Source organism: Alkalimonas amylolytica (assembly GCF_900107845.1).
Taxonomy (GTDB): Bacteria; Pseudomonadota; Gammaproteobacteria; order Enterobacterales; family Alteromonadaceae; genus Alkalimonas; species Alkalimonas amylolytica.
On sequence record NZ_FNRM01000001.1, the window covers coordinates 1 to 41051 of the forward strand.

35 protein-coding genes are annotated in these 41051 nt (G+C 51.2%); 18 read left to right on the plus strand and 17 right to left on the minus strand.

The window, feature by feature from the left end:
- The 3 genes from BLW37_RS00005 to BLW37_RS00015 form a co-directional block, all read left to right on the plus strand.
- Nucleotides 1–583: hypothetical protein (locus BLW37_RS00005; protein ID WP_216351810.1), on the plus strand; the 583-nt coding region annotated here is incomplete at its 5' end.
- 120 nt (nucleotides 584–703) lie between these two features.
- The gene (locus BLW37_RS00010) at nucleotides 704–1876 is read left to right on the plus strand and encodes a serine hydrolase domain-containing protein (RefSeq protein ID WP_245785592.1); all 1173 of its coding nucleotides are present in this window, start codon (nucleotides 704–706) and stop codon (nucleotides 1874–1876) included.
- Between the two features lie 102 nt (nucleotides 1877–1978).
- Nucleotides 1979–2287 carry a hypothetical protein gene (locus BLW37_RS00015; RefSeq protein WP_139243633.1) on the plus strand — a complete coding sequence of 103 codons (309 nt, stop codon included), beginning with the start codon at nucleotides 1979–1981 and terminating at the stop codon, nucleotides 2285–2287.
- A 101-nt stretch (nucleotides 2288–2388) separates the two neighbouring features.
- On the opposite strand, the gene BLW37_RS00020 is transcribed toward BLW37_RS00015, so the two are convergent.
- The 7 genes from BLW37_RS00020 to mutY all read right to left on the minus strand — a co-directional run bounded on the left by BLW37_RS00020 (nucleotide 2389) and on the right by mutY (nucleotide 7784).
- Nucleotides 2389–3213, minus strand: a complete 825-nt coding sequence (locus tag BLW37_RS00020; RefSeq protein WP_091337690.1) for a MipA/OmpV family protein — start codon at nucleotides 3211–3213, stop codon at nucleotides 2389–2391.
- Nucleotides 3214–3417: 204 nt separating this feature from the next.
- Nucleotides 3418–4491, minus strand: a complete 1074-nt coding sequence (rlmM, locus tag BLW37_RS00025) for a 23S rRNA (cytidine(2498)-2'-O)-methyltransferase RlmM (protein WP_091337693.1) — start codon at nucleotides 4489–4491, stop codon at nucleotides 3418–3420.
- Entirely contained in the window at nucleotides 4488–4868 is a 381-nt protein-coding gene (locus BLW37_RS00030) for a DUF423 domain-containing protein (protein WP_091337696.1), read from the minus strand. The genes rlmM and BLW37_RS00030 overlap by 4 nt, the downstream gene beginning before the upstream one ends.
- The gene (locus tag BLW37_RS00035; RefSeq protein WP_245785557.1) at nucleotides 4846–5493 is read right to left on the minus strand and encodes an alpha/beta family hydrolase; all 648 of its coding nucleotides are present in this window, start codon (nucleotides 5491–5493) and stop codon (nucleotides 4846–4848) included. Before BLW37_RS00035 ends, BLW37_RS00030 begins: the two co-directional genes overlap by 23 nt.
- Complete coding sequence (locus tag BLW37_RS00040) at nucleotides 5456–6391, minus strand: transcriptional regulator GcvA (protein WP_091337702.1); 936 nt, start codon at nucleotides 6389–6391, stop codon at nucleotides 5456–5458. Before BLW37_RS00040 ends, BLW37_RS00035 begins: the two co-directional genes overlap by 38 nt.
- 42 nt (nucleotides 6392–6433) lie before the next feature.
- Nucleotides 6434–6706, minus strand: coding sequence for an oxidative damage protection protein (locus tag BLW37_RS00045; RefSeq protein WP_091337705.1), 273 nt, complete (start codon nucleotides 6704–6706; stop codon nucleotides 6434–6436).
- Between the two features lie 37 nt (nucleotides 6707–6743).
- Complete coding sequence (gene mutY, locus BLW37_RS00050) at nucleotides 6744–7784, minus strand: A/G-specific adenine glycosylase (RefSeq protein WP_171907498.1); 1041 nt, start codon at nucleotides 7782–7784, stop codon at nucleotides 6744–6746.
- 194 nt (nucleotides 7785–7978) lie between these two features.
- Between mutY and trmB the strand changes: the two genes are divergently transcribed.
- From trmB to BLW37_RS00065, 3 genes are read left to right on the plus strand one after another with little or no spacing between them, the layout of a single operon-like run.
- Nucleotides 7979–8704 (plus strand): tRNA (guanosine(46)-N7)-methyltransferase TrmB, encoded by a 726-nt coding sequence (gene trmB / locus BLW37_RS00055; RefSeq protein ID WP_091337708.1) that lies wholly within the window; start codon nucleotides 7979–7981, stop codon nucleotides 8702–8704.
- Between the two features lies 1 nt (nucleotide 8705).
- A complete protein-coding gene (locus tag BLW37_RS00060) occupies nucleotides 8706–9722 on the plus strand; it encodes a class I SAM-dependent methyltransferase (protein WP_091337711.1) in 1017 nt (338 codons plus the stop codon).
- A 4-nt stretch (nucleotides 9723–9726) separates the two neighbouring features.
- Complete coding sequence (locus BLW37_RS00065) at nucleotides 9727–10047, plus strand: hypothetical protein (protein WP_091337714.1); 321 nt, start codon at nucleotides 9727–9729, stop codon at nucleotides 10045–10047.
- Here BLW37_RS00065 and BLW37_RS18670 read toward each other — a convergent pair.
- A complete protein-coding gene (locus BLW37_RS18670) occupies nucleotides 10030–10425 on the minus strand; it encodes a DUF3293 domain-containing protein (protein WP_171907499.1) in 396 nt (131 codons plus the stop codon). The genes BLW37_RS00065 and BLW37_RS18670 overlap by 18 nt on opposite strands.
- A 184-nt stretch (nucleotides 10426–10609) precedes the next feature.
- Here BLW37_RS18670 and BLW37_RS00075 point away from each other — a divergent pair, with 184 nt between their 5' ends.
- Nucleotides 10610–12181 carry an ATP-binding protein gene (locus BLW37_RS00075; protein ID WP_245785593.1) on the plus strand — a complete coding sequence of 524 codons (1572 nt, stop codon included), beginning with the start codon at nucleotides 10610–10612 and terminating at the stop codon, nucleotides 12179–12181.
- A gap of 195 nt (nucleotides 12182–12376) precedes the next feature.
- Complete coding sequence (gene arcA / locus BLW37_RS00080; RefSeq protein ID WP_091337722.1) at nucleotides 12377–13087, plus strand: two-component system response regulator ArcA; 711 nt, start codon at nucleotides 12377–12379, stop codon at nucleotides 13085–13087.
- Here the strand turns inward: arcA and BLW37_RS00085 are convergent, their stop codons facing one another.
- Nucleotides 13088–15382: an ATP-binding protein gene (locus tag BLW37_RS00085; RefSeq protein WP_091337725.1), complete on the minus strand. Its 2295-nt coding sequence runs from the start codon at nucleotides 15380–15382 to the stop codon at nucleotides 13088–13090.
- A 36-nt stretch (nucleotides 15383–15418) separates the two neighbouring features.
- Nucleotides 15419–16954, minus strand: a complete 1536-nt coding sequence (locus BLW37_RS00090; RefSeq protein ID WP_139243634.1) for a cyanophycinase — start codon at nucleotides 16952–16954, stop codon at nucleotides 15419–15421.
- A gap of 391 nt (nucleotides 16955–17345) precedes the next feature.
- Here BLW37_RS00090 and BLW37_RS00095 point away from each other — a divergent pair, with 391 nt between their 5' ends.
- From BLW37_RS00095 to BLW37_RS00115, 5 genes are all read left to right on the plus strand, one after another.
- Nucleotides 17346–20279 carry a TonB-dependent receptor domain-containing protein gene (locus BLW37_RS00095; protein WP_091337729.1) on the plus strand — a complete coding sequence of 978 codons (2934 nt, stop codon included), beginning with the start codon at nucleotides 17346–17348 and terminating at the stop codon, nucleotides 20277–20279.
- Nucleotides 20280–20363: 84 nt separating this feature from the next.
- Nucleotides 20364–21854, plus strand: a complete 1491-nt coding sequence (gene yfcC, locus BLW37_RS00100; protein WP_091337730.1) for a putative basic amino acid antiporter YfcC — start codon at nucleotides 20364–20366, stop codon at nucleotides 21852–21854.
- Nucleotides 21855–21864: 10 nt separating this feature from the next.
- Complete coding sequence (gene iadA / locus BLW37_RS00105) at nucleotides 21865–23046, plus strand: beta-aspartyl-peptidase (protein ID WP_091339469.1); 1182 nt, start codon at nucleotides 21865–21867, stop codon at nucleotides 23044–23046.
- A 359-nt stretch (nucleotides 23047–23405) separates the two neighbouring features.
- Nucleotides 23406–27869, plus strand: coding sequence for a glutamate synthase large subunit (gene gltB, locus BLW37_RS00110; RefSeq protein ID WP_091337733.1), 4464 nt, complete (start codon nucleotides 23406–23408; stop codon nucleotides 27867–27869).
- Nucleotides 27870–27880: 11 nt separating this feature from the next.
- Nucleotides 27881–29293 (plus strand): FAD-dependent oxidoreductase, encoded by a 1413-nt coding sequence (locus tag BLW37_RS00115; RefSeq protein WP_091337735.1) that lies wholly within the window; start codon nucleotides 27881–27883, stop codon nucleotides 29291–29293.
- Between the two features lie 76 nt (nucleotides 29294–29369).
- Here the strand turns inward: BLW37_RS00115 and BLW37_RS00120 are convergent, their stop codons facing one another.
- The 3 genes from BLW37_RS00120 to BLW37_RS00130 all read right to left on the minus strand — a co-directional run bounded on the left by BLW37_RS00120 (nucleotide 29370) and on the right by BLW37_RS00130 (nucleotide 30714).
- A complete protein-coding gene (locus BLW37_RS00120; protein WP_091337738.1) occupies nucleotides 29370–29711 on the minus strand; it encodes a hypothetical protein in 342 nt (113 codons plus the stop codon).
- A 4-nt stretch (nucleotides 29712–29715) separates the two neighbouring features.
- Nucleotides 29716–30327, minus strand: a complete 612-nt coding sequence (locus BLW37_RS18565) for a hypothetical protein (protein ID WP_171907500.1) — start codon at nucleotides 30325–30327, stop codon at nucleotides 29716–29718.
- A gap of 183 nt (nucleotides 30328–30510) precedes the next feature.
- On the minus strand, nucleotides 30511–30714 hold the full coding sequence (locus tag BLW37_RS00130; RefSeq protein ID WP_091337743.1) for a tautomerase family protein: 204 nt from the start codon (nucleotides 30712–30714) through the stop codon (nucleotides 30511–30513).
- A 216-nt stretch (nucleotides 30715–30930) separates the two neighbouring features.
- Here BLW37_RS00130 and BLW37_RS00135 point away from each other — a divergent pair, with 216 nt between their 5' ends.
- Nucleotides 30931–31827: a surface lipoprotein assembly modifier gene (locus tag BLW37_RS00135; protein ID WP_091337746.1), complete on the plus strand. Its 897-nt coding sequence runs from the start codon at nucleotides 30931–30933 to the stop codon at nucleotides 31825–31827.
- On the opposite strand, the gene BLW37_RS00140 is transcribed toward BLW37_RS00135, so the two are convergent.
- On the minus strand, nucleotides 31807–33183 hold the full coding sequence (locus BLW37_RS00140; RefSeq protein ID WP_091337748.1) for a S8 family serine peptidase: 1377 nt from the start codon (nucleotides 33181–33183) through the stop codon (nucleotides 31807–31809). The two genes, BLW37_RS00135 and BLW37_RS00140, sit on opposite strands and share 21 nt — an antisense overlap.
- Before the next feature lie 119 nt (nucleotides 33184–33302).
- Here BLW37_RS00140 and BLW37_RS00145 point away from each other — a divergent pair, with 119 nt between their 5' ends.
- Both BLW37_RS00145 and BLW37_RS00150 read left to right on the plus strand, forming a co-directional pair.
- Nucleotides 33303–33791 (plus strand): RNA polymerase sigma factor, encoded by a 489-nt coding sequence (locus BLW37_RS00145; protein WP_091337750.1) that lies wholly within the window; start codon nucleotides 33303–33305, stop codon nucleotides 33789–33791.
- Complete coding sequence (locus tag BLW37_RS00150; protein WP_091337753.1) at nucleotides 33788–34483, plus strand: hypothetical protein; 696 nt, start codon at nucleotides 33788–33790, stop codon at nucleotides 34481–34483. The genes BLW37_RS00145 and BLW37_RS00150 overlap by 4 nt, the downstream gene beginning before the upstream one ends.
- 61 nt (nucleotides 34484–34544) lie before the next feature.
- On the opposite strand, the gene BLW37_RS00155 is transcribed toward BLW37_RS00150, so the two are convergent.
- Entirely contained in the window at nucleotides 34545–35540 is a 996-nt protein-coding gene (locus tag BLW37_RS00155; RefSeq protein ID WP_091337754.1) for a DUF4382 domain-containing protein, read from the minus strand.
- Nucleotides 35541–35636: 96 nt separating this feature from the next.
- Entirely contained in the window at nucleotides 35637–37667 is a 2031-nt protein-coding gene (locus BLW37_RS00160) for a spermidine synthase (RefSeq protein WP_091337757.1), read from the minus strand.
- A gap of 166 nt (nucleotides 37668–37833) precedes the next feature.
- Between BLW37_RS00160 and BLW37_RS00165 the strand changes: the two genes are divergently transcribed.
- Both BLW37_RS00165 and BLW37_RS00170 read left to right on the plus strand, forming a co-directional pair.
- Complete coding sequence (locus BLW37_RS00165; protein WP_091337759.1) at nucleotides 37834–39282, plus strand: YfcC family protein; 1449 nt, start codon at nucleotides 37834–37836, stop codon at nucleotides 39280–39282.
- Nucleotides 39282–40139, plus strand: a complete 858-nt coding sequence (locus BLW37_RS00170; protein ID WP_091337761.1) for a PA4780 family RIO1-like protein kinase — start codon at nucleotides 39282–39284, stop codon at nucleotides 40137–40139. The genes BLW37_RS00165 and BLW37_RS00170 overlap by 1 nt, the downstream gene beginning before the upstream one ends.
- Nucleotides 40140–40262: 123 nt before the next feature.
- Here BLW37_RS00170 and BLW37_RS00175 read toward each other — a convergent pair whose 3' ends face one another.
- Nucleotides 40263–40775 carry a hypothetical protein gene (locus BLW37_RS00175; RefSeq protein WP_091337764.1) on the minus strand — a complete coding sequence of 171 codons (513 nt, stop codon included), beginning with the start codon at nucleotides 40773–40775 and terminating at the stop codon, nucleotides 40263–40265.
- Between the last annotated feature and the right edge of the window lie 276 nt (nucleotides 40776–41051).

The window sequence follows — 41051 nt, forward strand, 5'->3', positions numbered from 1 at the left end:
GTTAGGTGGATATGTGAAATTGACCATAGTGTTCTGTATGGGCCTTTTTTTAGTCGGCTGCGCTGCGATAAAGAATGACTATTTTCCTGAGTGGAAGGAGTTGGATTCCTTTAAAAGGGAGTGGTTTTCAGAACATTTGCGTGCAGCACGAGAAAATCCGATAACACTACCGACTGAAAATGAAATATATAGGTTTACCTGGCTACGAAGTTTTCATGCACCAATAATTGTTCGAGTCGAATGCAATGAGAAGTGTATTTTAAATGCTAAGCAGTTATCTGGCGCAGGTGGATACTCGCCTGGGAATGTACAGTTTAAAAACAAGCGTGAACTTACAACAGAAGAGGCTAGTAAACTTAGAAGTGTCGCCGAGCGGCTCGATAATTGGGTATATAAGCCCGATGAAGAAATTATCGGCATGGATGGTGCTCAATGGATATTTGAAATGGCTAACAGTAATAGATACCAAGCGTGGAACCTCTGGAGCCCTGGTGGCGAGAAGGCAGCAGAAACTTATGTTGATATGTGCTTGTACTTACTAAATCTTACAAATTTCAATATAGAGAAGAGTAATGCTTACTAAGCAGTTGCCACCTAACAAGGCGCACCACTCGCTCCCTGCGGTCGCTGGGACGCCAACCCGCTGAGCGGCTTGTCGCCCGTGTGCTAAGCGTTATGCAAAAAGGAGTCAGCATTGAGAATTGTGATCGGTCTGTTATCACTAACACTAATTGCTTCGTGTTCAATAGCTAAAAACAAGATTGATGAGCGCGAAAGTGATCGACTGTTTGCGAGCACACCATCTCACGTTGATACCCGACAGCCGCTGATTGACTGGTATGAAGATGCTAAGACTTCTGGTTTTTCGGGTATGGTTCTTGTAGCTAAAGGTCAAACGAAGCTGTTTGAGCAAGGCATTGGTTATGCCGACAAGGAAGATAAACGACCTTTTACTGCTGATACTGTTGTCGATATCTTATCTATGACGAAGCAGTTTACTGCAGCAGCCATTCTAAAGCTCGAAGAGCAAGGCGCTCTGTCAGTACATGATACGCTTGAGCAATTCTTTCATAATGTGCCTGCTGAAAAACAAGGTATTACACTGCATCAACTTTTAACTCACACGGCAGGCTTCAAAGCAAACTACAAAGGCGATTACACACCAGCAACCCGTCAACAGCTTGAGCAGCATGCACTTAACTCGCGACTTCGTTCAAGGCCAGGTGAAGCCTTTAATTACTCAAACATTGGTTACAGCTTGTTAGCTCTTGTTATCGAGAAAGCTAGTAATCAAAGCTATGAAGCTTTTTTGCATGAACATCTATTTTTACCTGCAGGTATGAACAATACAGGCTATCGAATTCCTTCATGGAGTGAGCAAGACTTCATTGTTGGTTACCAAAGAGACTCTCGTTATCGTCATCATCGATTACTGGCTGGTGTCGGCTCTGTTTTTGGAAGAAGTGACCGGTGGGGAACGCCACTTGAGCAATCTTGGGCAAAAGATGGACCTTGGTGGTCTTTACACGGCAATGGAGGCTTACTTTCCACTCTAAATGATCTCCACCTTTGGTACTTGGCTCTTGCAAACAACTCGATTTTGTCAGAGACCTCAAAAGATAAACTGTATTCGCCCTATGTTGAGGTGACGTCGGGGATATTTTATGGCTATGGCTGGATGATTCGGAGCAATCAAGCAGGTACGCGAAGATTAATCAATCATGGCGGCGGCAACCCTTTCTTTGATATGGATATTTATCACTATGTTGATGATGGCGTGGTTTTTCTCTACGTAACCAATACTCCAAGACCTATGCAGCAACACAGCTTGATATCTAAGCTATTGAATGTTGTCCGTCACGAGTATATTCAATGACACAACTGGATGACTTAAATTTTTTAGCCATCATGCGTCAGTTTTTAAAACATACTAAGCAAACTGTCATGGCGGGGCGTTATGGCTAAGCGCAGGGGCATGATGAGCCAGCTTAAAACATCGACCATAGCTATTCTTTCGGGAGCGGCCTCAGTAGCGATTGGTTTAGTCGCTTTTGCTTTAAGTTGGAACCTGTGGTTTTTTTGGGGTGGCCCTATGCCGGGCATTCGAGTGTTACTTTTTCCTGGTAATTTGTCGCTGGTATATCTGTGGCATCCGCTTTTTACTGAAGAAATTAATTTCTGGCCTAAACTCGCACTTCAGATGTTGGGACAGTTTTCATTCGTTGCTTGTGCTGCAGCAGTTGTCACCAGAATAGTAAGAAGATTGCGCTGTGCTAAAGCCCTATGACATGGCACATCACCTATAACGGTTATCGCCGGCAAAGAGTCTGCCGGCTGCAATGTAAACCACGGCGCGAGTTACCACGCTAAATTTGGCTGCCCCCTGCTCTAAAATACGTAAATAAATCCGATGCCTACTTCGGCTTCATAGCTGCTGCGAGCAATGGGGCTGTCCTGAACCTTGCTACTGTAACGCTCATAGAGTGCCTCGCCGAAAATCTGCCAGTTGTTGTTGATGATATGGCGATAATTGTAATTAACCCCAAGCGAGCGAAAGCCACCACTTAACCGGGTTTCATTCAAGCCGGATGCAGCCGCCTGCTGGGCGTTGATGCCGAAATCGGTATTGGCGAATTTGCTGTCGTGAAATACCGCAACCACATTGATCTCGGAGCCGGAGCCATCGCGTTTATCGCCGAACCGGCGCCCTACGCCAAATAACCCCAGATTGCCATTGCCTCCGGTCACCACCCGGCCAATCAGCCAATAACGCCAATCGGCATCGAAAGCACGACGTGCTTGCAGCACCAATTCAAAGCCTTCATCATTATCACCGAGCCCATCCAGATACCCCTTTTTGGAGTCACTCTCTTCACGGCCTTCATCGAAGCCAACCAGGGCCTCAAATAACCAGGTATTGGCACGAAGACCCCGCCAGCCGAGTGCCTCACCGGCCCAAAAGAAAATATCATTGCCTCTGCGCCATTGCAGGGCACCAGCCGGATCAACCTCAAAACCAAATTCGTCCGATCCTTCGTAGGCGGTTTCGTATTCAATGCCTAGGCCTAGCCCCAAAGCCCAGCCATCCTGGCCTTTGGTAAAGTCATCGACTGAGGGCAAAGGCACCAGCGCGGTTCTTTCTTGCGCTAATGCACTGTGAAAGGAAAAGCCATACAGGCACGTGAGCAACAGTAAAGCGGTAAACTTTTTCATAAAATGTTCCTGCATAAGTTTGGGCCAGGACAGCCCAAAGTATCATTGCCCCATATACGTGAGGCTTTTGTTCCACGATCTCTTTTTGATGCCTTTATTTAAGTGGCAACTTGCTTCCCCTAAGCGATGGTCCCCCTGTTTCACCCAATAAAAAACAGCCACTTAATCAAGTGGCTGTTTTTAAAAGCAAACCCCAAAATGTTGTTATGACTTGCGCTGAATATGCACCGTCACTTCTTCACGATCGTGATACAAGTGCTTGGCTTGCAACTGATAACGCACCCCGGCCTCGTGCAGGCGGGTATGAATTTGCTCCAGCACCTGCTCGACCATCTCGTAGCGCTTTTTCATTGGCAGCTTCAGGTTGAAAATACTTTCCTGACACCAGCCGTTGCTAAACCAGTCGCAGATCAGCACCGCCACCCGATCGGGCTTTTCAATCATATCGCAGACCAGCCAATAGACATTTTGCTTGGCAGGCTGGAATTTAAAACCATCCACCTGCAAATGTTTAACCTGGCCACTTTCCATCAAAGCCGGATCCATCGGGCCGTTATCGATAGCGGTCACCATCATGCTGCGCCGCACCAATTGGTAAGTCCAACCGCCTGGGCTGGCGCCTAAATCCACTGCATTTAAGCCGGGTGCCAAGCGCTGTGGCCGTTCGCTGGCCGGAATAAAGGTCAGAAATGCTTCTTCTAACTTCAGCGTGCTGCGGCTGGGGGCATCTTTGGGTGATTTAAGCCGCATGATGCCGTTTTCGAGCGGGCTGTTGTTTTTCGGGTAACTCAGCCCCAGCATGGCTTCACTGCCAGAGAGCAAAAACAGATGCAGTACCGGTTTATCATCCCGCTCTTTCGCCGTTAAAGTGCCCTGATTGCGCAGTGCCAGCCGAAGCGGTACTGTCAGCTTGCGCGCCAGCGTCGATAAGGTTTTGCCATCGTTGGTTTCCGGGTACTCTACCCGCAACTGGCCACAGCCTTGCACATCATGGCTGGCCGTAGTGTCCAGCACAGTGCTCACTCTGTCGTGCGGTTGCAGTTCCAGTAAGGGTTCCAGCAATAAAACCCACTGGCGGGCAAACACCAGTTGCGACAAAGCAAAGGTACGAAAGAAATGCACCAGGGCTTCGCCATCGTAGGCTTCAAAAATAACATAGGCACTGTGATTGCTAAGCTTGCAATAGCCAAACACCTCATGCTGAGCTGCTTTGTCCTGAATTTCCGCCGCACAGTCTTTTTCAAAACCGGAGCGACAGTAGAGCAATAATTGCTTCATGCACGTTTCCCAAACCAAGGGCTGATGGCAAGCAGCAACCAACCCAGGATCAATAATTGTCCGCCTATGGGCGCAAGGCGCCCAAAGTGCCATGGTAGCTGCCAAACGCCAGCCAATAATGTGTATACAAAAAGCCAGCTGCCCAAATGCCAGCACAGCAGTGCTGCTGCCAGCAGCCGGCTGGTTGCAGGCCGGTAGCTCAGCACCAAAATAGCCAGGGCGTGCACGGCCAACATGGCAAGGGCACTCACCACCACGCCAAGCTCGGCAGTTGTGAGTCGTTGCAGCCCCAGGTGCATGGTAACCGCCGCTAACGCCACCAAAGCGGCACCATATGCGGCCGCCAGGCTCAGGCTAAGCTTTTGTAAACTGTGCATTCAGCCAACTCCTGCTCACAGCTGCCGCTTCTGCAATGAGCTGTTGCTGCGTAAAACCGCTTTTTTTGCGGGGTTTTAAACTGTGATCACCGTCCGTTAGCCAGTGCATGCTTACGCCTGGCCAGTGCTGATCGGCCAGCTCATCCTTGGTACCAAAGGTATCGCGCTCCCCTTGCAGGATCAACAGCGGTTTAGTCAGTTCAGCAAAATGCCCGGTGCGGTACTGCTGTTTGCCTGGGGCATGAAACGGATAGCCATAAGTCAGTACGCCGGCAATCGGCAAGCTCGCATCAACCGCCAGCATAGAAGCTACCCGCCCGCCCATCGATTTGCCACCAATGTAGAGCGGTAAATCCTGCGGGCACTGTTGCAACTGCTGCAGAAAAGCCTGCTGCAGCTTTGGCATGGGGTTTGGCGGACGCTTTTTTTGCTCGGCAACTTGCTGCTGCATATAGGGGAAATTAAAGCGCCAGACTTCGATGTTCTCAACAACCAAAGCAGTGCTTAACCACTGCATAAAGTCGCTTTGCATACCTGCACCTGCGCCATGCGCCAACAGCAAACGCGCCACGGGCTTAGCCGGGCGCTCAATCAGCGGCAACGGCATTGGTAAATTGCTGCTCATTAAATTGTTCCTGCTCCTGCTGTACTACCGCCGTTAACCATTGGCGAAAGGCGGTAATTTTCCCCAAATCAGCCTGACTTTCCCGGCACACCAGATAGTAAGCATCTTTGGACAAGAGCACATGATTAAAGGGCACGATGAGGCGACCCGAGCTGATATCTGGTCGTGCCAGCACATTGTGCGCCAGTGCCACCCCCTGGCCATGAATGGCTGCCTGCAATACCATCGACGAATGGCTGAAAATAGGCCCCTGATTGACATTAAAATGCTTATAACCCTGACTGGCAAACCAGGACTTCCAGGCTTTGCGTGAGCCATCATGCAACAGATTATGAAAACGCAAATCGGTCACTTCCGACAACGGCTTACCAGAGCTTAACAGCAGCGGCGAGCACACCGGCAGCAAGTACTCGGCTTGCAGCTTGTCTGAGCGCAGGTTGCGCCAGTTGCCGCGGCCATAATAGACTGCCACATCGACATCGTCCGTTAGTGAACCTTCGTCTTGATCGACCGCTTTGATGCGCACATCAATATCCGGATGCTGTTCACTGAATAAGTTGAGCCTGGGGACCAGCCACTGAATGGCAAAGCTTGGCTGCATACTGACGGTGAGTGAGCCCTTGGCGCCGCGCGCCAGCAGCTTCTCGGTGGCATCGTGCAGCTGCAAAAAAATTTCCCGGATATCCTGAAAGTAGCCCTGCCCCTCTTCAGTCAGCAATAACGAACGGTTTTTGCGTAAAAACAGCTTCAGGCCCAGGTGATCTTCCAAAGCTTTGATTTGATGACTGATGGCAGCCTGGGTGACAAACAGCTCTTCGGCGGCTCTGGTAAAACTCAGATGCCGGGCTGCAGATTCAAAGGCTTTCAAAGCATTCAGCGGGGGTAATCGTCGCGCCATGGCTAAGCCGGGTCTCCCATAAGTCCGATAGAAAAAGCCGAATCAGCTTTTTGGCGGCGTATAGCCTTCAATGGCAACCTCTTTGCCCTCAAACAAGAAAGCTTTCATTTCAGCTTCCAGCAGTTTGCGGTGTTCAGGATCCATCATATTGAGTTTCTTCTCATTGATCAGCATGGTTTGCTTGGCTTGCCAAAGGCCCCAGGCTTCTTTACTAATGGTATCGAAAATTTGTTTGCCCAGCTCGCCAGGATACAGCTGAAAGTCCAGGCCGGCGGCTTCTTTTTTCAGATGCTGGCAATAAACGGTACGTGACATACTGGCCTCTTAACGCAATGGTTTCATCTAGTTTATCTTAATCGGCTGTGGAATGCTTTAATTGCTGCTCAATCCACTTGCGAATAGGTGCAGGCAAGGCAATCTCGGCCAGTTGCCGACTGGCGTACCAGCCATGCTGAGGCGACTCCTGCACCTGCTGTTGCGGTTGCCAGATAGTGGCATCCAGCTGATAGTGACTGAACTGATGGCGAAAGCTGCCTACCGGCTTGGCTTGCTGCAGCAGCGGATGCTCTGCTGCCACCTCCGGCAAGGTTAGTAGCGAAGACCAAATGCCTGTATCCGGCCGTTGCTCCAGCAACAACTGTCCCTGCTGCTGCACCCATAAAAAGTGGCCCTGCCGGCTTGGCTTGGCCTTTTTCGGTTTTGCCATCGGAAACTGATCGACCTGCTGCCGTGCATAGGCTTTACAGCCGCCCTGCAGCGGGCAGTTGACACAGTCAGGTTGCCTGGCGGTGCAAATCGTAGCGCCTAAATCCAGCAAGCCCTGGGCAAAGCGGCGATTGTGCTGCTTTGGGGTAAGTTGCTCTGCCAACTGCCACAACTGCTTTTCCAGTTGACTTTGGCCGGCATAGCCATCTAAGGCAAATAAACGGCAAAATAGGCGCCGCACATTGCCATCGACAATAGGGCCATAGGCATCGTAGGCAAAAGATAGAATGGCGCCAGCGGTGTAACGGCCAATGCCGGGAATTTGCTGCAGGCTATCCAGATCATCCGGGAAGCTGCCGCGCTTGGCAATGGCTTGAGCTGCCTTGTGCAGATTCCGGGCCCGTGCGTAATAGCCAAGCCCCTGCCACAGCGTCATTACCTCATCCTGTTCAGCTTCAGCCAAGGCCTCAATGGTTGGGAAGCGCTGTAACCAACGTTCAAAATAAGGAATGACGGTAGTCACCTGGGTTTGCTGCAGCATCAACTCGGATACCAGCACCTTGTATGGGGTAATGGCTTGCTGCCAGGGCATGTCATGGCGCCCTTGCTGCTGTTGCCAGTCAATCACCAGGGCAGCAAATTGATCGGCACCAAACGGGGGATCATCGGATAAGTTAGTACTATGCACACAGCCTCCGCATTCAAAACCCCCACAGTATGCCACAGCCCTGTGAAGCGAGGCTATGCGGAAAAAGCGGGTTGAGCTTCTGCTTAAGAACACCGATAATACGCGGCCATCAATCGTTGCCAGCCTGACATGCCTTGTAAGATAAATGACAGGTGACTAACAGGCAGATAAATAACTCATTACCGGAGCCCGCCATGAGCGAACAGCCAACCACAGCCGCTGACGAAAGCGTAGAAACCACGTCTTATATGCGTAAAATTCGTAGCTTTGTCCTGCGTGAAGGCCGCTTAACCAAGGCACAAAAGCTGGCGCTGGAACAACATTGGCCAGCCATGGGGGTTGATTTTAAGCCCGAGCTACTGGATTTAGCCACCTTGTTTGGCCGCAAAGCCGATACGGTGCTGGAAATTGGCTTTGGTATGGGCAAATCTTTGGTGCAAATGGCAGCGGCGGCTCCAGAGAAAAACTTTATTGGCATTGAAGTGCACCGTCCTGGTGTTGGCGCCTGCCTGGCAGATGCCGCAGCAGCAGGTATTAGTAACTTACGGGTATTCCAGCACGATGCCGTTGAGGTGCTGGCTCAAATGATCCCTGATAACAGCCTGGCCACCATTCAATTGTTTTTCCCGGACCCATGGCCGAAGAAAAAACACCACAAGCGCCGCATTGTGCAAGCCGACTTTGTGCAGCAACTACGCAGCAAGCTGTCGATTGGTGGTGTTTTTCATATGGCTACCGACTGGCAGCATTACGCCGAACATATGCTTGAAGTGATGCAGGCCGCGGAAGGCTTTAGCAACCTGTCGGCCAGCAATGACTATGTGGAGCGCCCGGCCCATCGCCCTGTCACCAAGTTTGAGCTACGCGGTAAAAAGCTTGGCCATGGCGTCTGGGATTTAATGTTTAAGCGGGAGCATTAAAATGCTAACCAGTGCCAGCCAGATGCTGCTGCGAAACCTGGCCGATTTAACCGGCCCAAGCCTGCTGATGGAACCGCCGCTGGATCAGCTGGCTGGCCAGCTGCCTGCCAGTTACCGGCAACACATTGCGATCTTCAGTAGCCATGTAGCGGTAGCTGCCCGCTGGCAACAAGCCGGTTACCGCTGCAGTTCAGGGCTTAAGCCCGAGTTTGCTGAACGCTTTCAGACGGCGGTGCTGTTTTACCCGAAAAGCAAAGAGCAGCTGACGTTGATGCTGCAGCAGTTGCAACCGGTACTGACAGAAAACGCCGATATCTTTGTGGTGGGTGACAATAAAAGCGGTATCAAGACACTGCCAAAACAGCTGCAAAGTGCAGAGCTTAGTGCCCATAAGCTGGACAATGCCCGCCACGCGCTCTGGTTTGTCGTCAATGGTTGTTTGACGGCCAACACCATCAGCGCCCAAACCTTTGATGTAACGCTAAACAGTGTAAAACTTCACCTTCACTCCTACCCTGGGGTGTTCAGTCATGGCAGCCTGGATAAAGGCACGGCCTTGTTGCTGCAGCATCTGGCGCACATTCAGTCTGGCCGGGTACTGGACTTTGCCTGTGGCTGCGGTGTAATCGCGGCTTATTTAAAAGCAAGTCAGCCTGCAATTGACCTCTATGCCTCCGATGTCAGCACCCTCGCCACTGCAGCCACCGAAGCAACACTGGCAGCCAATGGGCTAACTGGCACTGTGCTGGCTGCAGATGGTTTGCCTGTAGCACCTGCTCAGTTCGAGCATATTGTCAGCAACCCACCCTTTCACACCGGTCAGAAAACAGATTACAGCATTGCAGAAGCTTTTATCCGCGCCTGCCCCGACAAGTTATCTCCTGGAGGTAGTCTTACACTGGTTGCCAACAATCACCTGCCCTACCAGAGCTGGCTGCAGGAAAGCTTTGGGCATTGTACTATACTGGCACAAGCGCATGGTTTTACCATTTACCAGTGTTTGAAATCGAGGAAATAACACAATGGGTGTAAAGGCGGCATTACTGGGAACAGCCTTATCTGGCCTGACTTTTTCAGCCATGGCCACGACTGCAACTGACACCTGCCTGCAGCAGCCAAACCGCACCTTACCCTGCCCGCATCAGCTGTACCGGCTGATGCAGCTACCCGATCAACAAGAAGCTGGGGTGCGCTGCATCTGCGTCAGCGATTTTCAGCCATTCTTACAGCAGCCAGAATCAGAAGTAGCGCAAATCCGTCAACGCATGGACAGGCGACAATTAGAAGCTCAACTGGGGATGGAGCTCGAGCCTATACTACGGATCTTACGACGCGAGGATTAAGCGCTGCGAAAAACAGCCCAAAGCCACCGGCTCTTGCTGCAACAACGCAGGTAGCAGCCAAAGCTCATCGTCTTCTACCCAGTACAGCGCATTTTGCTGCCAGTCTAACGCATACTGCACCGCCTGATACCGGCTACAAAACACAGCCCAACTTGGCTCCAGGTGCTTACAATCTGTGGATGCTCCTGTGACTTTCCGATAGCGCACTCTGGCATCGTGCAAGCTGGCAGCAAAAGCCATATGGCGACAAAGATTCTGCCCAGCCGGGGCCATTTTACCTGCTGGATTAATTGCACTGATAATGGCAAAACTGCTCATAGTGGCAAATGGCTGATAACTAATGAAGACTACGTTTTGATACAATTGCCATGGTGTCATCAGAACCTCCCTCTGCAGAGTTGCCTGCCAAGCATAAAAAAACAAGCCAGTTGTTTGCGAAATTATGGTTTTCTGCATAACATCATAGTCAGGTGAATACTGACATGCCATTGTTGGTTTGGAATATGACAACTCTATGATGCAAAAAACTTTTTCAATAAAAGGAATGTTAATCAGCATTGTGATGTTGATTTGTAGCCTGACACTGATTGCATCACTCGCCCTATCCAGCATTCATGATATCAATGGTCAATACCGCAAACTACAGCACCAGCTGGAGGCCTACGCCACCATTATTGCCATCAGCTCTGCCACCGGGCTTTACAATAATGACACTGATCTGTTGGAACAGCAGCTGCAGGCTTTTTCAGCCGTTCCTATGATCAATAATATCCATATTTACAGCCTGGATCCTGAGGCGTCTGAGCCGGTATTTTTCAGCAGTTACAACCGTCAAACCATAGGCCCCTACCCGACACAGTTTCATCGTTTGCCAGAGCTGTTAAAACCAAAGCAGAGCCGGAGTCATCTTGAAATGATGGTGCCGATAGAGTTCTCCGGCCAACACATTGGCTATACCTATTTGCGTGCGACCAAGGCGGAGTTATCCGGTTATACCCAAAATCGTATTTTATCGGATATTGCAATTGCACTGCTGGCCCTGCTGCTGGCTTTTCTGGCCGCCAACCGACTACAGCGCTGGTTAACCAAGCCAATTAAAGGCTTATTGGAGCAGGTTCAAATCATTACCAAAACCCAGGATTTTAGTTTGCGCGTGCCGCAAACGAACCTGGATGAAGTAGAAGCCTTCAGTAAAGCCCTGAACCTGATGCTGGACAAAATTGAGCGTCAGTTTAACAAGCTGCAAAGTGCTGAGCTGGAAATTCGCCAGCTTAACCAGAGCCTGGAGCAAAAGATTTCGGAGCGAACTCAAGCATTAAAGGAATCGAACCAGGAGCTTCTAAACACGCTGGAGACCTTGCATCAGTATCAAAACCAGATTGTCGAAACCGAAAAAATGTCCAGCCTGGGTCAGATGGTTGCGGGAATTGCGCATGAAGTAAATACGCCGATAGGCCTGGGTATCACTGCATCTACACTGCTGCAAGATAAATTAAGAGTGATTGAGCAGAACTTTCAGGATAAAAAGCTAACCTCCTCCCAATTATCGCGCTTTATTGGTGAAGCCCAGGAGAACCTTGGCATTGTCTACCGTAACCTGGAGCGTGCGGCTAGCCTGATTCGAAGTTTTAAACAGGTTGCCGTTGATCAATCAAGCGATAGTGCGCGTACTTTTAATATGTTGCAGTTAATTAATGAAGTATTGTTGTCACTGCGACCAAACTTGAAAAAAACCAGTCATGAAGTGGTGGTGAATTGCCCGGAAGAGCTGCAGCTTGAAAGCAAGCCGGGCCCAATAAATCAGATTTTGATCAACCTGATTATGAACAGTTTGATCCATGCCTTCAGTGACCAGGATAAAGGAAAAATTATCATCACCGTGACCACAGAGAATAACCATTGCCAATTGATTTATCAGGACAATGGTGCTGGTGTGCCAGAGCAAATTCGTAAGCGTATTTTTGATCCCTTTGTCACCACAAAGCGAGGTGAAGGTGGCAGCGGCCTTGGACTCCATCTGGTATACAACCTGGTGACCCAGGCATTGCGAGGAAAAATTCAGTTGGAAAGCTCTATTGGTGAGGGTGTCCATGTTTTTATCGAGTTTCCGGTATTGATAAGAGATACAAAATAAAGGCCAACCAATTGATTTTTCTAGATTTAAACATGCAAATGCGATGAATAACTTTAGAATGCGCTAAATGTTAACAATACCACTTGTTAACAAAGCCAAGTAAAGCTATAATTGAGAACTAATTGACAATGTTCTGTCATATCAAAGCGTCACATTGAATCACAAATCAAACAAAATTCACATAAGGTTAATTATATGCAGACCCCTGTCGTTCTAATTGTTGAAGATGAAGAAGTTACTCGCTCCAACCTGGTCAGCCTGTTTCAAGGTGAAGGCTATGATGTGATTGAAGCCATCAATGGTGAAGAAATGAATCAGCGCCTGGCTGAAAGCAAAGTCAACCTGATCGTGATGGACATCAATCTGCCTGGTAAAAACGGCTTAATTCTGGCGCGTGAATTGCGTCAAAAAGAAAAAATTGGCCTGATTTTCCTGACTGGTCGCGATAGCGAAGTGGATCGTATTCTGGGCCTGGAAATTGGTGCCGATGATTACCTGACCAAGCCATTCAACCCACGTGAATTGACCATCCGTGCTCGCAACCTGTTAAGCCGCACTGTAGCTCAACCGGTGGTAGAAGAGCACAAAAGCGTAGTGACCTTCAATGGCTGGACGCTGGATGAGAATAGCCGCAACCTGACGTCGCCAAAAGGTGAGTCACGCCGCTTGCCAAAAGGCGAATACCGCGCCTTGCGTCTGATGCTGGATACGCCAGGAAAAATCTTTACCCGTGAGCAATTGATCCGCCATATGACAGGCCGTGAACTGCGTCCGAATGACCGGACCGTAGATGTAACCATTCGTCGTATCCGTAAGCATTTTGAGACCGACATGGATACGCCAGAGCTCATCAGCACTATTCACGGTGAAGGCTACCGCTTTGTCGGCAATATCGATAAAGATTAATCAGCTATCTTGTTCAAGATAATCATACAGAGCGGCCAAGTGCCGCTCTGCTGTTAAATGGAAGTCTACCAACTGTCGTTCTAGCTGCTGCCAATTGGGCTCTGACATCGCCTCGTATTTTTTAGCCTGTTTCTGCACCCAATGCAAACCAACCGATGATGCAGCCCCTTTCAGGGTGTGAGCTGCATCCTTGAACGCATTCAACCGTTGATGCACAGCCTCTTCCAGCATCTTGTTAATGTAACCAGGCAACAACTGTGCAAACAACTTAGCGCTGCGCAGCATAGTTTCTTTGCCCAGCGATTGCATATAATCGTCCAGGGTGGCCAGATCCAGCATATAATCCGACTCTATCGCAGGTTGGGTGGTGACTGTCTTTAAGGCACTGGGCGAAAACAACTGTGCCAGTAATTGATCCAGATTGTTGGTATTTAGTGGCTTCGCCAAAGCACCATCAATCCGGATCCCAGCCAGTTGCTCTTCCGCTTTTCGCACATTGGCACTGAGCACAACGATTGGCAAATGCTTCAGGTGCATTTCTTGGCGCATTGTCCTGGCAATTTGATCACCGGTCATATCCGGTAACTGCATATCCAGCAGCACCAAATCCAAATCATCCTCCGTTTCCAGTAATGCCAGCGCATCTTCCCCGGTTTCAGCATGAATCACGGTATGGCCACGCTGCTCCAATAAACTAATAGCGATGTCTGCATTGAGAGGTACATCTTCAATCAACAAGATAGTGAGCTCCGGGCAATCAATCGCCTGCTGGGTAGGCCTGCTCACCAAGCGGGTCGGCAATAAAATTTCAAAACAACTGCCCGCGCCTACCGAGCTTTCTAACGTCAGGGAACCATCCATGGCCTCCACCAAGGCTTTTGAAACCGATAAACCGATCCCCGAACCAACCACACTCAAACGGCGGCCATCGTTGGACTTGTAATACATATCAAAGATACGCTTTTGTTCATGCTGACTGATGCCAATACCGGTATCGATCACTTTTAACAACAATTGGGTGTTGTCGTGTTGCAGGAGCTCGCAGTACAAACTGATACGGCCCTTGGCGGTAAATTTGACGGCATTATTCAGCAGATTCCAGAGCACCTGACGTACCCGGGTTGGATCCAGCTGCAAATAGCAGTCAGCTGGCGCATGCAAAACCAACTCAAAATCCAGCCCTTTTTGCTGACAAATCAGCTCGGCAAAGTTTTTGATATCGGTGACAAAGCCATTGATTTCGATATTTTGATAAACAATATCCAAGTCCTGACGGTCAATTTTATCTAAATCAATAATATCATTGAAAATATTGCCAAGAGTTTCGGCACTGGTAAAGATGGTCTGACTCCAGCTGCGTTGTGAGTCTGCCAGTTCGCTGTCGAGCAGGCGCCTGGTCAAACCAACAATGCCATTCAGCGGAGTGCGCAGCTCATGGCTTAAGGTTGCAATAAACTTGCCTTTGTCCTGATAGGCCTTCTCCAACGCTTGTTCAGCCAGCTTACGTGAGGTGATATCCCGACCAAAACCCAGCAAGCCAATGGAGCGCCCTTGCTTATCAAAAAACGGCACTTTACGCATTTCAAACCAAAGTCTCTGTCCTTTGCTATCGGTAAATTCCACATCCAGGATCAGCTCGGATTGTTGGGTCGTCACTTCGTGATCACTTAAAATTGCAGAAGGCACCGTATCATCTTTGAAGATATCTGCCGGATGGCGACCAAGCAACTCGACTGCCGGCTTACCCATAATGACTTCAAACATTTTATTGCAGCTGGCAAAGCGGCCCGTTTCATCCCGGTAATAAAATAAATCGGGCGAGCTATCAACGATGGAGCGGATCAACAGGGTCTGCTCCTCCAACTCCTGCTGGGCTTTTTTGCGCTCAAGAATTTCTTTGCGCAATTCATCAATGGCTCTACGCTTAGCCTGAAAAGCTTTTTTACGCTCTTCGATTTCAAAGTTCAGCTGGCGGATATTTTCCTGCAGGTGCTGATTCAGTACTTTTTCCTGGCGGCTGGAGTCTTCCAGATACAACAAAGTGGCATCCAGTTGTTCAATCAGATAAAACACCAGCGCCAAGACCAAGGGAGCAATCAGGCAGGTGAGGAGCAAGACAGTTAAAACCGTATCCCAATGGATACCAGAACCAAGCAGTACCGATACACCGAGTGCCAGCAAAGTCGCTGCCATCACGACGAACAACAGCACCAACGCCATCAGCTTGAGCCAACCCCACTGCCGTAATCGCTCTGCCAGACCTTTTACCATCGGATGTACAGGTTGAACCGTCATCAATGCCTCTTCATCTGCTCAATTCTGCTCTTGCTGCTAAGGGTTCGCTGCTACGGTAAGCTCTAACAGCATATGCTGATACGAGCAAAAACGAAACGCCTGATCATCGTTTACTAGTATGCCTGGCTTGCTTTTGCTCTGGTCACTGCGACTTAATTGCAGTGAGAATCTGGCGGCTGCCAGCTGGTCCTGTCCGCTGGCTGTCTTCTGATTGCTGACGCACAAATGATGTGCTAACTGCTGAAAATGATCATGCTGCAATATCTTATTCAGTTGTTGTGGATTTGCAGCATCGTCTGCAACCCCTTGCTTCCAGTCAGCAAACTGAATGCTAAGCTGGCCTTGATGCAGCCTGGCCTTATCGCCATGTGTTAAATAGTGCGTCACGACCTGGCTAATTCGCTTTTCATCCGCTGTATGGTCCTGCTGAGCAGTCGACAAATCAAGGATAAACACACCTCCGCGTCCCTGCACTTCAAACCACACTTCATCTGAACTTTTTTTAGGTACAGAAACCAGCAGAGCTGTCGCTTCATCGACACCAAAACCAAAACGGGTGTCGGTCGCCAGAGCCAGCTCAAGTAATCGTCCCTCGCGCCCACGTTCAGAAAAGTGCGTATCCAAAATACCCCATGGAAAAAGAGCTGCACCACCTTCTGCTCGGTAAGTTAAGGAGTTCTCATGCAAACCCTCCGGGCAAGTACCATGTTCGTCACAGTCACGCTCAGGTGGTTCCACAGCATGGGCCCCAAAAGCAAGCGCATAGCGTGAATCGCCATTGGTAATCATCGGAACAGCTGCAGGCTCACTACCGGACATGACAGCAGTACCAGCACTGGTGCCACCCACTAATAAAGTACCTGCCTTTAACCCCCGCTCTATGGCTGTTAGCTCTGGCGTTGCAGCTCCGTCAAAGCTTCGAAGCGCCTGCAGGGTCATCGACTGATCGCCACCATTAAAGAAAATTGCATCGGCAGCGTCAATCAAAGCAACACTGTACTCAGAACCAAACTGACAAAACTGCTGTTGATAAGCCATTAAATCCGGGTGGTCTTGCCCAGGATCTGCCAGGCCATGGTATTGCTCGAACAAAGCATCTAACTGAGCACACCCAGACTCAGCACCAAGGCGTTGCGCTTGCTGATAGGCTGCATGGATGGGCAACCAGCGCACCTTAGCCCCCGCCTGGGTAAATAGCTCAAGGTAAAAATCAACAGCGGCGAAAGGATTGCGGGATGAAGCGGTAACCACCAACACATCTGGCTGTTCTTTGCCAGATAACTGTGCGGCCTGGCGAACAAAATCCAGTATCAAATCACGTGAAAAAGGATCCTTAGTCTGTAAAAGTGCAACTTGCTCAGCCTGAAGCTTGCCTGAAGACGGCTTGTCATCATGTTCAAAGCGCGTATCGGGTAAACAACTCCCTGTTGCTTCAGACGTGCAAATACTGACCCCACCACCTACCAGCATCATCTGATGGCCACTTTGGATAACTTCGTTAGATTGCAGCGAAAAAGCAGCGATTAGCGGAAAAAATACGATAGTTCGTTTGATATATTTCATTGGATTCATAAGGTCACTTCATAGCTTATCGGATGGATTGAGACGATTTTTATTATTATTTTTTATCGCTGCATAGAGTATCCTGTATTGACTTCCTTGCCAATTAGAGATAAATCTATAGGCAGAATTTGACGCATTTTTGTTCCAGGGTAGCGATATGCTGAAAAAAGCAGTACAGCTTAGCTCATATCACTATTCGTCTTACTACCTCTCTGAGTGGTTTAACGAATAGCACAACCGGTCATCCCTGACCGGCAGGTGTTATTGGTTCCTGCCCACTAATTTTTACCAAAACTAACGAAAACTACATCGACGCCCATGGCTTGTTCTGCTGCCTGTTGCTTTTGCTGAGCAATGGTCGGTTGGCATGCTGGCCGTCGAACAGCACAGGTGTAACAACATGCGTAAAATCTCAATTTTAGCTACAGCTATTGCAACGGCTTTGGTTTCAAGTCCACTAATAGCGAACGAACAAGCGGCAACCGAAGAAGCCAAGCTTGAGCGAATTGAAGTCACCGGTTCCCGCATTCGCGGGGTCGATCTGGAGGGTACTCAGCCTCTGGTGGTCATTTCCTCCGAAGACATCAGAAATTCAGGTGCCAGCGATATCTATGAGCTGCTGCGCGATCTGGGTCAGGTTCGTGGTGGTAGCGGTACTTTCTCCACCTCCGAAAGTGGTGCCACTTCGACCTCAACGCCAGGCGGGCAGGCAGCGGCCTCTTTGCGTGGTTTAGGTCCTGCCTCAACCTTGACCCTAATCAACGGCCGTCGGGTTGCAGCTTCCTCCTTTGCAGCTGGCACGCAAAACTTTGTCGATATTAACAGCATTCCTCTGGCCGCCATTGAACGGGTAGAAGTACTGGCGACTGGTGCCTCAGCGATTTATGGTGCTGATGCGGTAGCCGGTGTTATCAACTACATCTTAAAAAGCGACTACGAGGGTGCAGAGCTTAACCTGAGCTACGGCAACAGCACGGCATCGAGCAATGATGGCCGTGCCAATATTAATTTTGTGATGGGCCGCCAGGTAGCTGGTGGCAACCTGACCGTATTCGCCGATTACTTTGATCGCAAAATGCTGACAGCTCAGGATCGTAGCTTTACCCGTGAGCCGGCATTGGTCAGTAACTACTCTTACCTTCCCAAAGGTACCCCAAATATCTATTTTAACTCTGCACGCAGCGGTGATGAAATCGGTAGCCCGGATTGTAAAACTGACTTTGTCACCACCGAGTTTGGTGAGGAAATTTGTGCTTATTACAGCAACGAAGACGATGTGCTGGTAAGCCCGTTCAAAAGTGCTGCTGTTGGTTTTATGTTTAACCGCGATTTAGCCAATGGGCTGCGTTGGAATACGGATCTATTCTATACCCGCACCAAATCTACGGCGTTCTCAAGCCCGGCGCCAATTGATCAACTGGATGACAGTGAAGGTGCCTGGGTGCAAGAAGATGCTTTGGATATATTCCCCGGCGTGACCCGCGACTCTAATTTCATCTATTTTGGGAATGATGAAATCTGGATTGATCCTTTCTTTTCACCAGCTGGTCAGCGTCTGTGGGGTTTCCAATTTGACGCACGCTTTAATGACCCGAGAACCATTGAAGTAGAAAGTGAAGCCATTCGGTTTGTTTCCTCCCTGGCTGGTGATATTGGTCACTGGGAATGGGAAAGTGCTATTTTGTTGTCACGTTCCAAGTCTTCTCAGGAAGCGGTTGCCGGCATTTACAATCGCTACAAATACCATGCAGCTATTGCTGGTGAGCTGTGCCAGGATGGCAGCATTGCCAATTACGATGGTTTTGATCTTACCTGTGCTTCAGGTGCTGGCTTGGCAGGCGTATACAACCCTTTCTTGCAAAATGATCCTACCAACGAAGCGATTTTAGCCCTGGCGCATGAAGTGCCTACCCGGGATGGTCGCAGTACGGTATATGGTTGGGATGCCCGTTTTAGCGGTGAGTTGTTTGAAATGCCACACGGCTTTGTAGGTGCTGCTCTTGGCCTGGAACTTCGTCGCGAAGAAATTACCGATACACCTTCGTTAAATGCCCGCGCCCGTCCGGAAAATGACTATCTGGTGGATGTATTTGGCTTTGGCTCCAGTTTGTCTGCCGCCAGCCGCAACCAAGCCGCCGCTTTTGCCGAAATCTATGTACCACTGGCGGAGCGGGTCGAGCTTTTGGCTGCTGGACGTTACGATCATTACAACGACTTTGGCGGTACTTTCAATCCAAAAGTCGGTCTGACCTGGCGCCCGGTGGATGAATTGATACTTCGTGGGTCCTGGGCAACTTCTTTCCGTGCGCCATCGCTGACTCAGGCGGGTGTGCAACTGCGTACCACTACAGCGACTTATGACTGCTCGGTTAACCAGACCGTATCCGATCTGTACTGTGATGGCCAGAGCTTTACCAGCAGCCCGAATGTGCTGGAGCTGGGTAACCCGGATTTGCAAGCTGAAACGTCTGAGTCTATCAGCTTAGGCCTGGCCTGGAGTCCTACCCGTGATACCACTATTACGGTGGACTACTGGCAGTTTGACCACAAACGCCTGGTGGATACCGATATGACCGCTATGCTGGCCCGTACCGCGACCGACGCCTCTATCCGTCATTGTGGTTTGGTACCGCAAGGCCAAATTGGTATTGCTTACAATCCAGATGTCTGTGCGGTGACCGATACCGCTGGCCTTCGCATTGATCAGCAAGGAGCTAACCTTAGCGAAATTCTGGAAGCCTACGATGCTGCATTCAACCCTCGTTTTGCTGAACTTCCGTTGCTGCGGGATCACGTGATTCAGTTGGAAAACGTAGGTCAGCAAGAGGTTAAAGGCCTGGATATCAGCTTCAAGCATACGCTGGACTTTGCCGGTGGTCGCTTAGGGCTGGATATCGACTGGACCAACTACCTGTCGTTTAAACGCAATAAAGCAGGCTCGGATGAAATTGAATCGCTGGTAGGTACTTACCGCTACCCACGCAATATCGGCAGTGCTCGTATTTCATGGCGTAACGATGACTTGTTCCTCGGTTTAACCGCACTCTATACATCTTCTTATGAAGACGATATCAGCCGCTTACGTCGTCGCAATATTTGGGAGCTGGAAGACTTAGGTGAGCTGAATGAAGATGGTGGTCGCAATGTCGCCTCATGGACTACATTACGTGCGAACATTGGCTATGATTTTGACAATGCCGCTATTAACTTCAGCATCGATAATCTGCTGGATCGGGATCCTCCACGGGTATTCGGTAGTGCTCGCGGCTTTGACTCCATCAACCATAACGCCATGGGCCGTAGTTATCGCTTATCCTTTACTTACTTCTTCTAACAGGTAAGTATTCCAGTAAGCAACCTTAAGGGAGAGCCTGGCTCCCCCACATCTTTTCAATGGTACGATACAGGCTAAATCGTTATGAAAACCGCGGTTAAACAACCGGTCAACATGCCTGATGCCTTTGTGATCCTGTTTTTCGTGATGGTACTGGCCGCTATTGCCAGCCACCTGATCCCGGCAGGCAGCTTTGGCATGCAGCAGGTAGAAGTTGAACAAAACGGTGAGATCGGACTGCAACAACGCATCGATCCGGCCAGCTTTGCGCTGGATACCGAGAAACAGCATGGAGTGCCACTGTTCGCCGAAGGCGGTGGCATTGGCTTTTTAAATTATGCCTTTGAAGGCATGGTCTCAGGCTCCAAGTGGGGCTCGGCCATTGGCGTCATCGCCTTTATTCTTATCACTGGCGGTGCTTTTGGCATTATTATGCGCACCGGTGCCATCCACAATGGCATTCTGGCGCTGATTGAGAAAACCAAAAACATGGAAGCGCTGTTTATTCCGCTGATGTTTGTGTTGTTCTCTTTAGGTGGTGCCATCTTTGGTATGGGCGAGGAGGCGATTGCTTTTTGCATCGTGCTACTGCCTTTAATGTATGCCCTTGGCTACGACGCTATCACCACCGTGTTGGTGACTTATGTCGCTACCCAAATCGGCTTTGCTGCTTCCTGGATGAATCCGTTTAGCATTGCCATTGCGCAGGGCATTGCCGATATACCACTGATGTCCGGTGCAGAGTTCCGCTACGGGCTTTGGCTGGTATTAACGGTATTTGGCACTATCTTTACCATGCGCTACGCCAGGCGCATCAAAGCCAACCCTGAACTCTCGCCCAGCTACGCCAGTGATCTGCAGGTAAAAGCACAGCAACAAGGCAAGCACAATGAGCACAGCCACTACACCGGCGTGGATACGCTGATATTACTGGCTTTTTTTGCCGGTCTTGGCTGGATTATTTGGGGCGTAACCACTCGGGAGTACTACATTCCGGAAATTGCCAGTCAGTTCTTTACCATAGGCTTAGTGGTGGCTGTCATAGGGGTACTTGCAGGCAGGCTCAGCATTAATGGTGCAGCCGATGCCTTTAAACAAGGGGCTGCTGAGTTGCTTCCAGCAGCGCTGATTGTCGGAATGGCCAAGGGCATCGTGCTGATCTTGGGCGGCGATAACCCGGAAACACCATCGGTACTCAATACACTGCTGTATTATTCTGGCCAGGCATTGGGGGATTTACCCGGCTGGTTATCCGCCTGGTTTATGTTGGTGCTGCAATCGGTGTTTAATTTCTTTGTTGCCTCCGGCTCCGGCCAGGCTGCACTGACAATGCCTTTGATTGCACCTCTGGCGGATTTAGTCGGTTTGTCGCGGCAAATTGCCGTGCTGGCATTTCAGCTAGGCGATGGCCTGACCAATATCATTATCCCAACCTCGGCAGCACTGATTGGCTGTCTCGGGGTGGTGCGGGTGGACTGGACTCTTTGGGCCCGTTTTGCCTGGAAACTGTATTTGTGGCTGTTCTTACTGGCCAGCCTGGCGATGCTGCTGGCAGTAGCGATCGGTTACCAATAACGAGGTGTATGTGAACGGATTAACTTTATTTAAAGGGGCTGAAGTGCTAGCTCCTGAACCGCTGGGTCAAAAAGATGTGCTGATTGGCGGCGGAAAAATCCTGGCTATCGGTGACAAGCTTTCTGGCGGTAGCGGCAATCTGCCACTGACAGAAATCGATGCCCGCGGTCATTACCTGGTGCCTGGTTTTGTCGATTCGCTGGTGCATTTTATCGGTGGCGGTGGCGAGGCTGGTTTTGCCAGTCGCACACCGGAAATGCAACTCACCGATGCGACTCTAGGCGGCGTCACCACCGCCATAGGTGTGCTTGGCACCGATGCCACCACCCGTACTTTGACCAATCTGCTGGCCAAGGCCCATGCACTGGAAGAAGAAGGCATCAGCACCTGGTGTCATACCGGCTCTTATGAAATCCCCTGTCGCACCCTGACCGGCAACATAACCGACGATTTAATCCTGATTGATAAGTTTATCGGTGTTGGCGAGATTGCCATCAGCGATCACCGCTCCTCCCAGCCGACCACCAGCGAAATTCGCAAAGTTGCGGCAGCGGCCAGAGTCGGCGGCATTTTGTCGGGTAAAAGCGGCATTGTCAGTGTACATATGGGCGCAGGCGAAAGCATCCTGCAACCAATCCTGGATGCGGTCAGTGGCAGCGAACTGGAATTAACACAATTTTACCCAACCCATATGAACCGCAATCAGGATGTGTTTGCGGCAGGCCTTAGCTATGCAAAACAAGGCGGTTATCTGGATTTTACCACCAGCACCACTGCCTACGATCTGGCCCATGGTGAAGTGGCCGCTGCCGAGGCATTGGCGCTTAGTCTGGCCCAGGGTATTCCGGTACTCCAACTGACGATGAGCTCGGATGGCAATGCCAGCCTGCCTATTTACGATAAAAAAGGCACTATGCTTGGACTTGAAGTTGGCCAGGTTCGTACCCTGTATCAATCGGCCCGTCAGGCAGTGCAACAGTTTGATGTATCCCTGTCCGATGCGATTTGCAGCATTACCGCTTCGCCAGCCGATATTCTTGGACTGAAGCAAAAAGGCCGACTTGCCACAGGCAAAGATGCCGACTTGGTACTTATCCAGCGTGATGATTTACACATCGATCAGGTCTGGGCCAAAGGCCGGCAATTGGTCGCCAATGCCAAAGCCGTGGTAAAAGGCACCTTTGAAGCCTAAACGCATAGTTTAAGAATAATTTGGCATTTATCAAAAGCTGCTCCGGCAGCTTTTTTTCTGCCTTAGCTGCCATAGGTAGCAGAAATAACCGCAATTCGTGTAATTTATTTTCATACTCAACTGCTTATTTTCTATACTCCAAGGTGCGAAAAGTCTGCTTGCTTTTTCACGTTAAAGCCGGTATACCTATTGCTTGATATTATTTAGACGGCTAGACGCTCTAAGGGCTTTTACTCTAGAAATACTGAAAACTGAATTTATTTTGTTGTTTTATTTCAGTTTAACGCCGCGCACACAAATAGAATAAAAATTCATAAAATCTATATTTATATCCATTTGGACAAGTTTGGAGGTGTGTTATGGCGTTGTACCAACACGCACAAGCCCGGGAAAACTGTGGCTTTGGCTTGATCGCCCACTTAGCAGGGGCAGCCAGCCATAAGCTGGTGCGAACTGCCATCAATGGCCTGGATCGCATGCAGCACAGAGGTGGAATTTCTGCCGATGGTAAAACCGGCGATGGTTGCGGTCTTTTGATGCAAAAACCCGACAGTTTTTTTCGCGCCATCGCGGAAGAAAATGGCTGGACGCTTGGTAAAAAATACGGCGTTGGCATGCTGTTCTTAAGCCAGGACCCGGACAAAGCCGCTTTTGCCCGTAAGGTGATTGAAGAAGAAGTTGGCAATGAGACCCTAAGCCTGGTCGGTTGGCGCAAAATGCCGATTGACGCCTCAGTACTGGGGCCAATCGCTCTGGCTTCCTTGCCTCAAATCGAGCAGGTCTTTGTCAATGCCCAGCCCGGTTGGCGCAAACGCGATCTTGAGCGCCGCCTTTATATGGTACGCCGCCGTATCGAAAAACGGCTGGCCGACGATGCCGATTTCTATATCCCCAGCTTTTCCTGCCTGGTTACGGTATTTAAAGGCCTGATGATGCCGGCCGACTTGCCACGTTTTTATCTGGATCTGGCCGATATCCGGCTGGAAACAGCGATTTGCGTATTCCATCAGCGCTTTTCCACCAATACCATGCCGCGCTGGCCACTGGCGCAGCCCTTTCGCTTTTTAGCCCACAATGGTGAAATCAACACCATTAAAGGCAATCGTCAGTGGGCCCGCGCCCGCCAGTACAAATTTGGCTCGCCGCTGTTGCCCGACTTGCAGCAGGCTGCCCCCTTTGTCAAAGAAGATACTTCGGATTCCAGCTCACTGGATAATATGCTGGAGTTGTTTTTAGCCGGTGGCATGGACTTATTCCGCGCCATGCGCTTGCTGGTACCGCCTGCCTGGCAAGGCAACCGGGTGATGGACGATGATTTAAAAGCTTTTTATGAGTTTAACTCCATGCATATGGAGCCCTGGGATGGCCCGGCGGGTATTGTGATGACCAATGGCCGTCATGTCGCCTGCAACCTGGACAGAAACGGCCTGCGTCCTGCCCGCTTTGTCATCACCAAAGATCAGGTACTGACACTGGCATCCGAAGTCGGCATTTGGGATTACAGCCCGGATGAAGTGCAGGAAAAAGGCCGGGTAGGCCCGGGCGAAATGCTGGCAGTAGATACCTACACCGGCAAAGTCTGGCGCTCCTGCGATATCGATGAAGATTTAAAACAGCGCCACCCTTACCGCGCCTGGCTGAATGAAAACGTGCAGCGTCTGATCCCGTATGAAAAATACGAAATTGATCTGATTGGCAAACGGGTGTTTGATGATAACACCATGCAGGTCTATCACAAGCTGTTTAACTACAGCTACGAAGAGATCGATCAGGTGATGACGGTGCTGGCCAAAGATGGACAGGAAGCTGTCGGCTCGATGGGCGACGATACGCCGATGGCTGTGCTGTCGCAAAAACCGCGGAATCTGTTTGATTATTTCCGTCAGCAATTTGCTCAGGTTACCAACCCGCCAATTGATCCGCTGCGCGAAAACCATGTGATGTCGCTGGCGACCAGCATAGGCCGTGAGCACAATGTGTTTAGCGAAACCGCTGGCTACGCCCGTCGTATTCAGTTTGAGTCGCCGGTGATGATGTACTCCGATCTGAAGCAGCTAAAAGCCGCCGATGATGAATTTTACCGCCATCGCCAGTTCTCACTGAACTTTACCCCAGAGCAGCTTAGCCTGGAGCAGGCACTGCGCCAGCTGTGTGATGCGGTGATCACGGCAGTACGCGATGAAAATGTGGTGCTGGTGATCCTATCCGATCGCGATATCGGCCCTGGTAAATTGCCAATCCCGGCCGCCATGGCGGTAGGTGCTGTGCAACAGGCCCTGGTAAAAGCGCAGCTGCGCTGCGATTCCAACATTATTGTCGAAACCGCCACAGCGCGCGATCCACACCACTTTGCTGTGCTGGTGGGCCTGGGCGCGACTGGCGTTTACCCCTTTATGGCCTACGAAACGGTAGAGCAACTGGTGGAAAAAGGTGTGCTGAATTTAAGCGCCCGTCAGGCGGTGCTGAATTACCGCAAAGGCATCAACAAAGGCCTGTTTAAAATCATGTCGAAGATGGGCATTTCCACCATCGCCAGCTACCGCTGCTCCAACCTGTTTGAGATCATTGGCCTCGGCAAAGAGGTGATGCAGTTGTGCTTTGCCGATATCGATTCGCGCATTGGTGGTGCCGGCTTTGCCGATTTGCAGCAGGATGTGCAGCAACTGGCCCATATCGCCTGGCTGAAACGTAAACCAATGAATCATGGTGGTTTGCTAAAATACGTGCACGATGGCGAGTACCATGCTTACAACCCGGATGTGGTGCAAACCCTGCAACAAGCAGTGCGCAGCGGCGAGTACCGCGATTACCAGCGCTACAGCAAGCTGGTGAATGAGCGCCCTATTGCTCATATCCGCGATCTGCTGCACATTAAGCCGGTCGATACACCACTGCCATTGGAGCAAGTCGCGCCGGATACCGAACTGTACCCGCGCTTTGACAGTGCGGCTATGTCGATTGGCGCGCTCAGCCCGGAAGCCCATGAAGCGCTGGCCATCGCCATGAACCGGCTGGGTGGCCGTTCAAACTCCGGTGAAGGCGGAGAAGATCCACGCCGCTTTGGCACTGAGAAAAACTCCAAAATCAAGCAAATCGCCTCCGGTCGTTTTGGTGTCACGCCGCACTATCTGGTTAATGCCGAAGTGCTGCAAATCAAAGTGGCCCAGGGCGCTAAGCCTGGCGAAGGTGGTCAGCTACCGGGTGAGAAAGTCACCGCCGAAATTGCCCATCTGCGCTATTCGGTGCCTGGCGTCACGCTGATTTCACCACCACCGCATCACGATATTTATTCGATTGAAGATTTAGCCCAGCTGATTTTCGATTTAAAGCAGGTCAACCCCAAAGCACTGGTCTCGGTGAAACTGGTATCAGAGCCTGGCATTGGCACCATCGCCACTGGCGTGGCCAAGGCCTATGCCGATTTGATTACCGTTTCCGGCTACGATGGCGGCACCGGTGCCAGCCCGCTGACTTCGGTTAAATACGCCGGCAGCCCCTGGGAGCTTGGCCTGGCTGAAGTGCATCAGGCGCTGGTCGATAATGGTCTGCGCCACAAAGTCCGACTGCAGGTTGATGGCGGCTTAAAAACCGGCCTGGATGTGGTCAAAGCCGCTATTCTGGGCGCTGAAAGCTTTGGCTTTGGTACCGGCCCTATGGTGGCACTCGGCTGTAAATTCCTGCGCATCTGCCATCTGAATAACTGCGCCACCGGCGTGGCGACTCAAGATGCCACGCTGCGGAAAAACCACTTCAATGGCCTGCCGGAGATGGTGATGAACTACTTCACCTTCCTGGCCCGTGAAGTGCGTGAACTACTGGCCCAGCTTGGGGTGGAAAAACTGGAAGACTTAATTGGCCGTACCGATCTGCTGGAGCTGGTTGAGCCGCAAACCCAGAAACAAAGCCGGTTGGATCTGACTGAAATACTGGAATCCTGCGGCGTACGCTCAGAACAACCGCTCTACTGCGTGGAAGGCAATGCCCCCTTTGATGCCGGCGATCTGAACCTGAAGCTGGTAGCACTACTCGGCGATGCGGTAAAACGCAAAGCCGGTGGTATGGTGCGCTTGCCTATTCGCAACACCGATCGCTCGGTTGGTGCCATGTTATCGGGTTTGATTGCCCGTCAGCATGGCAATCAGGGCATGGCCGTAGAGCCAGTGCATGTCAAACTGACCGGCACCGCCGGCCAGAGCTTTGGCGTCTGGAATGCCGGCGGCCTGCATTTATCCTTGCAAGGCGATGCCAACGACTATGTCGGCAAAGGCATGACCGGCGGTCAAATCGCGGTGTTCCCGCCCAAGGGCGTGGCCTATGCCAAAGAAGGCGCCACCATTATTGGCAACACCTGTCTGTACGGTGCCACGGGTGGCCGGCTGTTTGCCGCCGGTAAAGCCGGTGAACGCTTTGCGGTGCGTAACTCCGGCGCCATCGCTGTGGTGGAAGGCACCGGCGATAACTGCTGCGAGTACATGACAGGTGGCGTAGTGGTAGTACTGGGTGATACCGGCGTGAACTTTGGTGCTGGCATGACCGGTGGCTTTGCTTACTTGCTGGATGAGCAAAATGATCTGGAACTGCGCGTAAACCCCGAGCTGGTGGAATGCCTGGATATCAGCATGCCGATTTTGCAAGAGCATCTGCGCAGCCTGCTGCATCAGCACTATGAACAAACCGGCAGCGAACTGGCGCACAAAGTGCTGTCCGATTTTAAAGCCCATTTAGCAAAATTCCGTCTGGTCAAACCGAAAACCAGCGATGTACACACCCTGCTAGGACACCGGGCTCGTTCTTCCGACGAGCTACGTGTTCAGGCAATGTAAGGAGACGGTTTATGGCCCAGAATGTTTATCAGTTTATCGATGTCGAGCGGGTCGACCCGCCAAAGCGCTCCATCAACGAGCGCACCATAGAGTTTGTCGAAATTTACCAGCCGATGACCGACACTCAGGTGGCCGGCCAGGCCGACCGCTGCCTGGATTGCGGCAACCCCTACTGCGAATGGAAGTGCCCGGTGCACAACTACATTCCACAGTGGCTGCAGCTGGCCCATGACGGCAAGATCATTGAAGCGGCGGAGTTATCGCACAAAACCAACAGCCTGCCGGAAGTGTGTGGCCGGGTTTGCCCACAAGACCGGCTGTGCGAAGGTGCCTGTACCCTCAACGAAGGCTTTGGCGCTGTCACCATTGGCAGCATCGAGAAATACATTACCGACAAAGCCTTTGAAATGGGCTGGCGGCCGGATTTATCGGCGGTCACCAAAACCGATAAGCGGGTAGCGGTGGTCGGTGCTGGCCCGGCTGGGCTGGCCTGTGCCGATGTGCTGATCCGCAACGGTGTCACTCCGGTGGTGTTTGATCGCAATCCGGAAATCGGCGGCCTGCTTACCTTCGGCATTCCCTCCTTTAAACTGGAAAAAGAAGTGATGCAGCTGCGCCGGCAGATTTTCAGCGATATGGGCATTGAGTTTCGTTTAAATACCAGCATTGGTGACGATGTGCCGTTCGAGCAGTTGGTGGCAGACTATGATGCGGTCTTCCTTGGGCTGGGCACCTATACGCCAATGAAAGGCGGCCTGGAGCATGAAGATGCACCCGGCGTGTATGAGGCCCTGCCGTTTTTGATTGGCAACACCAACCACATCATGGGCTGGCAGACCGAACATGCGTACGTCAGCATGGAAGGTAAACGGGTGGTGGTGCTGGGTGGTGGTGATACCGCCATGGACTGTGTGCGTACCTCCATTCGCCAGGGCGCGCACCAGGTGATTTGTGCTTACCGGCGCGATGAAGCCAATATGCCGGGCTCACGCAAAGAAGTGCAAAATGCCCGCGAAGAAGGCGTCGAGTTCCAGTTCAATTTGCAGCCGCTTGGTATTGAAGTCGATCCGGCCGGCAACGCCTGCGGAGTGCGGGTGGTGCAAACCAAACTCGGCGAGCCGGATGCCAATGGCCGCCGCAGCCCGCAGCCTATCGCGGGTTCTGAGCATGTGCTGGAAGCCGATGCCATCATCATCGCCTTTGGCTTTCAGCCAAGCCCACCCGCCTGGCTGCAAGCCTACGGCATTGAGCTGGATGGCAAAGGCCGGGTGCACGCCAGCGAAAAAAGCACTTATGCGCTGCAAACCAATCAGGAGAAGATCTTCGCCGGTGGCGATATGGTACTCGGCTCTGATTTGGTGGTAACCGCCATCGCCCAGGGCCGCAAGGCCGCCGAAGGCATGCTGGATTATCTGCAGGTATAAAATAAAAGCGCCCGGCTGATGCCGGGCGGTTTTTCGCTAACTTAGTAGTCCATAAAGCTACAAACCAAGCTTAGTTTTAACGCCTGAGAATATATCGGCCAATAGGTGTCTGAATATGAAGATGTTCTTCACCCACAGCAACGATTTCCCAGCGTACCACCTCATCACCAACGGTTAATGTAAGCAGGTTTCCTTCTCGATGGTAAGGGTATTGCCTGCGTCCTATGCTGCTAATCACCTCGGTAATATAGTCTGGCGTCACCTCAACATAGTTGCCAGCTCCGGGATTATTTTTACTACCATCGTCAAAAATAACGGCCTCTAAGGACCACTGACCATAGAGATGATCTGTCTGTTCTGTGTTGGCACAAGCGATGAGTGAGTACAGCAAGATAAAATATACTATCAAGTGTTTCATGGTATTACTCGAATAATGATGTTGTACTTCGGGACGGACTCGATGCGATCATCCTGGCTACACCATCTGGCAACTCAGTCAACTGATAGTGTTTTTCGCTTTCACTTTGACTTACCACAGTTCCATGATGATCTCGTGAAATTAACGTAATCTTCTGAATAAAAACTTTCTGTCCCCATGGATGAGGTGACCATTTGAAGGTATGTTCAAAAACCACCTCAAATGACCAGCCTCTGGCCATTCTGGGGTATGGGATCCCAGCCTGAACTTCGTCTTTAACAATTGCAGCTATAGCTCCGGCACCAACAGCCACGTAACCGCCAGAGATCAACCCTAAAGCAACTGACAATCCGACAGTTGCCATATGACCTGTGTAACGAATCCCTTTCTCATGCATATCGTTCCATTTCATGGCCGAGCCATCTGTCGGAAAAGAGTATGTATGTGAAACCCGGTTATGCAATGTATCCGTTATAAAACAGTTGGGTTTAGTACCTCTTCCCATCCATTGACCACTGTCAGACCATTTCAGTCTGTTACTGCATTTTGCTTCAAGCATTTTAGCTTCTGCAGATGTGATTCGGATATGTTTGACAGGTAAAGTGTTCGTGAGCATAAAAATCCCTTTAGACAAAAAACACCTTTATTTTAACCAATAAAAAACATTTAACAAGCAATAAATCGCAATCTTGAAACAATGCAAACAAATTTAGATTGAAAAAATTTAGCAAAACCGCCCGGCATCAGCCGGGCGGTTTTTTATCGTGTTTAGCGATGAAAGCGGTGACTCTGCATGCTTTTATTCTTTTTGCTGCTTTTTCCACTCGTCTGTCAGCAAGCCTGCAAATCCCCAATTTTCTTCCTCTATTTCCTGGATGACTACATGGGTATGTTCAGGTTTTTTGCCCAAAACGCGGGCAAGTGAATCGGTAACATCTTGCACCAGGGCAGCTTTTTGCTGCTTTGATGCTCCTTTTGTGATTTGAATATTTACGTATGGCATGTTCGCTCCAGCATGAACTAAAGTGCTCAATCATCGGCTTCGTTGCTGCAAGTGTACTGTCGCATCAGCAGGCGCAACAAGGTTTTTTCTGTACAGATTTGTACTGCGAAGCAACATGCTGACTTTAAGGCAGTATTCGCCGCAACATATTGTTTTTTATTATTAATCAAAGCCTGCTATAGTTGAGTTATTGCATACCTACCACGCTGCTTTACTATGCACCTTTCCGTAAAACTCAGCCTGTTCACTGCCTTTTTGCTGTTTAGCCGTACCATGCAAGCCAATGAGCTGCAATTGCAGCTGCAACTTGGGCTGGAACATAGCGATAACCTGAGTATTCTGGAAACCGAAACCATCAGCGAGCGCAGCGATCTGGCGCGGCGGTTATCGGCGGAGTTCAGCTATTACTGGCAGCCCAACCCGCTGGTGACGGTGGATGCAATGTACCAATATTCGCAGCTGCATTATCAGGAGCTAACCGATTACAACCTGGCCATGCACAGTGGCTTTTTGGATCTCAGCTATGCCTACCAGCAGTGGACTTTGGGCTTGGCACCGGCGTATAGCAAAGCAAGGCTGGCCGGGGAAGACTTTTTAACCCACAGCCAGGCCGGTTTCTATCTGGCACGGCTGGTTGGCACCCAAAGCTATCTGCGGGCCAGCCTGACCCTGTCGGACAAAAAACTGGCTGATCTGCCTGAACGCAGTGCCCGGCCTGTTCAGCTGAGCGCAGATTGGTACAGGTTTCTATCGCAGCGTCGTTTTATCCAACTGCGGGTGCAAACGGGCCAGGAGCGCGCCAATGACAGCGCTTTTGATTATCGTTTGGTTGGCGCACGCTTGCGTTTTTCCCAGCGCTTTAGCTGGTTAGAGCGCCAGCACCGCTGGCAGATTACCGGCAGAGCTCAGTACCGGCCGTACCGGGGCGAGCTGACCGAACTGGCCAGCGCCCGGCGCGATCAGCACTATGGTATTTCAGCTGAATTAAACATCGGCCTCTGGCAACAGTTGTCGCTAGTCAGCCAACTGGATATGGCACGCTATCGCTCGAATCTGGACAGCGCAGATTATCGGGAAACCAGAGCTGCTCTGCTACTGCAAGCCAGCTTCTGAGCCAAGCTGCCGGCCTGGCAGCACGCCATAGCCATAGCCGGCCGTGTTGTGCGGCCCTGGTGCCGGGATCGCCACTCGCTTTAACTGAGCCAGTGCCGCTGTGTAGTCCCCGGTCTCGGCCAACGCACAGGCCAACCAGGCAGCCGCTACCGGTGCCGCCAGGGAAGTACCACTGTCCAGCCGATACCCCCCTTGGCTATCAGCCACCATCACCTGATCACCGGCTGCAGCAAAAGCGATATGCTCACCTTGCACTGCCCAGCGATACAATTGCATCTGCTCGTTAACAGCCGTGACGGCCAACACTTCAGGGTAAGCTGCCGGATAAAGCGGCTGGGCCTGTGGGCCGGCGTTACCAACAGCAGCGACCAGATAGGTTGAACCTTGCCATAACTGCTCTATGGCGCGTCGCAGTGCCTGGTTATCCGGCCCGGTCAGGCTCATATTGATCACCTGCACACCTTGTTGCGCCTGCCAGTTCAGTGCCTGTAACAAAGATTGCAAGGTGGTTCCCTGACGTTGTTGCTTATCCTGATAAAACACGGCCGCATGATACACAGTCAGCGGCTGATCAAATTGCTGCGTCAATCTGGACGCAACCGCGGTGCCATGGCTCAGCGGCTGCTCCAGCTCTTCGGCAACAAAACTCTGGCTTTGAAACCGAACCCGTTGTTGCCACTGCGGATGCTGCCTATCAATAGCGGTATCAATCAACCCCAGTGTGGCTGGTTGCTGACACAACGCTGCTTCTTGCCTGGCAGCCACTGTGGCCGTTCGCGCTGAAGCATTGCCGCTTTGTAACCGATAGATATGATTGCGATCCAGCCCTGGCGGCTTTAACTCAGACAGGCGCTCTGTCAGCGCCTGATGCGAGTCCAGCTCTGGCGGCAATTGCAACGTCAGCAACTGGCTATCCAGCGCAGCTAAATGCTGCTCCGCTACCAGGTAATCCAGCAACCAGGCAGCTTGTTGCTGCAATTGCTGGCGTTCGTTTTGGCTTAGCAGCAAGACCCACTCCCGCTCTATCGCCTGAAAATCGTGCTCAACCATCACCTCGACTCTGCGCTGAGCCAGCCTGGCCGTGCTGACCTGGGCTCTTGGCTGCGGAACTTGCCTAAACTGGCGCTCAGCAATGCGCTCGGAAGCTCTTTCCACAGCAGCTGCGGCTGGCTCGGGTAATCGCTCAGGCAGGTTTTCCAGTTGCCGCATGGCTCGTTCCAGTTGGCGCTCGGCCTGACGCTCCATTTGCCGCTCGGCCGGTGTCTGCGGCCGCTCTGGCAAATCAGGTCGGTTTGGGTTGGCCATCAGGGCAAAGCTGGCCAAACAAAGAACACTCATCAGCAGGGCTTGCATCATGGGTACTACCAATCATTTGAACTGTGCTAACGTAATAACGTATCAGCCGGGAAAAAATTCCATTGCTTTGGAATAAAACCACAGAGCCAACCGTTTACCATGAAAAGGATAAATCTTTAGTGAGCATAGCAGACTTGCAACGTCTTTTGCCTCCTTTGCGACGTTTCTGCTTTTCACTGACCGGAAACAGAGCCGACGCGGATGATCTGTTGCAATCAACGGTGGAAAAGCTGCTTAAGCACCCAACCCCGGATGCGGTTGCCATGGATTCCTGGGCGTTTCGTATTTGCCGGAACCTTTGGATTGATGAATACCGCTCGCGCAAAGTCCGGCTGGCGTATGCCGCTGCCCAACCGGAAGTACACGACAGTGCAGACAGCGAGCAACAGGAGCAGCAGATGAGCATTTATCTGGTAGAAGAAGCCATAGCGAAGCTTTCCAACGAGCATCAGGAAGTGCTGGCGTTGATTGCTATTGAAGGCATGAGCTACAAAAAAGCCGCTGAAACCCTGGATTTACCGCTAGGTACTATTATGAGCCGACTGGCCAGAGCCAGAGCACAATTAAATGAAGCCTTACAGGCCAGATACAATGGGGAAACGGCATGATGATAAGCGATGAAACCCTATCCGCCTTTCTGGATGCTGAGCTGCCAGAAGCAGACATGCAACAGATTTATCAGCAGGTGCAGCAGCAGCCGGAACTGGCTCTTCGGTTAGCCAGCTTGTGCAGCATGGATGCCTGCTTTCGGAAAATGGCCCGGCGACTGGATGACGAGCCCTTACCAGCTGCTGTCACTGAGTTGCTGCAAGCAGCCAGCCAGGATAACCAGCCGCAGCAAGGCTGGTGGCAGCAAAGCTACAGCACACTGCAACGCCATGCGGCGGCGGTTGCCAGCCTGGCTTTGATTTCCGGGATGTTGGTTGGTTATTACGCTCCTGCCGAAGCCGATCACTGGCCGCTGATTGCCAGCACCCTGGAGCAGTCGGTCAGTGGCCAAAGCTATACCGCAACCAAACAGCTCACCCTGACGCCAACACTGGCTTTTATCAATAACGAACAGCAGCTATGCCGTCATTACCAGCAAAGTACAGCAACCGCCACCAGTGAACACCTGGCCTGCAAACAGGGCGACAACTGGCAACTGATTGCCAGTGCGTACCAGCCTGCAGTTCGTCATAGCGGCGAGTACCAATTAGCCAGTCATCAATCGGCGCTGGATAGCGTCATGGATCAGCTGGGCGTGCAAGCGGTGTTAACCTTGCAGCAAGAACACGACCTACAAAGAAAAAACAATTAAATTGTTGAAATAAAAACAAAAAAAACCGCCAGAACGGCGGTTTTTTTATTTGCTTCTGGTGTTAAAAATCCAGCTGATGCGGTTGTTGGCGCGCCTCAATGCTGATGTTCTGCGCTTCTAAGAACAGGATCTCGTCCACTTCTTCTGGATCATCCGCCAGATCGCAGGTGATAGCTACCGTGTAGTTGCCAGCATCCACAAAGCCGATGCTGTAACGGTATTCAGTCGCATCATTAACAAAGAAGACGCCGGTGCTGGCGTAAGGCAGCTGCAACTCATCGCTGGCATTGTTATCCGAGCGATTGTCTGACATGCTCTCCAGCGCTACATCAGCACCTTCAAACAGGTAAACAGCGGCAACAGCAGCACGTTCATCGGCCGGATTTACGTCGCACTGATTATCCAACAGGAAGCCTTCACTGACCAGGCCTTCCAGGTGGCCTACTTCACTGTTATCCACCAGCCGCAGGCCCCTTGGCTGCACTAAAAAGCCCGGTTGGCCAACCGGGTTTACCAAAGCACGGCGTAAATCAAATTCCAGCGTATAACTGAAAGTACCACCGGCGCTTAAGGTTGGCCCATCCAGCCGCAGCTGATTGGATGGAACCCGAACTGGCTCAAGGCTGCCATCCAACAGCTCAACATAGCTGCCCTCAGCAATATCCAACCGTAACTGCCCATAGGAACCAGCCGGCACGCTGGCTCCGGTAATCAGCGCTTCAGCATTGGCTCCTTGCAAAGTCAGTAAGTCAATACCACGGCTGTTGGGCACCACATTGCCAGTCTCATCACGGCAAACATCATTGGTCTCGGCGGTAAACTCGTCCGAGCCTAAGGTAAAGCGCTGCGGCTGCATGCCATTGCCAACCAATTCAATGCCAGAAAAACAAATCACCACGGCAGCAGCCTCAGTCACGGGGGCATCACTAACACCAAAGCTAAAGACGGCACTGGTCGGTGGCGTCAGTTCTTCACTGCTATCACCACCACAGGCCACCAGAGCCACAGAGACTGCTACGGCAGCAGCGGCTAATCGAAAAGTGTGTCCGTATTTCATTGCCATTACCTGTTTGTTGCATGGAAAAATCAGCACAAGCTGGGTTATTACAGGGTTAACGATTCAGCTGACTGATTTATTCCATCAACAACGGCATTATTTTAAAACCTGCAGCAAATTACTGTAATCATCGGTCCAGAGGATCGCCGGCTTAAGCGCTGAAGGCCAGTCGCTTAACGCATGCCGGATCTCGGGTTGTTGCAATAAAAACGCATTGCGTGTCAGCAGCACCCATTCGGTCGCCGCTGGGTTCTGACTATCCGCCGGGGTATGAAAAAACAGTGCTTCCAAACCAAAGTATCTGGCATGGTTACGCACCACCGACGTAAGGTCCAGGTAGTTGTTCGAGATATGCACTGCCAATACACCATCGGCACGCAGATGCTGCAGATACAATGCAAAGGCTTCACGGGTTAATAAATGCTGCGGGATGGCATCGCTGCTAAAGGCATCCAACACCAGCACATCAAACTGCTGGCTGCCCTGTTGTTGCAGCTGCTGTTGCAGCACCAAGCGGCCATCTCCCAGCAACACTTCGATGGCCGCAGCGCTATCGGCCAGATAACTAAAATGCTGCTGCGCCGTGCTGATGACCGCCGGATTCAGCTCGTAAAACTGAATGCGATCCCCTGCCCTGCCGTAGACTGCCAGGGTGCCAGCCCCCAGACCAACCATGCCAAAATGCCGGCCAGCGCTTTTAGTGCCATTGGCTGCGCTTAGCTCTGGTTGACGATACTGCAGCGCCAGCGCCACGCCCGTGCCAGGCCGGTAGTAGCTCAGCGCCTGTTGCCGTTTATCCTCAGTCAGATACTGAGCGCCATGGCTGGTGGTGCCATCAATCAGAATACGCTGCATCTGTCCAGCCACCGGAATATCGCGCACCACCAGACTGCCGTAAAAATTACGTTCTTGATGCACAGTAAACTGATTCAGCATCGTATGCAGCCAAATCGCCAACAGCGCAAAACTTGCAGCGCCTCCCAGCCAGGCGACTTTTCGCCACAGCACCAGTTGACGCTGCCAGGGCAGCACAGCCAGCAGCAGGATAGCCAGCAAGACTACTGGAAATTCATGAAAATCATTTAAAAGAGCCGGGGCCAACAGATTAACCAACAAGCCCCCCAACACACCGCCGAGTGCCATCGCCAGATAAAAACGGGTTAACTGACTTGCCAGCGGCTTTAAGCGCGCCAGCTCGCCATGACAGAGCATGCAGCCACTGAACAGGATCAGCAGATACAAAGCCAACTGCGAATAGAGATCAAATAGCCGGCCAAAATGGATCAATATCAGCGCCAGCACCAGGCCAATACCAAACAGATACAGCCAGAGCGCGCGCTGATACCAGTGCTCGCGGTTAAAGACCAGAATAAAGCTCAGTAAGTACAGCGAAAGCGGCACCACCCACAAAAATGGCACTGGTGGCACATTTTGCGTCAGTTGCTGGGTGACCGCTAACAATAAGACGACGCCAGCGGCTGATAAACTCAGCCAATAGCCCCATTGCCAGGGGCTGGCGGCAGCAACCGGTTCAGAGCTGGCCTCGGCCTTAGGTAATTGCCAGCCAAGCAAAGCCAATAGCAACGCAGCCAGGCCAGTAAAGCCCCATTGCCAACCGAAAAACTGCAGCGACAATGGCAACCAGGGCTCCAGCACAAAGGGGTAACTGAGCAAGGCCCCTAACGAGCCAAGATTGGATAAGGCATACAAACGGTACGGCGAGCGCAGGGGAAAACGGTCGGCAAACCAGCGCTGCACCAAAGGTGCGCTGGCAGCAATCACCAACAACGGCAGACCAAACAACAGCAGCAGCCAACTCAAGATGCTAAGCAAAGGATAGCCGGATGGCTCAGGCGCTGAGACGGCACTGCCAGCCCACCACAACCAAAGCAACGCCAACAGCACCAGGCTGCCGTGCACAGTCCGTTGCTGCTTTAAGCTCAGCGTATGGGTTAGCCAGTGGGCGTAGCTATAGCCGGCCAACAGCATCAGCTGAAAGAACAACATGCAGGCCGTCCAAACTGCGGCTCCACCACCGAAGTAAGGCAAAAGCCAGCGCGCTGCCAAAGGCTGGATCAGAAACAACAATAGAGCACTGAGGAAAATGGTGACGGCAAATAAAGGCACAGCTGCATCCGGCAGGTTTTACAAGGCGCTCAGCCTAGCTAAAGCCAGCTCAGACTGCAAGCCTGTTCAGACCAGCCACAAAAAACCAACAGGGCCTTGGTTGCACATCAGCCTTCAGGTAGACTTGGCGGGTTTGTATTTACCCTCATAACAAAAAGGTCTTTCCATGAAGAAAGCATTTAAGGTTCCCCATACCCTCACCCTGCTGTTTAGCATGATGATTGTGGCCATGATCGCCACCTGGATCGTGCCACAAGGTTTTTTTGATACTGCCCTGACCGAAACTGGTCGCACAGTCGTTATCCCAGGCACTTACACCCTGGCTGAAGAGCGGGAGTTGCTTACCCCATGGCAGCTGCTGACGGCTGTGCCCCGCGCTTTTGCCGCGGCGCAGGATATTATTTTCTTTGTGTTTATTGTCGGCGGTGTGCTGGCTGTGGCGCGTAGAACCGGCACCGTTGATGCACTGATTGGGCGTTTGTTGGAAAAGCACAGCGATGCACCCCATAAGTTAATCTTTATGGTGATTTTCTTCTTTTCACTGGCCTCAGGTGCCATCGGTACGGCCGGTGAGTACATTCCCTTTGTGCTGATATTGGTCGCGCTCTGTAAAGCGATGCGGCTCGATAGCATGACTGCGGTGGGCATGACAGTGGCGGGCTATGGGGTTGGTTACGGCGTTTCGGCCTTTAACCCCTTCACCGTATTGATTGCCCAGGGCATTGCTGAAGTGCCACCCTACTCCGGTATGTGGCTGCGCTTAGCCCTGATCCTGCCCTTTTGTATTATTGCGTATCATCACGTTTGGAAGTATGCCCAAAAAGTCATTGCCGATCCGAACGCTTCCATGGTGGCCGACTTGCCCTGCCCGGTTGGTGATATCAGCAACAAGAACTACCCCAGCCTGAACAAGCGTCATAAGCTGATCCTGGGTACTTTCCTGGTGACCATCGGCATTGCTATTTATGGTATTTCGCAGCACGGCTGGTACCTGTATGAACTGGGTGCCTGCTTTATTGGTTGGGGCTTACTAACCACCCTGATTGGTCGACTAAACTTTGATCAAGCCTCCGATAGTTTTATTGAAGGGGTGAAAGACTTAACGACCACCGCAGTATTAATTGGTATTGCCCGTGGTATTGCACTGATTTTAGAAGATGGCCAGATCCTGCACAGCATAGTGCACGGCCTGTCGCTACCGTTGTCGCATGTGCCGGCTACTATTTCAGCCTTTGGTATGCTGGTCATTCAAACCATTTTGAATCTGTTTGTGCCATCCGGCAGCGGCCAGGCTTTTGTAACCATGCCATTGATGGCACCACTTAGCGACTTGGTGGGTGTACCACGCCAGGTCGCAGTGCTGGCTTATCAGTTTGGCGATGGCTTCTCCAATATGATAGTGCCAACCAATGCAGTGTTAATGGGGATTATCGGCATAGCCGGTGTGCCTTACGATCGCTGGTTTAAGTTCTGCATGCCGCTGCTGTTAAAACTGATGCTGGCCGCCGCTGTGGTGCTGATGCTGGCGGTGGTGTTCGGCTACGGTGCAGATGTGCAACCCGAAGTGGTACTGGCGCCGGTGGAAGCCGTGACCACCCTTAACCAAGGCTCTTAATGAAAACACCAAAACGTATTCAGCCGCTGATCGATGAAGGTCTCATCGATGAAGTAATCAGGCCGCTGATGAGTGGGAAAGAAGCTGCAGTGTACCTGGTACGCTGCGGTGAAGTGATCCGCTGCGCAAAAGTCTATAAAGAAGCCAGTCAGCGCAGTTTTAAAAAAGCCGTGCAATACCAGGAAGGCCGCAAAGTCCGCAGCTCCAGACGTGCCCGTGCCATGGAAAAAGGCTCAGGCTTTGGCCGTAAGCAAGCCGAAGAGAGTTGGCAGCACGCCGAAGTAGATGCCTTGTACAAACTCACCGAGGCAGGCGTGCGGGTACCTGCCCCTTACGGCTGCTTTGATGGCATCTTGCTGATGGAGCTGATCCTGGATGAGCAGGGCGATGTCGCGCCGCGTTTAAATGATATTGAGCTAACGGCCGAGCAAGCACGACGCGATCATAAACGCATGATGCAAAACATACTGCGGATGCTGTCCGTTGGTTTGGTGCATGGTGACTTGTCGGAGTTTAATGTGCTGCAAGAGCCACAAGGCCCGGTAATTATCGACCTGCCGCAGGTGGTGGATGCTGCTGCCAACAACAACGCTAAATGGATGCTCGAACGCGACGTCAACAACATGACCCAATACTATGCACAATTCGCGCCTGAACTTGCAACAACACAGTATGCCAAAGAAATCTGGGCCCTGTTTGAAGCTGGTAACCTAAGCCCGGATACTGACTTGACCGGGGTGTTTCACGCAGTGGAGCAAGCAGCCGATGTGGCAGGCGTATTGGATGAAATTAATGCTGTGTTCGAGGAAATGCAAGAGCGAAAAGCCCGGCAACAAACAACAAAAAACCAGGATTAGTCCAAGGAGGCAATCATCACTAAGCCAATGTGAGCTGAGTGGGCTGGTTTGATGATAGTGTTTGAAGTTTCAACGAAAGAAAGTGGCTATCTTCCAAGCCACTTTCTAATACAAACAGCGTCATTAACGCATAGCTGGTTTTACTTCGGTTATTTTGAGTTTAGCACTATGCAACTCAGCAGCACCATGCACCCCTACCCAAATATTGTACTGCCCTTCCCTTGGGTTTTGGAAAATAACCATTGGGTTTAACCCAACAAAGTCATCATTGCAATACCAACGTCCATCTGGAGCATTGACTACCAAAGTAGTATCTGCATCTGCCTCCACATGAATGTACACAACCGCACTGCTACCGGAAAAATTAAAGTCTACATCAGGCCTGCTGTAATTGATAAACCCTTTGCAACCTGGAGCTAGCGACGATGTTACTTCACGCCCTCCTCCCGCTTGCAAGTCCTGCACCCAGGGATCTGGTGTAAAGCCTGCAGCAAGACTTACCGAGCCATAAACAGGGCTACCTTTCCAGTTCGGTTCCTCAGCCTGAATCATGCCACTAAAGCAGATAGCTACTGCAAGAATGCTTGCTTTTAGCAAGGTGAACTTTTTGATGAATAACAGCAAGCCATCGTACATTTTACCTTCCTTATGAATAATGTTCTGATATGAACGAAGTAAAAATATAGGGCAATTTAAAAACTGTCAATCACCTGAAGATGTTCCAGAGAAGTAACACAGCGGACGGGGCTCGAACCCGCGCCCCCGGCATGGCAGGCCGCTAAGTTCGTAGCGAAGAGCTAACCAACTGAACTACCGCTCCGAGAAAAGCGATCTGGCTTTAAAGCCCAACAATAGTGATGTACAAAGAAGTGGCGGAGCGGACGGGGCTCGAACCCGCGACCCCCGGCGTGA

Bases quoted from the DNA above. Each gene is read 5' to 3' on its own strand.
- BLW37_RS00015 (WP_139243633.1), top strand. From the start codon at position 1,979: ATGAGCCAGCTTAAAACATCGACCATAGCTATTCTTTCGGGAGCGGCC.
- BLW37_RS00020 (WP_091337690.1), bottom strand. From the start codon at position 3,213: ATGAAAAAGTTTACCGCTTTACTGTTGCTCACGTGCCTGTATGGCTTT.
- rlmM (WP_091337693.1), bottom strand. From the start codon at position 4,491: ATGAAGCAATTATTGCTCTACTGTCGCTCCGGTTTTGAAAAAGACTGT.
- BLW37_RS00030 (WP_091337696.1), bottom strand. From the start codon at position 4,868: ATGCACAGTTTACAAAAGCTTAGCCTGAGCCTGGCGGCCGCATATGGT.
- BLW37_RS00035 (WP_245785557.1), bottom strand. From the start codon at position 5,493: ATGAGCAGCAATTTACCAATGCCGTTGCCGCTGATTGAGCGCCCGGCT.
- BLW37_RS00040 (WP_091337702.1), bottom strand. From the start codon at position 6,391: ATGGCGCGACGATTACCCCCGCTGAATGCTTTGAAAGCCTTTGAATCT.
- BLW37_RS00045 (WP_091337705.1), bottom strand. From the start codon at position 6,706: ATGTCACGTACCGTTTATTGCCAGCATCTGAAAAAAGAAGCCGCCGGC.
- trmB (WP_091337708.1), top strand. From the start codon at position 7,979: ATGAGCGAACAGCCAACCACAGCCGCTGACGAAAGCGTAGAAACCACG.
- BLW37_RS00060 (WP_091337711.1), top strand. From the start codon at position 8,706: ATGCTAACCAGTGCCAGCCAGATGCTGCTGCGAAACCTGGCCGATTTA.
- BLW37_RS00065 (WP_091337714.1), top strand. From the start codon at position 9,727: ATGGGTGTAAAGGCGGCATTACTGGGAACAGCCTTATCTGGCCTGACT.
- BLW37_RS18670 (WP_171907499.1), bottom strand. From the start codon at position 10,425: ATGACACCATGGCAATTGTATCAAAACGTAGTCTTCATTAGTTATCAG.
- BLW37_RS00075 (WP_245785593.1), top strand. From the start codon at position 10,610: ATGTTGATTTGTAGCCTGACACTGATTGCATCACTCGCCCTATCCAGC.
- arcA (WP_091337722.1), top strand. From the start codon at position 12,377: ATGCAGACCCCTGTCGTTCTAATTGTTGAAGATGAAGAAGTTACTCGC.
- BLW37_RS00085 (WP_091337725.1), bottom strand. From the start codon at position 15,382: ATGACGGTTCAACCTGTACATCCGATGGTAAAAGGTCTGGCAGAGCGA.
- BLW37_RS00090 (WP_139243634.1), bottom strand. From the start codon at position 16,954: ATGAATCCAATGAAATATATCAAACGAACTATCGTATTTTTTCCGCTA.
- BLW37_RS00095 (WP_091337729.1), top strand. From the start codon at position 17,346: ATGCGTAAAATCTCAATTTTAGCTACAGCTATTGCAACGGCTTTGGTT.
- yfcC (WP_091337730.1), top strand. From the start codon at position 20,364: ATGAAAACCGCGGTTAAACAACCGGTCAACATGCCTGATGCCTTTGTG.
- gltB (WP_091337733.1), top strand. From the start codon at position 23,406: ATGGCGTTGTACCAACACGCACAAGCCCGGGAAAACTGTGGCTTTGGC.
- BLW37_RS00115 (WP_091337735.1), top strand. From the start codon at position 27,881: ATGGCCCAGAATGTTTATCAGTTTATCGATGTCGAGCGGGTCGACCCG.
- BLW37_RS00120 (WP_091337738.1), bottom strand. From the start codon at position 29,711: ATGAAACACTTGATAGTATATTTTATCTTGCTGTACTCACTCATCGCT.
- BLW37_RS18565 (WP_171907500.1), bottom strand. From the start codon at position 30,327: ATGCTCACGAACACTTTACCTGTCAAACATATCCGAATCACATCTGCA.
- BLW37_RS00130 (WP_091337743.1), bottom strand. From the start codon at position 30,714: ATGCCATACGTAAATATTCAAATCACAAAAGGAGCATCAAAGCAGCAA.
- BLW37_RS00135 (WP_091337746.1), top strand. From the start codon at position 30,931: ATGCACCTTTCCGTAAAACTCAGCCTGTTCACTGCCTTTTTGCTGTTT.
- BLW37_RS00140 (WP_091337748.1), bottom strand. From the start codon at position 33,183: ATGATGCAAGCCCTGCTGATGAGTGTTCTTTGTTTGGCCAGCTTTGCC.
- BLW37_RS00150 (WP_091337753.1), top strand. From the start codon at position 33,788: ATGATGATAAGCGATGAAACCCTATCCGCCTTTCTGGATGCTGAGCTG.
- BLW37_RS00155 (WP_091337754.1), bottom strand. From the start codon at position 35,540: ATGAAATACGGACACACTTTTCGATTAGCCGCTGCTGCCGTAGCAGTC.
- BLW37_RS00165 (WP_091337759.1), top strand. From the start codon at position 37,834: ATGAAGAAAGCATTTAAGGTTCCCCATACCCTCACCCTGCTGTTTAGC.
- BLW37_RS00170 (WP_091337761.1), top strand. From the start codon at position 39,282: ATGAAAACACCAAAACGTATTCAGCCGCTGATCGATGAAGGTCTCATC.
- BLW37_RS00175 (WP_091337764.1), bottom strand. From the start codon at position 40,775: ATGTACGATGGCTTGCTGTTATTCATCAAAAAGTTCACCTTGCTAAAA.